Consider the following 52889-nt stretch of genomic DNA (forward strand, 5'->3'; position numbering starts at 1 on the left):
AATGAACAAAACACTTCTTGCGTTACTTGTTACCTGCTCAGTTTCGGTATCTGCGGCTCCTTATGTAGGTCTGGAATATGGACTAGGCACCACTGACCATGATTTGGAACCTCACTTTTCAACTGACAACGTAACACTCAACCCTGAGCTTGAAGACGGTATTTTCTCAGGCTTTGTCGGTTACGCATTTAATGACAACTGGGCATTGGAACTGGGTTACAGCCAGTTTGACCTTGATGATAGTCGTTCAAAAAACCTAGGTATCAAGTCAATCGATGGCAAAGATTACCATCATGAAATGGATTGGGATGCGTCAATCAAAGCCAAGCAAGTGTCGTTGGCTCCTGTGTTTAACTATGCATTAAATGATAAATGGACAACAAAATTCAAAGCGGGTCTAACGTACACGGAATACAACGCCAAGGTTTCTAAACATCAAGAATACGAACTTGTCACGAACGACGATGTGGAAATGACCAACACGCTTTTCCATAGCTCGGAGAAAAGCAACGAGTTAGGCGCAATGTTCTCTGTGGGCGCGGAATACCAAGTGTTGCCAAAGCTCACCATTGGCGCAAACGCTAAATACCAACTAGACAGCTACGCAAACACTGCATCCTTTAACGTAGGCACAACTTATTACTTCTAATATAAGGAGATGATAATGAAAAGAGTATTTTTAACATCCATGCTTGCCCTACTTTCAAGCTCGGCTTTCGCCGCGTTTAATGGTCCAGAAGTCAGTGCAATCAATACGGTGAAAGAGGCGCGCAACGCAACCGACGACAGCGCTGTAGTGCTAACCGGGCATATTGTTCAATCATTTGGTAACGAGACTTACTTGTTCAAAGACAACACTGGTGAGATCGAAGTAGAGATCGATAACGAAGATTGGATGGGTCAAGAAGTGACACCAAAAGATACCGTAATGATTCGAGGAGAGGTTGACGCAGATTGGACAACTACGCAGATAGACGTTGAGACAATTCAAAAACGTTAAGAAGCTGACTGATACCTCAACACAAATAACACAGCCACATTTTAGTGGCTGTGTTACGCAATAATCATGGAAAACGCTCGTTTAGCTAGTCAAGCAAGGGCAATCTTGCGGTACGACTAACCGTATACTCTTAGGCTGAACATCAAATCTAATGGTTCTCGAATGAAAAGGTTCTCCATCTAAATTAAGAGGCAATGGATTCGGGAAGTCTATCTCTAACCAGCTTGCTCTTGTGTACTTCACAAACTCTCCTTTCTCACTCGGGTTATTGATCTCGTCGATTACTTTAGGCAGCTCATGAGGTAAAAATGGGCGCACCAATGTTAGATCCATCAGCCCATCATTAATCACCGCTTTTGGAGCTAACTCTTGCCCACCTCCAGCAAGGCGCCCATTACAAAACGCACCGAGCAACATTTCTCCCTGATACGCACCACCTTCAATCGTTATTGTTCCGTCATATGGTTTAAAGCCAAGTGCTTTTACAACACCAGTTAGCGTGTAAGCTCCGCCGCCAAGAAAGTTTTTGAGTTCAACAGGCGTTTCTGCTGTAACTTCTGCGCCAAACCCTGCTGTTGCCACGTTAATAAAGCAGCGATCGTTCGCTTTGACGCAATCGACCAAAGCGGACTGCCCCTCAACAGCAAGAGATAAAGACGCCTTAATGGAATTAGGTACTTGAATAGCGGTAGCAAAGTCATTGGCGGTACCAAGGGGAATAATGGCTAACTCAGGGCGTTTTTCTTTGTCAATTTGAATAATCGCAGAAGCCGCCTCATTGACGGTCCCATCGCCACCAGCGACAACAATACGTTCAATGCCTTCAGCAACCGCTTCTTTTACTAGCCGTGGCATGTCTTGAGATTCCCACGTCACACGCACCTGTACGTCGATGCCTTTGTCTCTCATTTTCATGATTGCATCTCTTAACTCTGGATTCCCAGCTTTTTTTCCGTTAAGGATGGCACGTATTGTCTTTTTCATTGCACTTCCTATTGGTTGATGACTTTTCCTGCTTGCCTAATCTGTGAACGCAACCACTGATGGGCGCTGTCGTTTGTGCGACTAGGATGCCAGATTGTGCAAAGCTCATACATTTGTTCATCAAATGGCATTGATAAAGATTTAACATGATAGGTGTTATTGAACAAGTTGATCATCGACTCTGGCATTAAACCAATGTATTCACTACCACAAATAATTGGGAGCATTTCTAGTACGCCTGAGGCTCGATACTTAATCTTTCTCTTATCCAAGTCGACAATGTCATCGGCGTTTAACAAGCTCTTACGACTCTGCCACTGCGAAACCACTACGTGTTCTTCTTCAAAAAATTGTTCAGCCGTAATCTCGTCATTCAGGCGTGGATGCGCTTCGCTACATACCACCACCAAACGCTCCGTAAGTACAGTTTCCAGTTTTAGCACCGTTCTTGCTCTTGGTGTGATATCAATGATCAAATCGTATCGTTGTAACCTCAGATCACTTTCAAAATCTTCCGTAAAAAGCGGATGTACTTCTAATGCAACATTTGGCGCCGACACACGGATTTGTTTCATGACTTGAGGTAGCAACTCAAAGCTTGCAACGGACACACAGGCAATAGAAAACACTCTATTCGACACTTTAGGGTCAAACTCACTAGAGGCCGATAATGTCGAAGTGAAATTTTGTACTGAAGCTAGAAGAGCAGGATAAATATCCATCGCGAACGAGGTAGGCTCGACACCTTTAACGCAACGATGAAACAATGGATCATCGTAGATATCACGTAGCCTTGCTAGCGCTTTACTCACCGCAGGCTGGGTGATGTTTAAACGCGCCGCCGCCCGAGACAAGTTACGCTCTTCATAGATGGCAGTGAAAATGGGAATAAGATTAAGGTCGGTCGGTTTCATGCTATTAAATTTTCGAAAGTCATTTCTCTATCTTATCTCTAACAACATGATTTTTCGCGTAACAACGTATGAAAAATGAGCGGGATGGCTTATTTTAATGAGTTTTAACTCAATTTTGACGCATTTCATTCACCACATAAACTGGCATCACTGTGCAACATAAAGCTTGGATTAGGCTTTGCCTAAGTAAGGGGTAAGAAACTCGCAGACTTCCTCTCCACATAAACCCGTTTCTACCTCTATACCTGCTTGTTTTAGAATCTCGATACCTCGGCCACTGTTGCGCGGGTCGGGGTCCAATATGGCTACGACGACTTTGCTTATGCCGGATTTGACTAATGTCACCGCGCAAGCTGGCGTGCGACCAACAAACGAACACGGTTCCAGCGTAACGTATGCGGTCACCGATTCTAACGAGCCTTGATACGCATTCAGCGCTTCCACTTCCGCGTGATTGCCACCAATCGCTTGAGTATGCCCTTCAGAAACGATTTGATTGTCTTTCACTAACACGCAACCAACCGGCGGGTTGGGTTGACATTCAGGAAGCGCATTTTTGGACACTTCCAATGCGCGGCGCATAAACTCTTGGCTCATTTGAACTCTATTCTCTAATAAAAACGAGGCGCTATATTAGCGCCCCGTTTTATTCATTGCCATCTCTTCCAATGACTTTGTCCAGTTCTGGTAACGCTCGCGGAATACGGAATTTAAAGCGTTTTTGTTTGGTCTGGATTTTGCGCCACATCGACTTCATTAAATAAGCGCTATTTTCACCACTTTGCATTCGCGACGCACTTTTTTGCCACGATTCACTCGTATCGGCTTTGGTCATTTCCAGCTCTGCCGTATTTAAACGCAATTGTTTGTACAATATGGTCCTTGCTTCAGACCAACGTTTAGCCTTTAACAAACGGTGGAACGTCAACCATGCTGGTGTCGGTCTGTTGCGGTAGTAACGTTTAATGGCTACCAATGAAATAATCACAAAACCCAGCAATACAAGCGTGGAAACAATCCATGCAAAGTACGTTCTGATGAAGGACTTCAACGTGTGCTTCGCGGCAAAAGTTTTGCCCTCTAACATCACCGTTTCCACTTGCTGAGTCTTACTGTTCCACCAAAGGAACTCATAATCTGGCAGGGTTAATTCACCACCTTGTTGAATCACGTACACACTCTCTTCTGTGCGTGTTGACTGGTAATCGCCACGTGTTTGCGTATCTGTCAGACGGTGAGGTTGAGGGTACGCTTGGTAACGGGTTGTTGATTCTCCTTTCAACAAGTCTGGTAGCAATACAGATAGTGAATCTTGAGCCGAAATGGTGATTTTACGCGTGATTGCATCCCCAACTTTGAGTGACTCAGTGGAGGTATCCCACTCTTGCTTTACCTCTACATCTGTTGCAGAAAACCAAGGTGTCTCACCACTCAGCAGGCCCGATGGCAATACGGTTTTGAACTTAATCGGCTGCGTGTAAAGTGTGCCTGACACCTTCTCGCCGTCCGGTGCAGACACCTGAACGCCCACTGCGACAGGTGGAATCACAAAATCACCAGAAGCTTGAGGATACAAAGTCACTTCCCAGCGTTGACGCGACCAAGTTTGCCCCTCTTTTTGCTCAGTAAAGTTGGTTGCTAGTTGATTACGCTGTTTGGCGATAACATTGGGTATTTCAATATTGCCAATTCTCGTACCACCCGTAAACCAACGCGGCGTTGCCACTTCGATGGTTAAAATAACTTGCTCATTGACGCTAAAACTTGGTGTTTTCCGCTTCTCTCCAGCCGTTGGTTGTTGACCAATCCACGCTTGTAACTCAACACCATGCTCTCGTTGAACGTCACGAATATCTTGAGCCAACACACTACTGCTCAGGAGGAAACCGAAACAGGTAACTAACCACAAGGGTAAAGCAAAGGGCGTAAAACGGTGGCTTTTCATCATTGCACCGCCTCCTCTGTATTTTCGTTCGCAGTAGAGGTTGATTCTCCGGTTTCTATTGAACGCAATTGAATCTGAAACTTCGCATTTAAGAAGTATTTAGGATCCGCTTCGACTCGCTTTAACCATTTGTCGGCTAATTCTTGGCTACCTAAGATGTCGTCTGCACTTAACGTCTCTTTAATCATCAACTCCGCTGACGTTTTTTCATCCGCCCCTTCTGCGGTTTGAGGGTTATCGCCTAGCTCGGTTGATGCTTCTTGCTCTGTTCCTGCCTGACTCTCACTCATCCGGTTGATGTCCTCTACAATACCACCAATCACTTTCAAGTTATGCTCAACATCCGGTCTTAGCCTCTCGCTCAACGTTGGCTTGTTGGCTAGGGATTTTAACAAGTCACGTGCAGCCAAATATTCACGCTGACGCGCCAATGCACTCGCCGCATTATAAAGACCGTAATCTCGAACCTCTTCGGACGGGTCGTTTTGCATCTCCAAAAACGCACTGTGCGCGAGTTCAAACTCGCTAGCGTAGTAGTACGCCGTACCTTTGCGTAATGGATCGACAAAGTGTTTCGCGGCTTCTAAATACGCTTGTTTGTTGAACAAACGCTGTCCTTGTTGATCTGGCGTTAGCCACAAATCCCACCACCATTGCGCCACCTTGTCGAAAGCCGTCACTTTTTGCACAACTTGTGGCTGCTCGGCTTTAACTGAAATGTTCTCGGCCATTGCACTGGTTGGCATCAATAACGTGCCGCTCATCATTACAATCACGCACCACTGCACTAACCACCCTTTTCTAAACCACAGCATCATGATCAGCGCGATTGGGAACAGAAGTTGATACCCCATGTCTTTCCAAGGCATTGAAGATTCGCCATTAAGCTGCATATTGCGCTCAACGTATCGGTTCAGTTGCTCGATATCACTGTTATCGACGGTCACTTCCACCAATCGACCGTTGGTCTGGCTGGCCAGTTTTTGTAGAGAATCCAAATCCATTGGGTTGTTACTCACAATGTCAGCGTTCCCTGCCGCAAGAATTAACAGTTGATAAGGTTTGCCCGAGAAATACGCTTGGTATTGCTCAATCGTGGCCGGGTTCACGCCGTCGCTCACCAACAGAACGGTGGAGCCTGGTTGACCTTGCAATTGTTGATCAATTAACGGCAAGGCTTTTTCGGCAAGCTTACCTTGCACGGGCATAATTTCTGGCGTAATGGCCGCCAAAAATGGGTCAAATACTTTGCTGTCTTGAGTTATAGGCATCGCCACATGAGCACTACCCGCGAACACGACTAAACCCGTTTTTCCGCCTTTTCGCGCAACTAACAAATCGCGTATTTTCTGTTTGGAACGCTCAAGGCGGCTTGGTGGGAGATCTTTTTGCAGCATCGATTCGCTGTTATCAAGCACCACCAGCAGAGAGGCTTTATCTTCGCCAAAGGGGGAAGATTCACGTTGCCACGTTGGGCCTGCACAAATCACAATGGCGATGAACACAATCAGCATCAAGAGCTTAAGCGGCAGTTGCTTACGCCAACCTCGCTCACCTATCGTCAAAGCATTGCGTAAATGTTCGGGCAGAATATCCTTCCAGCTTGGCTTGCTTTCTTCTCGCCAGCGTAACCACACCAAGAAAAACATGGGGACCAAAGCCAGTAACCACAGTGGTCGAATAAAATGAAACTGCGTAAAGAATTGCGTCCAACTAAGAGAATCAAACATCGCTCTCTCCTAATGATGATCGTGTAACAGCCCTTCTTTTAAGTGTTGCGACGCTGAACGCGAGCAAATGCATGATGACCACTAACGCCATCAAGTAATGATGAAGGCTTTGTTTTGGGCGGTATGTGGTGCTTTCGTAAAGTTGAGGTTCCAGTTTGCCTATTTCGTCGTAGGCAGCCGATAGTTCATCACGGTTGAGTGCTTCAAACGCTTCACCGCCGGATTCTTTCGCAATGCGATGAATCGTGTCCATATCCAACGCGGTTTCACCTATCGTTTCCGGATCGCCCATCGCAATGACGTGTACTCTCACGCCTTTGGCTTTCGCAACTTTCGCCGCATCAATCGGTTCAACAAAACTGCCCGTGTCGTTACCATCGGTTAATACAATCGCGACTTTTTCACGGTTTTGATCTTGTTCTAAAGCACCACGCGACTTATCGCTTTGCTCAAAAACTTTAATCGCTAAGCCAATCGCATCACCAAGATGGGTACTCTGCCCTGCCATTGCCACATCGGTTTGGTTAAGCAGTTCGAGCCACACTTTTTGGTCTGCGGTAAATGGCGTTTGCACGAAAGCAGCATCACCAAAAAGCACCAAGCCTAATCGGTCACCTTTACGAGACTGAACAAACTCCGACAGCACTTCTTTTGCCGCATCAAGACGAGAAATTTTTTCGCCTGTACGTGAGGTGAAATCTGGCTCGGCCATGGAGCCCGAAAGATCCACCACCACCATCACATCGCGGCCTAAACTCTCGCGAACTTGAGGCTCGCCTAACACGGTGGGTTTTGCCATCGCACACACCACCAAAAGCCATGAAAGAATTAACGTTGCTCGTTGCCACCAACTCGGGGTCAACTGGCTTGCACCTTCTGATGGCGTCTCGCCAATCGCTTCCACCAGCTGACTAAAAAACGGCACTTTGATCGCCATTTGCTTAGTGCGATATGCGGGCACCAAGTAGTACACCACCAACGGCAAGGGCAAAACCAGAAACCACATTGGGTGAGCAAATTCAAAACCAGACAAACCAGTTAGCGATACAAGAAGATCATTCATGTTAACCTCCCTGATGTGCTTTGCGTTTCAATCGTGGTGATTTCTTTGCCGCGCTTTTTTGAGCATCACCACGGTGTTCACTCACCCAGTTTTTCGCACGAGCAATTAGCGTTACACGATCTTCGTTGGTTAGCGTAACGCTTGGGTCAACAATACTTTGTAGCCAGCACTTTGAAAGCTCATCGTTAAAAACCATTTGCGAGTTTGCTTGAGAATCTTCGGTTTGCGGATACAGCGCATCGAGCTTGCGCAGAAAGGCGGTATCAAACAATTTCGCGTTGCGGCTATCAATATGAATCAGCACTACTTTAAGCACCGAGAACAATGCTTTAGGCATATCTTTGTCGCTCGATTTGATTTGCGAAATCGCCATTAGAGCTTCTTTTCGGTAACGATTATGCCACCATTGCCGAGCCAATCGATATACGACGTACACCAATGCAATGAGCACAACCGCCGCTAAAATTTTCCAGCCAATAGTTTGCGGGTACCAACTCACGCTAGATGGTACGGCCACATCATGCAGCTCTCTGAGTATGTAGGTACTCGGAGGCGTAGGAAGATCACTCATTTAACGCCCTCCTACCAGTTTTTGAAATTGTTTAATGTGCTCGCCTGTCGTATCGAGTTCGATGTGCGGAAGGTGTTTCATCGCCATAAGTTGAGAGAGTGATTGACGCTGTAAGCTAGTTCGAGCCTCAAGCTTTGCGCTCGCAGCTTCTACCTTTGCTTTGCTGTCTAAGTTGAGTTGATACGGCCCATCACCAACCACCCATTTCGATTTTGCCAAATCGTCCGGTAACGTTTGTTCTAATGGGTCACTAACCATCACTGCGAGAACATCATTGTGCTGTTGCAGCTGTTTAAGGTGATCAAGATGGTGCTCCTCGCAGTCGCTCCAGTCGCTGATAAAAATCAAAGTGGATTGCTTGAGCTTCATACGTTTAATGAGCTCAATCCATTGACTGAACGTTACTTTTTCGGAATTGCGGGAGTCCACATTGAGCGATTGATTGGCTTTAGCGAGACGTTTAAGTTGCGCCAGAAGATCGTTTTGCGAACGCTGTGCCTTGCTGTGAAACAACGCCTGCTGGGATGCGATGACAAAACCGACTCGGTCGCCATCTTTTAATACTCGCCACCCACACATCGCTGCGATCTCTGCCGCGACAACCGATTTCATTACTTGCGTCGAAGCAAAAAACATTGTGCTTCTCTGGTCGACACACACGATTACGTTGCGATCTTTTTCTTCTGTATAACTGCGTACGTGCGGCTTACCCGTACGCATCGTAACTTTCCAATCAAGGTTACGAATATCGTCACCTAATTGGTAATGACGCAGCTCTTCGAAGTTCAATCCACGACCGCGAAACAGCGAATTGTGTCGACCAGAGAGTACACTACCCGCTTTTAGGTGAGGAAGTAAACTGAATGATTCTGCTTGTGCTTGCAGACGTACTAAACGAGCGTAATCGCAGTACAAACGGGGATCCATCCCCTGTGATTTTGGCGCAAGAGTTGGCTTAGCCATAATGCCTCCCACTTATCCAATTTCTACACAATCTAGCAGCTCTTGCACGACTCGTTGGTGATCGACTCCGTCTGCTAGTGCATCGTAGGTCAAAGAAAAACGGTGGCCCAATACAGACGGAACCATGGCACGCACATCGTCAGGAGTCACATGGTCACGTCCTTGCATCCACGCATACGCACGAGCGCACTTGTCGAGAGCGATGGAAGCACGAGGACTAGAGCCAATCTCAATCCATTTTGCTAAGTTTGAATCAGCATAACGCTCTGGCTTACGAGTCGCCATCACTAACGCAACGATGTAGTTTTCCACTAGGTCTGATACCACGATGTTTGGTAACTGACGGCGCGCTTCTAGCACCACGTCTGGCTCGATGTGTTTTGGCGTAATAATTTCGCTGCTGGTTTCCGCACCCAATTCTTCACTGCGCACCAAACGAATGATGTCACGTTCTGCGTCATCTTCTGGATAATCGACGGTAACCTTCATGATAAAGCGGTCCATTTGCGCTTCTGGCAGTGGGTACGTGCCCTCTTGCTCTACTGGGTTTTGCGTTGCAAGCACCATAAATAAGTCTGGCAATACGTGAGTTTTATCGCCTACTGTGATTGTGCCTTCGGCCATGGCTTCAAGCAGTGCCGCTTGTACTTTGGCAGGTGCACGGTTGACCTCATCAGCAAGTACAATGCTGTTAAAAATGGGCCCAGGTTGAAAGTGGAGTTGCGGCTTACCATCCAGCTCTTGATAAACCTCAGTACCCGTCACGTCAGATGGTAAAAGATCCGGCGTAAACTGGATTCGACCAAAACTGGTGTTTAACAAGTTCGCCAACGATTTTACGGAACGTGTTTTTGCCGTTCCCGGTAAACCTTCTAGCAGAATATGCCCATTTGTTAATAACCCGATGACTAAAGCTCGAACCACGTGGCTTTGTCCAATGACGCTTTTTTCTGTTTGTTCGATGAGTTCTTTTATCGCTTGTTGTGCGTGGTTCATAGGATACCTTTTCAATGGTTTAAGCCGTCTTTTCGATAGTTAAGTATAAGAACAAATGAAATAACTTAAGGTTATATTCACTATGTTATCTTTGCGGTTCTTGAGATTGGAGAAGTTGTGCAAGACCAACCAACATCGGTAACGCATAATCAAAGAACATTTTGATTCCCGAACACAAATAGTTTAGACCACTCTCACCATTCGGCGTTTTGATCAAACGGTTTTTTGGGCACTCACCCCAACAATAAGGCAAGTAAGGGCATTGCTTACAATACGTCGGCAATGAATCGCGTTTTGCCATGCCAAAAGTATATTGTCTTGTAGAGAAGGCCATTTCATTCAGTGAGTGTTCATGAATGTTGGCGAGTTTGTATTCTGGATACACATAGTGGTCGCAACTGAACACGTCGCCATTGTGCTCAATCGCCAACCCTTTGCCACAAAACTCCGCCGTCACGCAAAGCTGAGACGGTTTCTCCATTACTTGCGCCACCGCGGTTTCAAACAGATTAACCAGCACACGGCCAAGATCGTTATTCACCCACTCTTCAAAGGTCGCCATTAAAAAGCGTCCCCAGTCTTCAGGATCGACTGACCAATCCGTTACAATCGACATTGGATGCCCCGGTTTAGCCAGATCACTGCCTTTGGTTGGGATCATCTGTTCGTTCCAAAACTGCGGCGCGGTTGTTTGGAAGTTGTTGGCTTCTACCACCGGCGCAAACTGAATATAAGTCACACCCAATTCTTGGGTTAAAAATCGATATACTTCGAGCGGGTATTTCGCATTGTGACGATTCACCGTGACCAACGCGTTGAATTTCACGCCATGCGCTTTGAGCTTATCTACCGCTTTCATCACGAGATCAAACGTTGGCTTACCGCTGCGGGTTTTGCGATATTTGTCGTGCAGCTCTCGTGGTCCATCAATCGACAAGCCAACTAGGAAGTTGTGCTCTTTTAAAAACGCACACCACTCATCGTTTAGCAAAATGCCGTTGGTCTGAAGGTCGTTTTCAATGCGAACGCCTTTCGGCTGATATTTCTTTTGCAAAGCTACGACATTGCGGAAATAGTCCAACCCAAGCAGCGTCGGCTCCCCGCCCTGCCATGAGAATACAATTTCTTCGCCATCCTGACTTTCGATATAGCTTTTCACGAACGCTTCCAGTGTTGCGTCGTCCATTTTTGGCTGCTTTTCTTGGTGCAGTAGATTTTCTTTATGCAGATAAAAGCAGTACTGACAATCGATGTTGCACTTTGCTCCGCCTGGCTTTGCCATCACATGGAATCGACGGTCATACGCGCCCAGAACAGGCGCTTTAGACGCCGTTTTAAGAGGAACAATAGGCATGGTAGTAGAATGGCGAGGGGAAATCTTACTCATACGTTTCTCACTATTACATATACCCAAATAACCTCGTGAGCGCTGTACAGCAAAAGTGAAGCTATTTGGGTATATAGCGCTCCAAAAAGCGCTATATAATCTTAATTTACTTAGAAGACTTAGGTACGAACGAACCTGCTTCCATACGAGGCGGGAATTCTTTGAATGTACCCATCACCTCTTTCACTGTATCCATTGCTGGCATCATTAAGAATGAACGCTCGTACATCCAACGAGAATAACCCATGCCTTGATCGCCTCGTTCAAATGGATCAATGCTCAAGTCAAAGATCAGTGGCACACGAAGTTTAGTGAACGGCTTACGCCATACATCCATACCCGTTTCATTCTCTTGAATCATAAAGTGGAACTTGTACTTTCCTTGGCGCAATGCCACAAGATCGCCGTCGTCGCTCCAGTAAACGAACTCATTTCGTGCGGATTTGTCTGACTTACCCGTTAAATATGGCAGTTGGTTGTAACCGTCTAGGTGAACTTTGTAGTCCATATCGCCAACTTTTTTGCCTTTTAGCAGTTCGTCTTTAACTTTGGTATCACCTGCCGCAGCAACTAGTGTCGGGAAAAAGTCCTCTAATGACATCATGCCGTTGAATGTTTTACCTGCCTCAATTTTTCCAGGCCATTTAATCAACATTGGCACACGGAAACTCCCTTCCCAGCCAGTGTTTTTCTCTGAGCGGAACGGTGTCATCCCTGCATCCGGCCACAAATCCACCATAGGGCCGTTGTCAGTGGTGTAAACAATGATTGTATTGTCATCCACACCTAACTCTTTGATCTTGTTAAGTAGCTGACCGATTTGGTCATCGTGCTGCTTAACACCATCCGCGTAGAAACCGGCACCTGTTTTACCTTGGTATTCTTCAGGAACATGCGTGAAGTTGTGCATGCGAGTGGTGTTAAACCAAGTAAAGAACGGCTTGTCCGCTTTTACTTGTTTTTCTATGAAGCTCTCAGCGGCATCAAGAAACTCACCATCAACATTTTCCATACGCTTACGCGTTAGTGGACCGGTATCTTCGATTTTGCCGTCAGCGTAAGAATGGATAACGCCACGAGGGCCAAATTTCTTCTTGAACTCCGGATCTTTAGGGTAATCCACGTTCTCTGGCTCTTCTTCTGCGTTCAAGTGGTATAGGTTGCCGAAGAATTCATCAAAACCGTGGTTGGTAGGAAGATGCTCGTCTCGGTCACCTAAATGGTTCTTACCAAATTGTCCGGTTGCGTAACCCATTTGTTTAAGCACGGTTGCAATCGTCGGATCTTTTTCCGAGATACCTTCCGGAGCGCCTGGTAAGCCCACTTTTGATAGACCTGTACGTTTTGGCATTTGACCAGTGATGAATGCAGAACGGCCTGCTGTCGAGCTTTGCTGTGCGTAGAAGTTAGTGAACTTCGCACCCTCTTTAGCAATGCTATCGATGTTTGGCGTGTTGTACGCCATCATGCCTTGGTTGTAGGTACTAAGGTTCCAGTAACCAACATCATCACCAAAGATGACAAGAATGTTGGGTTTGTCCGCTGCATGTGCAACTGCAGATGCAGCGCCCAAAGCTAACGTACATGCGTTAAGTACGAGTTTTTTACTGCTCGTTTTGGTCGCATTTTTCATATTATCTCCAAGAGTTCGCTAGTGCGTAAAAAATGGTATTCGCTTTTCAATACCATTGTTGATATAAGATAAAGCACTAATTTCAGGCGATAAATGCAGTCAAAATTAGTTAACCTATAAATTAAATTTATGAGTGACGTTATGGACTTGAATTTGATCCAAACTTTTCTTGTTGTTGCGGAGTTTCAATCTTATACAAAAGCCGCGGAACAATTAGGGCTTACACAACCTGCTGTGAGCGCTGCAATAAAGCGTTTAGAGCAAGTCGTAGATAAGCAATTATTCGTTAAAAAAGGACGAGGGATCGCACTAACCTCCACCGCTTATCAATTACTGCCGCAATTCCAGCAAGCGGTTAATATTATTGACAATGCGATATCTGATAAAAATCATTTTGAAGTGTGTTGTTCGGAAATTTTGTTGCACATTATGGACCCGATAAAGAACACTATTTTTTATGAATCACCACCCGAAAAATTCCTATTATTTGAGCTGTTAAGACAACAAAAAGTCGATCTAGTAATCGATACGGTGATCACAAAAGATGCAGCGTTTATTATTGAAGATGCCTATGAGGAAGAAGCCGTGGTTATCTGTCGTGAGAACCATCCCCGTGTACACGGCACGCTCACAAAAGAGCAATTTTATGAGGAAACTCACTGTTTATTTTCAGGAAAATGGAACAACATGTCGGGGTTCGAGCAACTAGCAAAGGAAACAATTCAAGAAAGAAAAGTCGACTTGATCACATCTTCGCTAGCGGGCATGGCGCTGTATGTCGCCCAAAGAGACAGTTTAGGGATCGTGTCTCAATCTTTTGCAAACAAGTGGAGCAAAGCGCTCAAACTTCAAATTTTGCCCTGCCCCATTTCGATACGCTCTATCCCTTACAAGTTCGTCTACCATAAGCGAGAGGTAAACAACCCAGCCCACATCGCTCTACGTGAAAAAATCAAAGCCAACTTAACGGCAGCCCACTACGAACCAATTTGTTTATAACTCTTGTCAATTGAAGCGTTAGGCGTTTTCGTCATCAAGCTTTCTACAAACCTGAATAGATAGAATTTTACAGATAAAAAAGAGGCTCATTTTAATGAGCCTCTTTCTATATGTGATACTTCACTTAGCTTTTCCTACTTATTTGGGTTCTCTTTTAGTTTCTCCATCACTTGATCGAGCGAGAAGCTTGCTGCTTTTTGCCTTGGTGGGAACTCTTTAAACGTTTCAAGGAATCTGCCTACGTAAGCTTGCGCAGGAACAAGCATGTAAGCACGGTCTAGCATCCAATCGTAGTAAGTGTTAGAAGTGATATCAGCCACTTCGTAAGGATCCATACGCAAGTTGAAGATCTTAGGCACACGAAGTGTGGTGAATGGTTCAGCCCAAATACGCAACGTACCTTTTGCTCGTTGCTCCATAAAGACCAGCTTCCATTTGTTATAGCGAAGTGCAGTTAAGTCTCCATCATCTGAGAAGTAAAAAATTTCTTCTCGTGGGGCCTTATCCTCTTTACCAGTCAAATATGGTAGGAAGTTATAGCCGTCTAGGTGAACTTTGAATTTCTTACCATTCGCACTATAACCTTTGAGCAATTTCTCTTTGATATTGTCATCACCCGCGGCAGCAACGAACGTTGGCATCCAGTCCATGTGATGCATGATATCATTCGAAACAGAGCCAGCTTTAATTTTACCCGGCCAACGTACCATCGCAGGAACTCGGTACGCACCTTCCCAGTTGGTATTTTTCTCTCCACGGAATGGCGTTGTACCTGCATCTGGCCACGAGTTCATGTGTGGGCCATTATCGGTGGAGTAAAAGACGATTGTGTTGTCTTTAATACCCAAATCATCCACTTTTTTCAGTAGCTGACCTACATGGTTATCATGCTCGACCATACCATCTGCATACTCGCTGATACCTGTTTTTCCAGAGTTCTCTTCTTTCACATGAGTACGGAAGTGCATACGAGTTGCGTTCCACCAGACAAAGAAAGGTTTTTCAGCCTTGACTGCACGATCCATAAAGTCGAGTGCCGCATCTAACGTCTCTTCATCCACGGTTTCCATGCGCTTGCGGGTTAGAGGTCCTGTATCCTCAATTTTGCCATCAGCGTACGAACGGATAACGCCGCGCGGACCGAACTTTTTACGAAACTCAGGATCTTTAGGATAATCGACGTTTTCTGGCTCCTCCTCGGCGTTCAAGTGATAAAGGTTGCCAAAAAATTCATCGAAGCCGTGATTAGTAGGAAGGTGCTCATCTTTATCACCTAAGTGGTTTTTACCAAATTGCCCTGTCATATAGCCCATCGGCTTCAGCATTTCGGCAATGGTTGCGTCCTCTTCCTTCAAGCCAAGATCAGCACCTGGAAGCCCCACTTTACTCAAACCTGTTCTAAGAACGGTTTGGCCCGTAATGAAAGTAGAACGGCCCGCTGTACAAGATTGCTCACCGTAATAGTCAGTGAACATCATGCCTTCTTTGGCGATACTGTCTATATTTGGTGTTTTGTACCCCATCAAGCCAAACGTGTAAGCACTGAGATTGGACTGGCCAATATCATCACCCCAAATGACGAGAATATTTGGTTTCTCTGCTGCGATACTGCTACTTGTCGCACCGATTAAAGCGGCGGCAAGAATCGCTAATCGGCGTTTAACGCCATATTTCGCTGTCATATAAACCTCTGTGTGTATTAGAAAAGTGCTTCCTGCAACAGAATGTATAGTTCACAAATAGCGGATAAGCGAATTTACTAAATGAGAACTCTTTCTATCTTTGCCTAACATTACACCGTTATTTGTAGCTAATACGCACTCCAATAGCACTTTAGTTCAGAGCGCCATCGCACCATTCATCACTACTGGTAATCTCAAGTATTAAGATTGTCTACGCATATCACAGTGCTCATAAAGTACCTGATTGCTTTTACATAAATATTAATGATAATACGTTTTACTACTATTAATAATTAAGGTACCCGTGTGCTTGACTCCAAGGTTTCAAATGGAAAAACTTCCCAATGCCAACACAACGGCGTTCACCATAATGATGAGGAGCTATTACTAGATAAGCGCACTCACTCTGTGGTACTCAATTACTTGCCAAACAAGAAATCTGTTCAGTTGACAAGCATTCAATTTAAGCTGCTGCAAACTCTCACTCACCATCAAGATCAAGTACTTAGTAAGCATTTTCTTTACGAAACAGTACTAAAACGTGAATTTACTGAACATGATCGAGCACTCGATATGCACATGAGCAGAATGAGAAAGCGTCTAGTTCACGAAGGCGTTCCAACAGACAGAATTCAGACAGTCCACCGCCAGGGTTACATTTTCAAGCGCTCAAACAATCAACAGAAAAATTAACGCTAATTGACCCAACTTTTGGTAATTGACCGCTTATTTTGCTTTAATTAATGCAAATTCTAATCACGTAAAGTAACTCAATGAATTTGCGCTTAATTTTTACACTTTGCATTGCTACTTTGTTTGCCGGCTGTGCAACCTATGCTGGTCTTAACTATGACCAACTGTTTGGTCCACAGCTCGTGCGTGAACGCACAGTTGACGTGGAAACCCCTCAAGCAAACTTCTTCCAAAGCGAAGTTAAACCCATTATGGATAACCGCTGTGTCGTCTGCCACGCGTGCTACGATGCACCATGTCAGCTTAAGCTCTCTTCTGTTGAAGGCATTGACCGTGGTGCGAGTAAAGCACTGGTATATGAAGGAACAAGACTCACAGCCGCAGCACCAACACGCTTATTCGAAGATGCAGAAACAACCCAAGAGTGGCGCGATGCGGGTTTTCATCCGGTTCTCAACGAACGTGATCAAAGCATGGCAGCCAACATTGACGCAGGCCTTATCGCACGTTTGCTACAGCAAAAAGAGCGCCACCCATTGCCTGACCAAGTCCAGTTAGAAGGCTTTGACTTTTCGATAGACCGAGAGCAAACCTGTCCAACGATTGAAGAATACGAGCAATACGAAAAGGATAACCCAACCTGGGGCATGCCTTTTGGTATGCCAAATCTATCAAACAGTGAATACCACACTCTCATGACTTGGTTGGAAAACGGCGCAATAATGAACGTTCACCAACCTGTTAGTGAGAATGAGCAAGCGCAAATAGATAAGTACGAAACATTACTTAACCACTCTGATTTGAAAAATCAGCTGATGGCTAGGTATATATATGAGCATTTGTTTTTATCTCATCTCTACTTTTCGGAACTCGATGAAGATCCCCGATTCTTCACGCTCGTCCGCTCTGCGACACCACCAGGACAGCCCGTCAAACGTATTTCAACGCGTCGCCCGTACGATGATCCAGGGGTTGAACGTGTGTTTTATCGAATTATTCCAGAGCAAGGGACCATAGTAGATAAAACTCACATGCCATTCGCGTTAAACAAGCAACGCATAGAGAACTGGAAAACTTGGTTTATTGATGCTGATTACATGGTTAGTAAGCTACCGAGTTATGAACCAGAAGTTGCTGCAAACCCGATGACATCATTCATCGACCTTCCAGTGAAGTCGCGCTTTAAGTTCATGCTAGATAATGCACAAAATACAATAATGGCATACATCAAAGGCCCAGTTTGTCGTGGCCAACTGGCATTGAATGTTATCAATGATCGCTTTTGGGTGTTTTTCCTTGATCCAGATAAAGCAGACATCCCAGAAGTAAATGAGTTTTACCGATCTCAGGCTGATAACCTAAAACTACCGGCAGAACAAGAAAGTAACACGCTACCTGTTACCAACTGGGTCAAGTACGCGCGCCAGCAAGCTCGCTACCTAGAGGCTAAATCTGAGTTCACTAATAACTGGTTTAAAGAAGGTGAAAACCTATCCACCGATGTAATTTGGGACGGTAATGGCACCAACCATAATGCGGCATTAACGATATTCCGCCATTTTGATAGTGCTTCTGTTGTTCAAGGGTTAGTTGGTGAGCAGCCTAAAACAGTGTGGATTCTTGACTACGCGTTACTAGAGCGTATCCACTATTTGCTTGTTGCTGGGTTTGACGTTTACGGTAACTTCGGCCATCAGCTCATGACACGAATGTTTATGGACTTCTTGCGTCTAGAAGGCGAAAGTAACTTTATCTCGTTGTTACCCGCCGATATGCGCCATGAACTGCAATCTAGCTGGTATAAAGATCAAAGCCCGCAGTTGAGTGACTTTTTACAACGAAATGTGAAGCCGTTTAACCAACCAACCAGCGTTCAGTATAAGAGTGACGATCCAAAAACGGAGTTGGTGGAGTTGTTGAGCGAACATGTTTCAGATGTGCTTCTGCCTCGCTACGAAATTCAAGGCACGGCTCTTTCTGCGAGTAGTGAAAAGCAACTAAAAAGTATTGACCACGTTCGTGGTGAAGGCCTAAAAACCGTTCCGCAAATCACTATGCTTATGGTGAGAAGTCAATCAGGGGAAGATGAACTGTTCACCTTACTTCACAACAATGCACACACAAACATCTCTAGCTTGTTTGATGAAGAAAGTAACCGTGACTTTGCTAACGATGATATGACCATTGTACGCGGCGTTGTGGGAAGCTACCCTGCGGCATTTTTCTCGATCAACGAAAACCAAGTAAAAGATTTTGTCGATCAATTTAGTGCCATCCAAAACGAGTCCGATTACGTTAAGTTATTGGATAATTTTGCGATTCGTAGAAGCTCAGAAAAATTCTGGTCATTTAGCGATCGTTTACACAATTGGTACCGTACAAAACAACCGATCGAATTTGGATTACTTGACTATAATCGTTTTGAGAATCGATGATGATTTAAGGGGGTTCTCATGGGTATCCGAGATAACATTGCCGCTCTTGAACAACAGATTTACGTTGCTTGTTCTGAGGGAGACTACGAAACGGTCAATATGCTTGAGCATCAACTCGAATACTTACGTGGCAAAGTGGAACATCCTTTTGATGATGACCCTTATGCCCTAGACACTCGATTCGAGTGGGAAGATGACATGACCGAATAGAAAAAACCTCCGGAAAGCCGGAGGTTTTTTTATTTTCAATGCTCGATGGATTACTTCGCCATTAACTCATCCAGAGCTTGAATTGATGCAGACACTTGAGAAACTAAATCATCTTTAGTCGCATTATAGGTATCTAGAGGTTGAGGCGCGGCTTCAATTGCTTGGCAAGCGTTCATTAGCGCAGTTAGTCCTAAACTTCCTGCACTGCCCTTTAATTTATGGGCAAGGTTCTTTACTTCTTTACTATCATTGTCCTCAGCAGACGCTTGCAGCTTGCTTAATACATCGGTGCTGGTGGCTCTAAACAGATTAATAATGTGCAACATCTTATCTCTGCCCAAGATTTTCATATCGGACTCAATCACGCTCGGATTAATGATAACCACATCGGGTTCCTTTATTTTAGGTGCTTGAACGACCTTTGATTGTAGCTCTTGTTCTTGAGGTGAAATTTGATCAAACGGGGTACAGTCGGCATTTTGTGGCAACAACAACGGCTTTCCGTCTAGCGCATCCTGAATCAATGCCGCGAGTGCCTCTTTTGCCAATGGCTTAGGCAAGTATCCGTCAAAACCAGCGGCTAGATAGCGCTCAACTTCTTCCGCAAAAACGTGCGCAGACACTGCAATCATTGGCGTGACGGCAAGCGCTTTATTGGCCGGCTTATCACACTCAATCCGCTTTAAGCGTTGGATCAACTCAGTTCCATCACAATCAGGGAGGTTGATGTCGACCAAAGCGATATCAAAATCTTGTGTGCTGATCAGTTGCTCTGCTTGTGAGCCGTTTTCTGCCATCACGACTTGATGCCCCATGCTTTCTAGAAAGCCTTCCGCGACCACTCGGTTGACTTCATTATCTTCTACCAGCAAGACCTTTGCTTTCACTTTGCAACGTGCGGTTGCCACGGTTCCTGTTTCAACAGGTTCGCTTTCCTCTAACGGAATAGAGAACCAGAATCGGCTACCATTTCCCTCTTCGGAATCGACTTCTAAAACACCGCCCATCGCTTCAATGATTCGCTTACTGATGGCAAGTCCAAGCCCCGTACCTCCAGTTTGGCTCATCCCACCTTCAGCTTGCGTGAAGGCATCAAACAACGTTCTCTGGTATTTTTTGGCAATTCCTATTCCAGTGTCTGATACTTCAAACAGGACTTGCGACTCGTCCTCAGGGTTCAGGCTAACGTAGATATCAATTTCTCCTTCGTCAGTGAACTTAATCGCGTTACCAACAAGATTGTTCAGCACCTGACTGATTCTGGTGACATCCCCTTTCCAGTAGCGACTAACATCACTTTCAATATGGTAGGAGAACAGCAGCTTCTTCTCTTGTGCTCGACTGTTCATTAACTGGAAAGTGTCCTCCACCATTTGGTGTAAATCGAAGCCCATGTGACGAATTTCTAAATGCCCCGCTTCAATCTTGGAGTAATCCAGCACATCATTAAGGATCGCAAGCAACGTTTTACCACTACGATTAATGATTTCCGCATAACGCTTTTGAATTGGGTTGAGGCCTGAGTCAATCAGCAAGCGTGCTGTCCCCAACACTCCGTTCATTGGCGTTCTTATCTCATGGCTCATCGTCGCCAAGAATGCCGATTTTGCTCGGCTCGCTTGCTCTGCTTGCTTGCGAGCTTTAGCGTGATTCAAAACCTCTTCATTCAAACGGCGGTTGGCTTGTTTTAACTGCGAAGTGCGTTGCTCAACAAGCTCTTCTAAATGCTCTTTATGCTCCTCAAGCTCTCGCTTGGCTTGAGCTTCACCCTCTGCTACCACTTTTAGTGCTTGCGCGGTATTACGAGCCGTGATGATGGCCTGCCCCATATGCGCCAACTCATCTTTGCCTTTCACTTCCAACTCAACCGCTAAGTTACCCTGTGCCACAGACAGCAACGCAGCGGAATATTCCGCTAACCGCTTCACAACAGAAAGGTACACCACACGCCATAAAATCAGCACCAATACAATCAAACCAACAATTGAAATAACGGTTAGAGACCACTGAGCGAATTTCAATGTGCTGGTCAATTGGTCTACAGCGACGGTAGTGGTTTTGTTTGAATCATCAACCAATTTGTTGACCGTGCCATTAAGCTCTGAGAACAACTCTAATGTCTTTTGCATCAGCTGTTGTGACTGTTCGTTATTCTCGTATTGCTGCATCAGTATAGAAAATACGACCTGACGCTTACCAAGCTCTATGAGCAGTTGGCTCATTTGCTTAGAGCGCGTAGGATCTTCCACAGCGAGTACACGGCGTTGCATGATTTTGAGGTTGCTATCGAAATCACTTTGAACCTGTTGAATTCGCTCAATATTCGTTAATGTCCGAGCCTCTTCAATCTGATTCAACATTTTAAAGGCCAACAAGTGCAGTTCATGCAATCGCTCAGTCAGATCAAGATCGACCTCCACCAGTGCATCTAGCGCCTGATAAACTTGCGACTTTTTATTCGATTCTAATAAGTCATAAATATGCGTGACGTTAGCAACAGCAATGGTGCTTGTATTCTGAACTTGCGTACGAGTTAGTTGTTCTAGCTCTTCACTGAGCAGACGCATTTCTTCAACACGAGTATCTATCTCTTTTGCAAGCCACAGCTTTTTTTCAACCGAAACACCGAGTTCTGCCAAATTGTCGATAACGTTCTGGACGTTATTCTCTAAAGCTTCTAACAATTGAGAATCGAACGACTCACTCCCGAGCTCCTTGATGTGAGTGAGTAAAGACTCGAGCTGTTCGAACAGCACTCGCCCTGACTCCTTTCTTTCCTGCTCGTTTCTTGCGTTCGACAACATTTGTACAGACGAAATAATACGAGTACTCAACTCAGAGACTTGTCTCGCCTCAATCATGGCGGGAATCGCAGAATCCACGACATTTCTTTCGGTTTTGGCAACCAAAGAAAATCCAGACACACCAATAAGTGCCGATAACATGACCAGTATTGCCATCGCAATGAAAGACAACAAAAGTTTACGACCGATGCTTGCAGTTGCTAGCAGCATATTTTCATGACCTTAATGTTCGTGTTCAGCGACATATTACGTTATATTTTGCAGTGTTTACTTAATCTATGCCAACGAACTTCATTTCATGGTTAAAAATCAACACGCATTTCGCACATTTTTCAAACATTCTGCAGCCACTTTAACCCTAGTTGCTTCTTTGCCAGCGGTTGCCGCAGAGAAAATATGTGCAATATACCCTCACCTAAAGGATTCATACTGGTTGTCAGTAAACTATGGAATGGTGTCCGAAGCGAAAAGAGAAGGTGTCGAGCTACGAGTCCTTGAAGCGGGCGGCTACCCAAACAAAACCCGTCAAGAACAACAACTCGCACTGTGTAACCAATGGGGAGCAGATGCGGTTATCCTTGGGACCGTGGACCCACAGGCTTACGAGCATTCACTTAAAAATTGGGTGGGGAATACTCCCGTTTTTGCTACTGTGAACCAACTCGACTTGGATGAAGAACAAAGTGAGTTGCTAAAAGGGACTGTCGGTGTTGACTGGCATTGGATGGGATACGAAGCGGGTCAATATTTGGCAGCTCGCCATCCAAAGGGGTCAGGAAAAACCAACATTGCCTTACTTTTGGGGCCGCGAACTCGTGGTGGTACGAAACCCGTTACTGCCGGATTTTATGAAGCGATACAAGGAAGTGATATCAACATTGTTGACTCATTTTGGGCAGACAACGACAAGGAGTTACAACGTAACCTAGTTCAACGTGTGATCGATATGGGAAATATAGATTACATTGTTGGCAGTGCAGTGGCGATTGAAGCGGCCATCAGTGAGCTGCGCAGTGCCGGCAAAGCTGAGGAGATCGGTTTAGTTTCTGTGTACTTAAGTCATGGTGTATATCGAGGCCTGTTACGTAACAAAGTACTCTTCGCACCAACAGATAAAATGGTGCAGCAAGGTCGGCTTTCCGTGATGCAAGCAACGCATTACTTAAGAGGTGAAGCTTATGACAAACATGCCTCACCAACCATCAAACCACTGACTCCGAAGACGCTTCATGACGACACGATCGAAGAATCGTTATCTCCGTCAGAATATAGGCCGACATTCCGTGTTAAGGCTGTTGATTGAAAGACCAAAAACGTGTTCTATTGAGTCACAACAATTTTAAAATCATACAAACGGAAACATCTTGATGCAAAAAACCATTCGTACCATGCCAACCCATAAACATGTGGCTTTGGTCGCTCACGACAACTGCAAACCTGAGCTACTTCGCTGGGTAAAAGAAAACAAAGAAAAGCTACAGAGTCACTTCCTTTACGCAACTGGCACGACAGGACACATGCTGAGTAAAGAAACTGGACTTGCGATCAAGAGCATGATCAGTGGTCCGATGGGCGGTGATCAACAACTAGGCGCTCTCATTTCAGAAGGCAAAATCGACGTTCTCGTTTTCTTTTGGGATCCACTGAATGCCGTACCTCACGACCCAGATGTTAAAGCGCTTCTTCGTATTGCTAGTGTTTGGAATATTCCTGTAGCAACGAACCGAGCCACAGCTAAGTTCCTGTTTAACTCCCCTCTTCTTGAGCAAGAAGTAGACATCGAAGTACCGGATTACGAAGCCTATCTTGCTGAGCGCATGTAAGCTTTGATGCCAACCAAATAAAGCAAGGGCGATACCAAGTATCGCCCTTGCTGTTTTTAACATTCTAAACGTTGCATTTAACGGGAAGTCACGATGGGATAGTCACCATTAACGAGCTCTTGAACGAATGCAGATCCCGCGCCAGTATGCGTGATCCAAACCTTCTCTTTCGCACGTGTAATCGCCACGTAAAATAGCCTGCGCTCTTCTGCGTAAGGGAATTTGTCTTTGGACTCCGTCAACGCACCATCAATGTGAATTTGCTTCTTCTTAGCGGGGAATTGCCCCTCATCCACAGAAAGAATAATCACAAAGTCAGCTTCGCGTCCTTTACTCGCATGGCAAGTCATAAAGCGAATATCGAGATTAGGGAAACGTCGCAACCAATCGTCGAACAAATCGGGCTTATGATAATGGTTACGTCCTAGCAATAAAACTGACTTGGTTTGCTTGGCTTGCTGATTCAAGTGATCCAAGATCTTTTCCACTTGATTGCTCGGCGCGGTATGTACGCTCTTCTGCTTGCGTTGTTTGTGGCTGTTTAGTGTTTTCGGCAACTGCGATGGGTTTTGCTGCACGAATGTATTCGCTACATCACCAATCTGATTGTTGAAACGATAAGTTGTATCTAAGTGATGAACGGTAGAGTGAGCAAAGCGTTCTTTAAAGCCAGTGATAAGATCGACATCCGCTCCTGCAAACTGATAGATCGCTTGCCAATCGTCGCCAACAGCAAATAACGTGGCACCTGCTTGTTTCTGAGTGGATTCACACAGTGCTTCAATCAATGCCAGACGATCTGGAGAGATATCTTGATACTCATCGACCATAATAAAGCGCCATGGCGAGACAAACTTCCCTTTATTCACATAATCTGTCGCACGACTGATCATGGTTGGGAAATCCACTTGGTTGCTTTCTTTAAGCATTTTCTGCCACGCTGTAAAACATGGCCAGCATAAGGCGAGTTCACTATTTAAACGCGTATAGTCTTGGTGGTTTACGAGCTTTTCTTGTACTTGCTTTTTGGTCAACCCTACCGACGCTAAATGAGACAGCTGCGAATCTAGCCAAGCGATCAGTTTTGGATTTTCTGAATGGCTTCCTAACTCATCATCCCCTTTTAGGTACGCAATCGGCCATTTGTCTAAATGTTTTTGCCAACGTTTAAAGTTGGTGGGTGTCATCCAATGTTTTTTCAACCAGTCTACACACCATGCTGTTCGTTGATTTTCGTCCAACGCTAAAGGACTAATTTCGACAGGTTGCTGTTCGACTTGTTTAAGAATATACAAACCCAACTGATGGAATGTGTTTACGCGCACACCGTCTGCCGCCATGCCCACTTTATCTACTAAGCGTTCTTTCATTTCAGTCGCCGCATCACGACCGAACGCTAACATGAGAAGCTCTTCTGCTTGAGCTTGATGGCTTTGCAACAAATAGGCAACTCGTGCGGTTAAAACGCTGGTTTTGCCCGAGCCGGCCCCAGCAAGAACTAAGTTGTGGTCGTCGTTGAGCAATACCGCATATTGCTGGGATAAATTCAAAGGAGAGGATTCAATTTGATTAAACAGCACTTCCCAATTTGGACGTTCTGCTTCTAGCCAATCGCGATTACGCTCACCAAGCGCCTCAGAGGTATCAATGAGCCAAGGCTCTATTTGCGACATACGATTCGGCATTCGCATTTTGGCTTCTTCTAGGGTGGTTTTCATCTCGCTTAACTCTTGGTTAAGGCTTTCAACCCAGGAGACCACTTGAGAATGCGATAAGTAAGCAGGCAAGTGCTTTAGTTTGTAAAGCTCTTCTTCCCACTTAGGTAGATACTCAGCCAGTTTTCGGCACTGAGTGTTGTGCCACTCTTGATATTGACGAACGGCCTCAAGCGCGAACTTTCGGCATTGTGGCCACGGTAAACCTTGGACTAGCCAGCTTTGTTGTTTGCCTTCGTGTTCATGAGCAAAAAACTGTAAAGAGCTCCATAATAACCCACGCTTTACGCTAACTTTGCCATTCCAGATCGTAAAAGGAATATGTTCTTCACTGCCTATCGAGCTTAATAAAACACTGTTCTCTTTTATTTCGACGTGATGGTACTCATTTTGAATAAAAAACTGTGCTTTGCTAGTGGCAGTAAGCTGCATGAAACGTGCGCCTTTTAGTTTAGAAGTTGTCGATTTATATCATTTTAAGGCGCTAAATTGTAGCAACGGCGAGCTCCTAAGTAAGCTTCTTCTTCTATTCTTTAATAAAATTCACATTACTGTCGATTTAATAACCTAAAGCTGAGGTTATTTGAAGCTGGCTTTACAATCCTCAATACATGACCTGGCAGTTTTAATATAAGTCGATGACATCCCTGCTGATTTTATCAACAACCACGAATTTTTCTTAAAGTAAATCATAAACGCGCTATAGTGGGTCTGGTAGTATTCCCCCTGTTCTTCATCGGAAACATAAGGCGCATTGTGCAAGCAACTTCTAAATTTCGGCTATATTGGGCAAACAAGACGATAAATTACAGCGTTCTTATCCTTATTACCTTACTGGGTGTGGTTATCCCAACTTGGTACTTCGAGCAAAACACGCTGATAACGCCATTAATATTAGGTGTTATTGCTGCTGCTTTGGCTGAAAGTGATGACAGTTTCACTGGACGCATCAAGGCTCTGACTCTCACCTTTCTCTGTTTTGCGCTTGCTGCTTTTTCAATTGAAATCTTGTTCGATACCCCTTGGGCTTTTGCGTTGGGATTATTTATCTCAACCTTCGGCTTCATCATTCTTGGAGCGATAGGTCCTAAGTACGCGAGTATTGCTTTTGGTTCGTTGCTGATCGCTATTTATACTATGCTTGGCGCACATGAAAGCACCAACATTTGGTTTCAGCCACTACTGCTTTTAACTGGTGCCGCCTGGTATTACTTCATGTCCATGATTTGGCAGATATTTTGGCCTCTTCAACCGGTGCAACAAAGCTTAGCCAATGTGTTCTTCCAAATGGCGAATTATCTTGATGCGAAAGCCAAGCTTTTTCACCCTGTGACCAACTTGACGCCACAACCGCTGCGGATTGAAGCTGCAAAATGCAATGCTGCCACGGTTACGGCACTAAACGCTTGTAAAACCACATTACTTAACCGATCGAAACGGGGTCACATTGATGGGCCTAGTGACCGATTTTTAAATATTTATTTCATCGCTCAAGACATTCACGAACGCGTCAGTTCTAGCCATTATCGCTATCAGGATTTAGCGACCGAATTTGAACGTTCTGATGTGCTGTTTCGTTTTAAATATCTTTTGGAGTCTCAAGCCCAAGCGTGTCGTGATATTGCACTAGCCATTCAGCTAGGAAATGAATACTCCCATACCGATCAATCTATTCTGGCATTAGCTGAAGTACAAAACTCTCTTGCTTATCTAGAAGAACAAAAGCAAGGGCACTGGAAACGTCTGCTGATGCAGTTAACATATTTATTCAATAACTTAGCGACGGTAGAAAAACAACTTAATAACATTAACAACCCAGATGTTGAAGGCCTCGAAGAAGATACCCTCGCCGATACCAACCCACACACGCTAAAAGCGATGTGGCAGCGTATATCAGCAAATTTACACAAAGATTCGATGCTGTTTCGGCATGCATTACGTATGTCAATTGCCTTAACGATTGGCTATGGAATCATTCAAATATTCAACATCGACCGAGGTTACTGGATACTCTTAACCACTTTATTCGTATGCCAACCGAACTACAGTGCCACTCGCCAAAAATTGACGGCAAGAGTAATAGGTACATTAGCTGGTTTGTTGATTGGTGTACCATTGCTGACTTTTTTCCCTTCTCAAGAAAGCCAGTTAGTATTTATCGTTATCTCTGGTGTGATGTTTTTCGCCTTCCGGATGAACAACTATGGGTACGCGACTGGTTTTATTACACTGCTCGTCCTCTTCTTATTTAATCAACTAGGTGAAGGTTACGCAGTTGTCCTTCCTCGACTAGCAGATACCCTCATCGGGTGTGTGCTTGCAGTAGGAGCAGTATTAGTTATTTTGCCCGACTGGCAGTCGAGAAGGCTTCACAAAGTTATGTCGGATGCGATAGAGGCGAACAAGCAGTATCTCGATCAGATCATTGGTCAGTATAGAATCGGCAAGAAAGACAATTTGAGCTACCGTATCGCTCGCCGCCAGGCCCATAATAATGATGCCTCACTCTCTTCTGCGATTAGTACGATGCTGGCGGAGCCTGGCAAATATCGCGCAGCTGTTGATGAAAGTTTTCGCTTCCTAACGTTAAATCACGCAATGTTGAACTATATTTCTGCATTAGGCGCGCACAGAACTCGCATCGAAGATGAGTCAATTCATAAACTCGTTTTAGATGCTCACCGTTGTATTCATCAGCATCTGGATGTACTTCATAAACAGCTTCACCAGCATTGTGAGGAGTGTGACCTATCTAATATTGATGATGCTGGACTCGAGCAACGCTTAAACGAATGGCGCGATGAAGACGACAGCTCTGCCCGCATGGTATTGCAGCAACTTCATCTTATCTATCGCATGCTCCCAGAGCTTCATTCACTTGCTAGTAAGTTTGCCGTCAGGGTAAGTTAGTAACATTCAAACCATATGTAAGAGGGAAGCGCTATATCGCTTCCCTTTTTCTTTTTACGCTTCCATCTACCCCAAAGTGGGTAATTATGTACCTTCTTAGGAAAAATCTGACGTATCACTTAACACACCTTGACAATATTCGGACAAAAAGCAATCGATCAAATTCTAATCTATTTTGGTTGAATAAATATGTTGTATCCAAAGGATGAAGAATTTCGGGCAACGACGGATAAACCGAATCACGACGAAGGTATTGAGATGAACGCACAACAATTTAATGAACTTAAACAAAAGCTCAGTGATTTAACGGCAAGTCAGTTAAAGTCATTACAAGGTGAGATCAGCGTGAAACTAAATAAAGCGCAAAAACCGGTTCTATCTGGTGAAGAAAGAGAAATGCTTGCCAAACTGTTTGCCTAATCAAGTCATTGATATAAAACACTTGAACGTTTTATAAACTCCACCTATGCTCTCACTATCATAATGTTGGGAGTAGTGATATGCCTGTATCAGGAATTCAATCTGGACACCACATCGTTCAGATGTCACAACAAATGGCCGAGAAAGCTGCACATGGCATTTACAATAATGTAAGTAAGGTAAAAGAAGAGCTTTCTGATCACAACATCGATTTAGCTGCGGTTGCGGATGTCGCAATAACAGCCTCAACACCTAGCCTTCCCTCTCAAAAAGTTGAATCTCTCATCAACCTAGCACAAGCCGCTGGTTATAACCGAGTTGGCGCGTCTGTCATAGAGAAAAACAATGAAATCATTGGCAGCTTGCTAGACATCCACGTTTAGGCGATTTAACGTCAAATTATCGCTATTTTAATTTCCAACTATCACTATAACGTCGTAACAAGATAACCCCTTTGCTTCGCTCTTTCTTTCTATTTCGATTCAAATATCTCCTGTTTAAAATCAAGCTTTCCCGAAAAAAATGGGCGGCTTATCAGAGCCGCCCATTTTTGTGTTGTATACAGGTTTATCCGTTATCAATAACACCGTTGTTCAGCAATGACTCTACAATCTCGTTGGAGCTGAGACCGTTGAAGTCGATTGAAGTACCTAAGTTTTCCACGACAATAGTCTGCTGAACATTTGCATCCGTCGTAATGTTCAGAGAAACACTTTCCGTCGATGCATCGTAGTCTGCTGAAATGTGACCAAGCAGATCATCCATGTCGATCATTGAGTTATTGAGATCAGAGATAACTTCACGTAAATCGATACTGTCTTCGTTAACAGTGAAGTCAGTAATGGTATCCACTGCCCCTTCATCAACGGAATCTACCGTCCACTTGAAGATATCGCTGCCGTCTCCACCCGTTAAGATATCTGAACCTAAGCCACCGATAAGCACGTCATCACCATCACCACCCAGAATAACGTCGTCACCGTCTCCACCAATCAAGTTGATACCTGTGTCTCCGCCGACTAAATAGCTGTCGTCCACTGCGGTTGACTGGTCAATATCGTCGCTATCACTACTCACATCCAAACTAATTTGGACAGGTGAAGACTGCGCTTCATCGCCATTAGATTCCGTTGATATCGCCGTAAGCGAAATATCGTAAGAACCGACATCAATACCACTGTTAGTATCTGTTGCGACAATTTCTAGCGTATCAATTTCATCGCTTGGTACTGTCCAAGTGGTACCATCGAAGCTAATGCCTGATGGAGAAACGCCACTTGTTACCTCAGCACTAGCTGGTACGCCCGTTAGCTCCAAAGACAGCACCTCGTCAATATCAGTAAGCGCCGCCATGATTCCGACAATCGCTAAACCTTGACTGCTCGCGGTTTGGCTAGCCGCAATTTGACGAATGTAATTAAACTGAGGATTTATACTCAATGTAGGTGCATCAGCTACAGGTGTCACATTGATAGTGAAATCTTGATTCGCTTCCAATGCGGTACCCGCATTTTCGAAGTACACGCCGTTGTCTTCGACTTTCACCGATAAAGTGATTGAAGCTGCGTTGACATCTCCTGCATCCACAAATACACCCTCAGAAGCGTCTGTTGCTCCAAGAACGGAGTTAATATTATCTGGTGTGCCCATTAGGGTTATTTCACCAGCCATCCCCGCCCCAACAGTCACACCACTACCTGCTGGCGGCTCGACACGAAGGTCGCCCTCGGTAACTGTAAGAGTCACCGTCATGATTTCATTCGCCTGCGCACCAGTGAAGTCGATGTCACTTACACTAATACCCGTTATTTTCTGGCCATCGGCTTCGTTGATCGTATCCGTTACCGATGCTGCAGTGATTTCAGGTGCGTCATTGGTCGCTTCAACATTCAACACTGCTGTGCCCGCGATTGTAATTGGGTCTGGAGCGCCGTTAGTGGTTCCGTCATCTGTGATTTCATAAGTGAAATTAACGTCACCAAAGAAATCTGCTGCGGGTTCAAACGTCCACTCTGTCGCACTCACTTGAGTCAGCGTGCCGGAAGCTGGGTCCACTAACGCAACATTATCGACGGTCAAGTTGTCTGACTCAGGATCACTTGCGTTGCTCAGCAACTCAGTAGTCGTAATAGTTACCGAACCACCATCTTCTTCGGTACTACTCAACGTTACCTCTGATGTTACCGGTGCATCGTTCACCTCAGTGACTTCGAAGGTCGCCGTTCCTGACACCGTTTGAGGATCAGAAACACCGTTCGTTGTACCGTTGTCGGTAATGTCGTAGGTCAGATCGACCTTGCCGTTGTAGCCAGGCGCAGGAGTAAATGACCATGTACCTGTTACGTTGTCGAAATCCAATGTGCCGCTGCTTGGGTCAACCAACTGGACATTACTCACCATCAAGGTGTCGTTTTCAATGTCAGAAGCATTCGCTAACAAATCAGCTTGGGTAATTTCAACCGCCGTACTGTCTTCTGCGATATCAGAAAGTACCACTTCAGACGTCGTTGGAGCATCATTGACTTCCGTTACGTTGAACGATGCGTTGCCGTTAACCGATTTAGGATCGGATGCACCACTTGTCGTGCCATCATCTGTAATGGTGTACGTGATTTCAACTGGACCGTTGTAATCTGGTGCTGGGGTAAATTCCCACTCTCCCGTACCACTGTTGAAAGTAATGCTACCCGAATTCGGATCCGTTAACTGAACATTGCTGACCGTGAGGTTATCGTTCTCTACGTCTGTCGCATTCGCAATAAGATCCGCTTCAGAGATGGAGAACACACCACTATCTTCTTCAATATCCGGTAGCGTCACTGGCGTAGTTTCTGGGGTATCATTCACCGCTGTCACTTCAATATTGAAGCTGCTGCTGTTGGTATTTAGGGTGTCATCTACCCCACCAATTACGATACCTTCATTACCTTGGTCATCGACTGTCACGTCCACCTGAACGTCACCAAAGAAGTTCAGGTCTGGATTAAACTCAATCAGACCGTCTGCAATGGCATTGTTTAGATCGGCCACTGTACCTTTCAGTTCAACGGAGTCCGTACCATCACCGCTCACGGTTAGGTTGTAAGTAGCGATGAGCGTTGGATTAAGCTCCAAGATACCGCTGTCGACGTTCACATTGAGTACATATTCAGCATTCGGATCATCGAGTACGGCATCAATATCGGTAATGCTGAAACCATCAAGCAGCATTGGCGTATCTTCTGGTGTTTCCACATCCACGGTATTGACGAACTCTGGACGATCGTTCACTGCTTCAACATCAACAGTGACATCAAACTCCTCTGCGGAGCCCAAGCTTTGACTGCCATCGAGCCCAGTATCAACGGCTTGCACTTTGAAATGCAGCGAACCATCCCATGAGTTATCGTTGCGATCCCCAGAATTAAACACCACTTGATCCAAGTCTTGAGCATTGATTTCTAAGACAAAAATGCCGCCGCCTTGGTCAGTAAACACTGTCCCATCAGGTAATGAAACACTCGCCCCATCAGGGACATTGGAGACCTCAACTCTCAGCGTCTCTGGATCATTTTCCTGGTAGTTTGCACCATCTCCGATGGACTCTTTGTTATCAACCACTAACGCATTTACATTAATAACAATGTCTTCGCCCTCATTACCTGCAGCCGAAGTATCGGGATTCACATCAACATCATCACCAATAGGATTGACAATAAGCGTAAAGTTGTTGTTTCGTTCCGTTGGAACTTGTAGCAACTCCTCTTGAATGAAGACCGTAATACCTATCTCAGCCTCGCCACTAAAGTGTTTTGGCGGTTTAATTTGGATGTCACTCAGGTCAATGGACGTCTGAGTGAGATCTTTTAGTTGAATACTCCATTCGCCCCCACCGTTGTTCTTAACAACATAATCAGAGGAATTGGATTTAACGATAAAGTCATCAGGAAGCCCCGTTAACTTGAGTGAAACGAAACTCTCAGAACCGTCATTATCGTTCAGGCTGATCGAAACACCAGAGCCCGATTGATTCAGCGAAATTAAAGTATCTTCGTCACCAATCACCGTGATTGGCTGCGTCGGATCGGCACCTGTAATGGTAATGTCATCAACGACTGGCGTAACTTCAAATGTGACATCGTCAGTGAAGGTTCTCACATCTATATTATCGCCAGAGTTATTCAAGATAGACTGATCAAACACAGCTTCATCAGTAATTTCTCCCTCGATATTAATCTTGACGGTATTTTGGCCACCACCTACGGGGTAATTTTCTTTTGGCTTAAACAGAACATTGTCAAGCGCACCAGCTAAAATCTCAGCTTCATTAAACTCAATACTGGTTCCTAAGCTGTTACCATTGGCATCAACAAACTCACCTAATGTTGTGTCATCAAGCTCTAACTTGATGTTCGTTAGTGTTTCTCGACCACCTTGAGTGTTGTTAAATTGATCGGCAAAATCAACACTCAAGTTAAGTTGGATTAAGCCATCTTCGTAACCAACACCATCCGCCGTGGGAACGTCGTTATTTAGATCAGTTACAGGTTGTTTGTTTGCATCCAAGCCGAAAGTACCAACGATATCTACTTTTACATTCGGTGTGACATCGCTATCCAACGGCTGATCCCCGGCTGAACTCGGAACGTCTGCAACCGGTAAAACCTGAACTGGAAACTGGACATTATTTTCTTTTTCATCACCGGACTCAGTGTCTTTAGTGACAAACCGAATTGGTAATTCGAAATCACCTGCGTAATCTTCTGCCAAGTGCATCGTCAAGCCATCAAGGCCAGTAATATTTCCACTCGCATCGATATGGGCTTGGAACACGTATTTACCATTGACAAAATCAACATCCGTCCCCGTGATCACCAAACCAGGAGGAATGCCAGGAGCTGTCGGGTCGACGATAATAGTTAAGACATCTTCAACACCATCTGCATTAATCGCATCGACTTTCGACGTCAACTGAGCACCAAGGTTAATAGAATTGTCTTCCAACGCTTGAATTTGGACATCATCAGCCACCTGAATCTCTGCCGCTACACTCATTTTCGGTGTGAGGACGGTTGGAAACTCTAGTGTCACATCCGTTTGACGCACGACCGTCGCATCTTTTTCGTTGCCCAAATCTTCGCCCAAATCATTCACTTCTGCGTAAATGGTTAAGCCAATTTGAGAGAGACCACCGTTATCGCCATCGTCACTGTCATCGTTTGGTGTTAAATCAAGTCCAGACGGCGCTTTAATTGAGAAGTTGTCTTCATTAGTTACTGTCCAACGACCTCCACCTTCATTTAGTGCACCGACGATAACCAATTGGTTGAGGATCTCAGGGTCCACATTGTGAAATTGAACAACAAGTTGAGTCACCACTTCATCTGAAGACGCATCAAACTCTTGGTATTTAATGATATGAGCGCCAGATTCGCCCCCCATAGAAGTGTTGATCGTAAAGTCAATGTTACCTTGATCATCTGACTTCACGATATCGGTAGCACCACCACCACTTTCAGTGACAAGCAGACGGGTTTGGTCATCTATTGCCCCCGTATTATCCTCTGGCTCAACGATTGGATTAACTTGGACATTCACCGTACCATTGATGGTTTTCTCAGCGATACCTTCACCGGGATTCGAAGCGTCAACATATTCATGGTCAATCTCTTTCACAGTGACGGTCGTGGTCAAGTCAAAGTCAGTACTTGAATCCTGCTCCAACTGGACTTGAACATAGCCACTTTGAGAGATTTTAGCGGAAAAATCTTGCTCTGATTCACCGGCTTGCGGTGAAAGCGTTAGTGTTCCAGAAACAAGCGCTTGTGCCACACCATCTACATAGACCGTGCTGCCTGGAGGAAATCCAGAGATGGTTACATCACTAAAGAATTCATCGGTATCAGGGCTTTGTACGAGCGTCGGTTTCCAATCGATGTCAAAGCGCGTATCTTCATCTCCCTCCGATCGAACAACGTAGTTATCTTGAGCATCAATAACGGGTTCGACCTTGATCCTTACCTCTCTTTCAATCACACGACTATGACCATCATTCTCGGTAACAATGATCGTCCCTGTAATCGCAATGTTTTCGGTTGAAGAGGCTTCTGGAATAATTTGAATACCGGAATTAAAATTCAGCCCAGTGATGTTTGCTTCGTAAATCGGTTGACCGTTACCATCATAGCCAACAAAGGTGAGGTCAACGCTTGAACCGTCTGAATCTACGACACGAACACCGTCGGGGATGTTGGACAGGATAACAGTAATGGCTTCTGAATCATCCTGTGGTCTATCGGCAACTTCACCAGATACAACCGAGAAGTTGAGGTTTACAACACCATTCTCTTCAATAGTCGTCTCTATTCCGGCCACATCTCCGTCTACGAATCGGTTCCAAACGTTCCCCGCGTCAATTAATACCGTGTCTGGTATGTCAGCAACACCTTTTACACCAACGATGACGGTCTTACTGCCCAGTGACAACACATCTTCTGTCGTACCGGTAGACAATGATGCTGTGTCTTTCACAATGCCTTCGACATTGAAAGTAAAGTCATCATTGCTGTGCAACGGAGGAAGAACTTCGACGTTCGCTAATTCAGACTCTGGCACTTCGTAATAAAGTACATTGCCGCCTGAATCGGTCACTTCTACTATCTGACTTGGGTTTGCTGAGTCCAGCCACACCAAAGTAACCCCATCAATTGAGAAGTTAGAAATGCGCACAAATAACGCTTCAGAACCATCTAAGTCCGCTGATGGTTTCATGGTGATCACTTCACTTAATTGGAGTGGATCGTGATCAGTGACAGGGTCTACCGTATTTTGAGTTCGAGCATTATCCTCAAACACATTAATTCGGTTTACAGTAAAACTACCTTTATCCGCAACTGGGTTTACATCAATAATGATGGTTTCGGTTTCTGAGCGAGCGGTATCTTTCCCAAGCAGTGGATTGTTGTTTTCCGTCGTAATAGCGGTGACATCAATTCTGATTTCGCCCGAGAAGTTATCTATCGGATCAACTTGAACTTCATCAATTCGGCTTGCATCCACCAGATAAACACCACCGGATTTTGGTATCGCACTACCATCTGAATAGACTAACTCTGCGTTACCTTCTCCTTGTGTAAAGACAAGCTCGTACACAATGCCTTCTGGGTTACTAGTGTCTTGGGTTTCAGCCGTGATGTTAAGTGCGACATTGTTTCCATCTTCATCAACCGAGTAGTTAAATTCGCTGCTTGCCGTCCACGTTGCAATATCTGCTACGGCAGCAACTTCAATGTATAAACGACCATTAATCGTATGATCTGGCGTACCATTGTTAAGAATTTCCACGCGGATACGAGGATCGATACCAGAAGCATCGGTTGATGTATGACGATCTGGTACGAAGTACAAGTTATCTAACGAGACAAGCTCACCATTGAATGACTGCTCAACATTTGATGCGTCGAGAACAACCGTATTGCCCACAGATGTTAATTCAATGTAGTTGCCACTGCCGTCTCTGTAGTAGAACGTACCGTTGTGAGTATCAGCATCTCGAATAGTGATGTCACCTAAGCTCTCGTTACGGTCGATATCGTGTAAATTGATAACCAAGTCGACTTTCGCAGGGCTAACATCCAGCGTCGACAAGTTGTCCTGAGTATTTGCAGAGTCAACGCCCACAACGACACCATCACGCCCTTGGTCTTCGAACGCAGTAACGGTAGACGTGTCAATTTGCGCATTGCGGTCTCTTATCGAGATATCCACATCGGCATCTGCGATATCGCCATCACCATCGGTTGCAACAACGTTGATGGTGAAATCAATCGAGTCGGTTTCGGTATGGTCAAGGTCGTCATTCGGACGGAATGACACACTGCCATCGGTTCGAACAACCAAACGACCGATTTCAGTATCCACTCCGTCAAGAACCTTGTGAACAAATACGACTTGGTCGCTGCCGTTCAAATCGACAGAATCAGAATCAACACCATTTTGCTTAAAGTAAATGCCTGAATCATCAGCCGAGAATGAAGTCACTTGTGCGCCGTCAGCACCAAGGTCATCATCCCCCTCTACAGGGTCTCGGAATAAACGAACCGTGCGGCTGCCTTGCCCCTCAACACGCGAAATAGATGCATCGTGCAAGGTTGGAACATCATCGGTAATCGTCACTGGTAAGTTAATACCTGCCGTATCACCATCGACATCGGTCGCAAAGACTGGGAGATCAAGTATGAGTGTATCTTCGCCTTGAGTTGAGTGATCTAGCGCACCCTCAAGCGTAAACTTGTAAGAGCCGTCAGCGTTCAAAACTAGTGTGAACACTGAGTTACCATCAGGTGTTTGACCTTGATAAGTAAAGTTGTTGTTGCTTACCGCGGTTTGAACTAACGTCACCGCAAAACCACCTGAAGTTACTCCTGGTATCGGGTTAGAAGTAAGATCCAGCTGATAAGAGACAACGGTATCTGCCCCTTCCACCGTATCGAAATTGCCCGTTGCTTCTAGGCTGTCTTTGTTGGTTGCCTGAGAGCCGTTGGCAAGGTCATCCTCATCAACAGCCAAAGCATCTGCTGATTTAATTTCGGGAATGTCATCAACTACGGTAATTGGAAGATTCAGTGATGATGACGTGTCACCATCAAAGTCTGTTACTGTAATTGGAATATCAATGACAAGGTTGTTTTCACCTTGAACAGCGTCATGGTCGATTGGTCCCAACAGCTCAAATTGGTAGCTGTCATTATTCGCATCAAGAGACAGCGTGAAGATCTTAGTTGATGTGCCAGTAATAACCGCTTCGTAACTGGTTACTCCACCATTCGTGCTTACTAGATTCAACTCGATGCTGCTGCCGTTCGACGTTAAACCAGACACGACTGCATCGAGGTCTGAAACTTGGTAGCTGACAATCTTGTCTGCACCAGCAACGACCTCAAATCAGCCGTTCAATACCGTTGAATCACTACTTGTCGTGTCAGAGCCACCGGAAAGATCATCTTCATCAACGGTTTGTTGGCTAGAGTCTGTCACTTTCACAATAGCTGGGACATCGTCCACCACGGTGATCGGCAAGGTGATGTTATTGGACACATCGCCATCAAAATCAGTCGCGTTGACTGGGAAGTTAATGACCAACGAGTTTTCATCGTTACCCGCAGGATGATCAAGTGCACCCAACAGTTCAAATTCATAACTGTCTGCTGAACCATTTAGCGTCAGTTTAAAGACGGTGTCCGTCGTACCTTGTACATAAGCTCGGTACTCAATCACACCGTTTGAATTTGAAAACTCAACCAACTCAAGCGGTTGACCACCTGAGGTAAGGCCAGAAACAGGCGATGTTAAACTATCCAACTGGAAGCTAACGATAGAGTCGGCACCATCAGTAACGTCAAAGTTGCCACCAATGATATTGGATTCTGGCGTGTCGTCCGAACCTTGGCTTGGAATATCATCCTCATCCACAGACAAGGTACTACCAGAGCTAATAGCATCAATGGTTGGTTTGTCATCTACGATCGTCACTGGCAAGGTCGCAGTGATGGTATCGTTGTCGCCATCCGTGATCTTCACAGGTAGATTCAACAAAATCTCATCAGAGTTAACCGCGTGATCTAACTGACCAGATAACTCAAAGTCGTATTTACCATCTTGATGAAGTGTCAACGTGAAGACCGTCACTCCACCCGGTGTTTGTCCCACGTAAACAAGCGCGTCAGCAGTTGAAGCGCCAACGTCTTGAGAAAGTGTTACCTCTTCTCCACCCGATTTCAGATTCGGGATAGGATTTGAGCTTAGATCCAATTCGAAAGCATCAATACCATCTGCGCTAGTGACTTCGAACTCACCTGATACCGTTAATGGCTCTTTCGTTCCATCAGAACCAAGAGGTAAGTCATCTTCGTCGACACGTAGACTTTCAATATTGGTAACAACTGGAACATCGTCCACAACGGTAATTGGCAATGTGAAGGCTGGTGAAGTATCACCATCATTATCTGTCGCCGTCACAGGGAGGTTAATAACAATCTCGTTTTGCTGATTACCATCGGGATGATCAAGCGGCTTCTGTAAATCGAACTCGTAGGTGTTGTTCGTTGCATCCAACGTCAGTTCGAACACCACTTCAGCAGGATTGCCTGCGACACCTTGGTATACGTTCACGCCGTTTGCGCTAGAAGACAGAACTAAGGTGATAGCTTCACCATCTGAAGTCAGTGACGCAACAGGCGTGGTCAGGTCACTCAGCTGAATAGAAGCAACTTGGTCAGCACCTTCGGTGATATCAAAAGTACCTGAAATAACAGTATCTTCTGCACTTGCAGCATCCGTACCTGCTGGTAGGTCATCTTCATCAACGGTTTGTTCGCTGCCTGCTAGTAAACCGTCAATGGTCGGAACATCATCCACAACCGTAATTGGTAAGGTGATGTTGTTCGACACGTCTCCATCAAAGTCAGTCGCGTTTATCGGTAAATTGATGACCAGTTCATTTTGGCCATCAGCATTTGGATGATCGAGAGGAGCAAGCAAATCGAAAGTGTAGCTATCATCAGAAGCATCGAGAGTCACACGGAATACTGGTGTCGTCGTGCCATCAATACGAGCTTCGTAAACTGAAACGCCACCTGCGTTTGATACTTCAACCATAACCAGAGATTGACCACCAGAGGTCAGGCCTTGTACTGGCGTCGTTAGGTCAGAAACGCTGTACTCGACAATGCCATCAGAACCATCAGTCGCGATGAAGTTACCGGCAATGCTGTTCGACTGTGTACCATCAGATCCGATTGTTGGGATATCGTCCTCATCAACCGTTTGCACACTTGTTGCTTCGATGCCACCAAGTGTCGGTTTGTCATCAACGATCTTGACAGGAATTGTCTCAGCAGAGGTATCGCCATCAAAGTCTGTTGCGATGATTGGGAAGTTGAGCGTTAACTCATCACTATCAACAGCATGATCGATTGGGCCTTCAAGCGTGAAGTCATAAGAGCCATCAGTGTTCACTGTCAGTGTAAAGACCGACTCGGTGCCTGCTGTTGCTTGATAGGTAAAGCTGCCGTCGCCATTTGCGGTTTCAGCCAATGTGACTGCCACGCCTTGTGATGTGAGTCCAGCCACTGGTGTTGCTGAAGCATCAAGCTGATAGCTCACTACTCGGTCCGAGCCTTGTGTGGTGGTGAAGTTGCCATCGATTGAAATCGGGCCAGTCTGATCCGAACCAATCGTGCCTAAGTCATCTTCGTCAACGGTAATTGCATCGACATCGGTAATGGTTGGCTTATCATCCACGATGGTGACTGGGATCGTTTCTGTGGTGGTATCACCATCAAAGTCCGTCGCGATGATTGGGAAGTTCAGTGTCAGCTCATCACTACCCGTCGCATGGTCGATTGGACCTTGCAGCGTGAAGTTGTATGAACCATCCGTATTAACGGTCAGCGTAAATACTGCTTCAGTTCCTGCTGTCGCTTCATAAGTGTAGCTACCGTCGCCGTTTGCAGTTTCCGTCAGCGTGACGGCCACACCTTGTGATGTCAGACCATCAACTGGTGTTGCAGCAGTATCTAATTGGTAGCTCACTACCCCATCAGAGCCTTGCGTTGTAGTGAAGTTGCCATCGATTGAAATTGGATCTGAGCCATCAGAGCCAATCGTCGCTAGGTCATCTTCATCCACACGGATTGCGTCTACATCAGTGATGGTTGGTTTATCATCAACGATGGTGACAGGTAGTGTTTCCGTCGACGTGTCGCCATCAAAATCTGTTGCGATAATCGGGAAGTCGATTTGTAGACTGTCACTATTCACCGCATGGTCTAGTGGACCTTGCAGAGTAAAGGTGTAGCTGCCATCTGGCTTCACAACCAATTCAAATACGGCATTGCCATCTGCTGTGGCAGTGTAAGTAAAGCTGCCATCACCATTTGTTGTCTCAGTAAGCACGACAGGCTCACCATGAGAGGTCAACCCTGCTACTGGATCTGCTGTTGCATCAAGCTGGTATTTAACAACACTGTCCGAGCCTTCAGTTGTGGTGAAAGAGCCCGACATAAACGCATCATCGTTTTGGTCTGAGCCAATTGAGGCAAGGTCATCTTCGTCTACTGTTAGTGGGACAACGTTATCGATGGTTGGAACGTCATCAGTAATCGTGACTGGAATAGTCGCGGTTGTCGTATCGCCATCAAAGTCTGTTGCAATGATTGGGAAGTTCAGAACCAATTCATCGCTGTTTAACGCGTGATCGATTGGCCCTTCCAGACGGAAATTGTATGTGCCATCAGCATTAACATTCATGGTGAAGACCGGATTGCCATCCGCGGTAGCCACGTAAGTGAAGCTGCCATCAGCATTCGCATTCTCTACCAAAGTAACAGGCTCACCGTGAGAAGTTAAACCTGCGACAGGATCAGCCGTTGAATCAAGTTGGTAGCTCACTACACGGTCTGAACCTTGGGTAGTGGTGAACGCGCCTTCAACAAACACAGCGTCACTTTGGTCTGAGCCAATACCTGATAAATCATCTTCGTCTACAGCCAGAGGCACAACATTATCGATGATTGGCGCATCATCCGTAATGGTGACTGGAATGGTTGCCGTGGTCGTATCACCATCAAAATCGGTGGCAATAATTGGGAAATCAATCGTCAGGCTGTCGCTGTTAGCGGCATGGTCAATCGGGCCTTGCAGCGTAAAGTCGTACGTACCATCTGTTGCGACATTCAACGTGAAGACAGGATTGCCGTCAGCGGTGGCCACATAGGTAAAACTGCCGTCACCATTCGCGGTTTCCACCAAGGTAATCGCCTCACCTTGAGATGTCAGCCCCGCAACAGGATCAGCGGTTGAATCCAGTTGGTAGCTCACCACTCGGTCAGAGCCTTGTGTGGTCGTAAACGCGCCTTCAACGAACAGATCGCCGCCTGGGTCTGAGCCCACACCGCTAAGGTCATCTTCATCAACACTCAACGCATCCACCGCTGTAATGATCGGTACATCATCAACAATCGTGACTGGAATGGTTTCAGTAACGGTGTCGCCATCAAAGTCGGTTGCGATAATTGGGAAGTTAAGTGTCAACTCGTCACTATCAACCGCGTGATCAATTGGCCCTTCAAGCGTGAAGTTGTAAGATCCATCAGTATTCACTGTCAGCGTAAAGACCGCTTCAGAGCCCGCGGTTGCTTCGTAGGTAAAGCTGCCATCACCGTTTGCAGTTTCAGTTAATGTGACCGCCACACCTTGCGATGTTAAACCGTCAACTGGTGTTGATGAGCCATCTAACTGGTAGCTCACCACTCGGTCTGAGCCTTGTGTGGTGGTGAAGTTACCATCAATAGAAATTGGATTGCTTTGGTCTGAACCGATTGACGCTAGGTCATCTTCATCAACCGTAATAGCATCTACGTCAGTAATAACTGGCTTATCGTCCACGATGGTGACCGGGATAGTGGCATTTGTGGTGTCACCATCAAAGTCGGTCGCGATGATTGGGAAGTTGAGCGTTAACTCATCACTATCAACAGCATGATCGATTGGGCCTTCAAGCGTGAAGTTATAAGAGCCATCAGTGTTCACTGTCAGTGTAAAGACCGACTCGGTGCCTGCTGTTGCTTGATAGGTAAAGCTGCCATCGCCGTTTGCGGTTTCAGTTAGCGTGACTGCCACGCCTTGTGATGTAAGGCCATCAACTGGTGTTGAAGAAGCATCGAGCTGATAACTCACCACTCGGTCAGAGCCTTGTGTGGTGGTGAAGTTGCCATCGATTGAAATCGGGTCAGTCTGATCTGAGCCAATCGTGCTTAAGTCATCTTCATCAACGGTAATCGCATCGACATCAGTAATGGTCGGTTTATCATCCACGATGGTGACTGGGATCGTTTCTGTGGTGGTATCACCATCAAAATCCGTTGCGATGATTGGGAAGTTCAGTGTTAACTCATCACTGTCTGTCGCATGGTCGATTGGACCTTGGAGCGTGAAGTTATATGAGCCATCCGTATTAACGGTCAGCGTGAAGACAGCATCGGTTCCCGCAGTTGCTTCATAGGTGTAGCTACCGTCGCCGTTTGCGGTTTCAGTCAGCGTCACTGCCACACCTTGTGATGTTAGACCATCAACTGGCGTTGCAGCAGTATCTAATTGGTATCTTACTACCCCATCAGAGCCTTGCGTTGTAGTGAAGTTGCCATCGATTGAAATTGGATCTGAGCCGTCGGAGCCAATCGTCGCTAAGTCATCTTCATCCACGCGGATTGCGTCTACGTCAGTGATGGTTGGTTTATCATCAACGATGGTGACAGGTAACGTCTTCGATGAGGTGTCGCCATCAAAGTCTGTTGCGATAATCGGGAAGTCGATTTGCAGACTGTCGCTATTCACCGCATGGTCTAGTGGGCCCTGCAGAGTAAAGGTGTAGCTGCCATCTGGCTTCACCACCAGTTCAAATACGGCATTGCCATCTGCTGTGGCAGTGTAAGTAAAGCTGCCATCACCATTTGTTGTCTCAGCAAGTACGACAGGCTCACCATGAGAGGTTAACCCTGCTACTGGATCTGCTGTTGCATCAAGCTGGTATTTAACAACGCTGTCCGAGCCTTCAGTTGTGCTGAAAGACCCCGACATAAACGCATCATCGTTTTGGTCTGAGCCAATTGAAGCGAGATCATCTTCGTCCACCGTGAGTGGAACAACGTTGTCAATGGTTGGAACGTCATCAGTAATCGTAACTGGAATGGTCGCGGTCGTCGTATCGCCATCAAAGTCTGTTGCAATGATTGGGAAGTTCAGTACTAGCTCATCGTTGTTTAACGCGTGATCGATTGGCCCTTCTAGACGGAAGTTGTATGTGCCGTCTGCATTCACATTCATGGTGAAAACCGGATTGCCATCCGCGGTAGCCACGTAAGTGAAGCTGCCATCGGCATTCGCAGTCTCTACCAAAGTAACAGGCTCACCTTGAGAAGTTAAACCTGAAACAGGATCAGCCGTTGAATCAAGTTGGTAGCTCACCACACGGTCTGAACCTTGAGTGGTCGTGAACGCGCCTTCAACATAAACAGCGTCAGTTTGGTCTGAGCCAATACCTGATAAATCATCTTCGTCTACTGCAAGAGGCACAACATTATCTATGATTGGTGCATCATCCGTGATCGTGACTGGAATGGTTGCCGAAGTCGTATCACCATCAAAATCGGTGGCAATAATTGGGAAATCAATCGTCAGGCTGTCGCTGTTAGTTGCATGGTCAATCGGACCTTGCAGCGTAAAGTCGTACGTACCATCTGTTGCGACATTCAACGTGAAGACAGGATTGCCGTCAGCGGTCGCAACATAAGTAAAGCTGCCGTCGCCATTCGCGGTTTCCACCAAGGTAATCGCCTCACCTTGAGACGTTAGCCCCGCAACAGGATCAGCGGTTGAATCCAGTTGATAGCTCACCACTCGGTCAGAGCCTTGAGTGGTCGTAAACGCGCCTTCAACGAACAGATCGCCGCCAGGGTCGGAACCCACACCGCTAAGGTCGTCTTCATCGACACTTAACGCATCCACCGCTGTGATGGTCGGTACATCATCAACAATCGTGACTGGAATGGTTTCAGTGACAGTGTCGCCATCAAAGTCGGTTGCGATAATTGGGAAGTTTAGTGTCAACTCGTCACTATCAACCGCGTGATCAATCGGCCCTTCTAGCGTGAAGTTATAAGAGCCATCAGTATTCACAGTCAGCGTAAAGACCGCTTCAGAGCCCGCTGTTGCTTCGTAGGTAAAACTGCCATCACCATTTGCAGTTTCTGTTAGCGTGACAGCCACACCTTGCGAGGTTAAACCGTCAACTGGTGTTGATGTGCCATCGAGTTGGTAGCTCACCACTCGGTCTGAACCTTGCGTGGTGGTGAAGTTACCATCAATAGAAATCGGGTTGCTTTGGTCTGAGCCAATTGACGCTAGATCATCTTCATCAACCGTAATGGAATCCACGTCAGTAATAACTGGCTTATCGTCTACGATCGTCACTGGGATAGTGGCATTTGTGGTGTCGCCATCAAAGTCGGTCGCGATGATTGGGAAGTTCAGTATCAACTCATCACTATCTACTGCGTGGTCGATTGGACCTTCAAGCGTGAAGTTATAGCTACCATCAGTATTCACTGTCAGCGTAAAGACCGCTTCAGTACCCGCTGTCGCCTCGTAAGTAAAGCTGCCATCACCGTTTGCGGTTTCAGTCAGCGTGACGGCCACGCCTTGTGATGTAAGGCCGTCAACTGGTGTTGCAGAAGCATCAAGCTGATAGCTCACCACTCGGTCCGAGCCTTGTGTGGTGGTGAAGTTGCCATCGATTGAAATCGGGTCAGTTTGATCTGAGCCAATCGTGCCTAAATCATCTTCATCAACGGTAATCGCATCGACATCGGTAATGGTCGGCTTATCATCCACGATGGTGACTGGGATCGTTTCTGTGGTGGTATCACCATCAAAATCCGTCGCGATGATTGGGAAGTTCAGTGTCAGCTCATCACTGTCTGTCGCATGGTCAATTGGCCCCTGAAGCGTGAAGTTGTATGAACCATCCGTATTCACGGTCAGCGTAAATACGGCTTCAGTTCCTGCTGTCGCTTCATAAGTGTAGCTACCGTCGCCGTTTGCAGTTTCCGTCAGCGTCACTGCCACACCTTGCGATGTTAGGCCATCAACTGGCGTTGCAGCAGTATCTAATTGGTAGCTTACTACCCCATCAGAACCTTGCGTTGTAGTGAAGTTGCCATCGATTGAAATTGGATCTGAGCCGTCAGAGCCAATCGTCGCTAGGTCATCTTCATCCACACGGATTGCGTCTACGTCAGTGATGGTTGGTTTATCATCAACGATAGTGACAGGTAACGTCTCCGATGAGGTGTCGCCATCAAAGTCTGTTGCGATAATCGGGAAGTCGATTTGCAGACTGTCGCTATTCACCGCATGGTCTAGTGGACCTTGCAGTGTAAAGTTGTAGCTGCCATCTGGCTTCACAATCAATTCAAATACGGCATTGCCATCTGCCGTGGCTGTGTAAGTAAAACTACCGTCGCCGTTAGCAGTTTCAGCAAGCACGACAGGCTCACCATGAGAGGTCAACCCAGATACTGGATCTGCTGTTGCATCAAGCTGGTATTTAACAACGCTGTCTGAGCCTTCAGTTGTGGTGAAAGAACCCGACATAAACGCATCATCGTTTTGGTCTGAGCCAATTGAGGCGAGATCATCTTCGTCCACCGTGAGTGGAACAACGTTGTCGATAGTTGGAACGTCATCAGTAATCGTGACGGGAATGGTCGCGGTCGTCGTATCGCCGTCAAAGTCTGTTGCAATGATTGGGAAGTTCAGTACTAATTCATCGCTGTTTAACGCGTGATCGACCGGCCCTTCCAGACGGAAATTGTATGTGCCATCAGCATTCACGTTCATGGTGAAAACCGGATTGCCATCCGCGGTAGCCACGTAAGTAAAGCTGCCATCAGCATTCGCAGTCTCTACCAGAGTAACTGGCTCACCTTGGGAGGTTAGCCCCGAAACAGGATCAGAAGTTGAATCAAGTTGGTAGCTCACCACACGGTCTGAACCTTGGGTAGTGGTGAACGCGCCTTCAACAAACACAGCGTCAGTTTGGTCTGAGCCAATACCTGATAAATCATCTTCGTCTACAGCCAGAGGCAAAACATTATCGATGATTGGTGCATCATCCGTAATCGTGACTGGAATGGTTGCCGAAGTCGTATCACCATCAAAATCGGTGGCAATAATTGGGAAATCAATCGTCAGGCTGTCACTGTTAGCTGCATGGTCAATCGGGCCTTGCAGCGTAAAATCGTAAGTGCCATCTGTTGCTACGTTTAACGTGAATACCGGATTGCCGTCTGCGGTCGCCACATAAGTAAAGCTGCCATCACCGTTGGCGGTTTCCACCAAGATAATCGCCTCACCTTGAGAGGTCAGCCCCGCAACAGGATCAGCCGTTGAATCCAGTTGATAGCTCACCACTCGGTCAGAGCCTTGAGTGGTCGTAAACGCGCCTTCAACGAACAGATCGCCGCCTGGGTCTGAACCCACACCGCCAAGGTCATCTTCATCGACGCTCAACGCATCCACCGCTGTGATGGTCGGTACATCATCAACAATTGTGACTGGAATGGTTTCCGTAACGGTATCGCCATCAAAGTCGGTTGCGATAATTGGGAAGTTCAGTATCAGCTCATCACTATCAACCGCGTGATCAATTGGCCCCTCTAGTGTGAAGTTGTAAGAGCCATCAGTATTCACAGTCAAAGTAAATACAGGGTTGCCACCCGCAGTCGCTTCATAAGTGAAACTGCCGTCACCGTTTGCCGTTTCAGTCAGCGTTACCGCTACACCTTGCGATGTTAAACCGTCAACTGGTGTTGATGTGCCATCGAGTTGGTAGCTCACCACTCGGTCTGAACCTTGTGTGGTGGTGAAGTTACCATCAATAGAAATTGGATTGCTTTGGTCTGAACCGATTGACGCTAGATCATCTTCATCAACCGTAATGGTGTCGACGTCGGTAATAACAGGCTTATCGTCCACGATCGTCACAGGGATCGTGGCGTTTGTGGTATCGCCATCAAAGTCTGTTGCGATGATTGGGAAGTTCAGTGTCAGCTCGTCGCTATCAACAGCATGATCGATTGGACCTTCAAGCGTGAAGTTATAGCTACCATCAGTATTCACTGTCAGCGTAAAGACCGCTTCAGTCCCCGCTGTCGCCTCGTAAGTAAAGCTGCCATCACCATTTGCGGTTTCCGTCAGTGTGACTGCCACGCCTTGTGATGTGAGTCCAGCCACTGGTGTTGCTGAAGCATCAAGCTGATAGCTCACTACTCGGTCAGAGCCTTGTGTGGTGGTGAAGCTACCATCAATAGAAATCGGGTCAGTCTGGTCCGAACCAATCGTGCCTAAATCATCTTCATCAACAGTAATCGCATCAACATCGGTAATAGTTGGCTTATCATCCACGATGGTAACAGGCAATACGATTTGGCTTGTGTCACCATCGAAGTCTGTAGCAATAACGCTAAAATCAAGGGTTAAGCTGTCGCTATTTGCCGCATGGTCAATTGGACCTTGCAGCTCAAAACTGTACGAGCCGTCGGTATTCAAAATTAATGTGAAAACTGCACTGCCATTTGCCGTTGCGCTGTAGGTGTAACTGCCATCTGCATTTTGCGTTTCGGCAATGGAAACGGTTTGACCTTGAGATTGCAGGCCATTTAAAGAATCAGCGTTTACATCCAACTGATACTGTACGACGCCATCAGAACCTTGAGTTGTCGTAAACTGACCTTCGACCAGCGTTGACTGTGATTGGTCAGAGCCTACCAAACTTAAGTCATCTTCATCGACGGTAAGAGCGACAACGTCATTAATGGTTGGCACATCATCGGCAATGGTTACCGGTAGAACAAGTGAACTGGTGTCACCGTCAAAGTCCGTTGCGACAATAGTGAAGTCTAGAGTTAAGCTATCGCTACCCACAGCATGATCGATTGGACCTTCAAGGGTAAATGAATAAGAACCGTCAGGGTTCACTTGTAAGGTGAAGATAGCGTCCCCTTCTGCCGTTGCAGAATAGGTAAAGCTGCCATCTGAATTGGTTGTTTCCGTCAGAGAGATAGATCGCCCCTGCGATTCCAACCCATTGAGTGGATCAGTGCCGCTCTCTAATTGATAACTTACAACACGGTCTGAGCCCTGAGTCGTCGTGAAGCTACCTTGCGCGAACACAGAGTCGCTTTGATCGGAGCCAATGCTTGATAAATCGTCTTCATCGACGGCTAGCGCATCAACGCCATCAATCGAAGGAACGTCATCTTGAACTTGAATGACAATTTGCGCAGCTTCTGGTGTGTTCGAACCTTCGGTAATAGAGGAGCGGTCACCATCCGCATCTACCGCGTAAACTGGCAGTGAGAAAGTGAGCGAGTCATCGTTAGCACCCGTATGGTCAAGTTGTTCATACAAGTTGAATTGGTATTCGCCCAATGCAGGTGCATCAATCGCCACATCAAATACGGTAATACGCACACCATCCAGCTCGATGAAGCCTTCGTAAGTACGTACGCCGTTACTCTCGGACGCTAGTTCTAGTTGAACAACCTGCCCTTGAGATTGGAGTTCTCCACCAACATTGAACTCTGTAGGTTCCAACTCATAGTGATCAATGATGTCACTTCCGACCGCTGTCGTGATCGACCCAGTACCACTTGTTACTGCCGCGCCTTCCTGTGAACCTTGGTCAACCCCCGCCTCATCTAAAGACAAGCCCGTCACGTTCTCAATCACTGGGTTATCGCCATCGAGGATGGTCATCGTAAAGGTGTTGCTTGCCGTATCTTGGTCATAGTCGACGATTGTGGTTGGTAAAGAGAGCTCAATCGTATCTTCACCGTTTGTTTGTTCTAACGGCTTAAATTGCTCAAATTGGTAGGTACCATCAGTATTCAGACTGATGGTTAAGACGGTTTAATTCGAGCCAGCAATGGACAAGGTGATAGTACTGCCGTCTTCAGAGAGTACCGCTTCTGTCGCCTGATTATCACTCAGTAGGCCATCGAACTGACTAAGTCCTTCTTGATTAAACGTGACCGTTGCCAATTGATCACTACCAATATCAACAAAGGTGCCAGTAATTGGTGTAGAAGAAGATTCAACGTTTTCAAAAGTAACGTTTTGCGGCGCAGGATCATCGCCATCAATAACGGTTGTCGTAAAATCGATAGGCGCTTGAATGCTGTTACCACCAATATCTGCACCTGTAATATCAAAAGCAATATTGATTTGATCACCGACGATCGATACTTGGCCATCAGCAACAGACGCAACATGGTCAACGCCCTGGCTAATCGTGGTAACGACTTCTAACTCTAAATCACGGCCTACAGATGTCGCTTCGATCTCGATACGAAGCACTTCGTTACCTTCTTGAGTACCGATAATGGCATTTTGCGCTTCGTCATAAACGAACGCCACTGGCTGACCACCAGAGGTAATATCACTGTTAAGCTCAGTCAACAAAGACTCTAAAGAAGACGTTTCGGGTACAAATGAAGCAGTATCAAGTGCGAGATCCCCTGCTTCAACCAGCACACTAGACGAAATGGTTTGCGGGTAGCTTGATAGAGAAATTGAGCCTTCTGTTACGCTAGATTGCAGTGACTGCCCACCATCAGCAAAAATCGTGACATTCAAACCGTCATCTTCGTCGCGATCATCTTCTCCGCTGCGAGTCGCAGACGTTTCAAAAAAAGTAGAAGCGAGTACTTCCGGGTTATTATATTCAACCGTCACGTAGCCAGCATTAGCCGAGCCTTCAGCACCTGCGCCAGCAGCTGTTGCTTCTAAGATAGCGGTAGGGTCAGCTCCGTCTAAAATAGCTTGCTGGATAGCGGCAATATCGTTGGCGCCGAAGTCAGCACTTCCAATAGCCGTTGGGTCAAAAGTCACCAAGCCATTAACTGGAGATTGTACCAATACTGGTTCTAACGGTTCAGAAGAAGGCACAGGAAGACAAGCAACACAATTTGCATCGACCAGATAAAGCTCATTATTTATCTGTACGTCGAGAGAAGCATTATTTTCTGTGATAATAATCTCGCCAGGTCTTAACTCATCCCCCGCTTTTATGACCTTAACGTTTCCATCCAGGCCCAAAACCAAAACTTCACCTTTGACAGCATTTACAATCGCGCTCTGCGGTACCGTGTGCGTACTCATCTGACCTCCGTTAATGGCTTACGTTTCCCATTAACCTTTTTAGATAATTTCTTATTAATTTAGTGCGGCATACTGCACACCTTTATACGATTAAACTAAGTATTGAATCATTAAACAATCGATAAATACCCTACTACCAAGCAACATAAGTAAAACTTACTCGTAGTCACAGAAATGTGACACATGTGCTGACGCGTAGATATCGAATAATTATATGAAATTGATACCTTATTCTGATTAAGTGTAGTTGTTTTAAGAAAAGAAGAGAGATGAAATCATTCAGCTAAACGCCAGACTGCCGGTTGCGATCAATAATGGAAGAAAAGCAATGAGAATGTTGTATACACCGGAGCGTGATGACATCTTAATCAATATCGGTGACGAAAAAAACGTAACGATTAAATATTGAACAACATAAATTGCAGGACAAAATGCAACGATAAAAAAGTGGCTTACGATATGAATCCCCGCACACCACGAGTTCGGTTTTGTTCTGATATACAGCAAAAAAAACACGAGCAAGCTAATAATAAAATACATAAACACAGCACTTGAAAATAATTATCATTTTCAATCATATGTAAATATTCCCTTACTTTCAATGGTGTTTGAGCTATTAATGTCATCGTTATTATCAATCAACACAATAAGTAAAATTATCAGTAATTCCAGTCCTAAACGTTTGCGTAATCGCTAACCTTCTCTTAACCTTGATTTGAGGCTTTTATCACGGTTTTTCCATTGATATAGTGCGTCCATACAACAAAAAAAGACCATTCGAGGCATGGAGCTTCCTCATTAATCTCAAGATGAGAAGAATTGGTACCGACAAAATTCGGCAGATTTTAAGAGGGTCAAAAAATGGACATGAATATGGTTGAGATTTTAGGTTATGCAGCTTCAATCATGGTCGCTATTTCGCTAACTATGAAAGATATTGTTAAGCTTCGTATCCTTAACTTTATTGGTTGTGCGCTATTTACTGCTTACGGACTAATGATTGATTCTTGGCCTGTAGTACTAACTAACGGTTTTATTGCTTGCGTTAACATCTACTTCCTAGCAAAAATGCAGCAGGAAAAAAAAAGCCTAGAGCCTGAGAAAGCGCAATAGCATTCAAACAATAAAAGCCCGCAAATCATAAGATTGCGGGCTTTTGCTTTTAACATTCCCTTTCTATCACAGCATCCTTAAACGAGCGCTAACGAACCCAGCTAAGTGCTAGTGTTTCTCGACGAGAAAACATGTCCACATGCGATGAAATGATCGCCTTCACCGTATTCAGTTTCTCTTCTGAATCCGCCTCACAGGTTATAGTTAAGCTAGATGCACAAAGGTTAAACTCAGCTTTTCCCGTCGGAAATGTCACCAAACCGCTATTTTCATTCCAAGTAGCAGGAACTTTTCGTCCAAAATGCCGACAAAGCGTCACTAAGTATTTGTCAGCGTGTTCGCTATCTATTCGGGTGCTTTCTTTAATCATGAACTTACTCGTTACTTTGAAACGTCCTATGAAGAACCTTGTTAGAATTGATAAGCTGCAGAGAGCTTGAAGTTGCGACCCGGCTCGTAGTCATCAAGCGTGAAGCCACGTGCAGTCCCCGAACGAGACGCATGAGAGCTGTACAACTCGTCAAATACATTATCAATACCAAAGGTCACCGACAGCCCATCAATATCAGACGGCACCCATTGAGCGTATAGATTATGCACATCATAACTTGCTTTCTTTGGCTGACCATCAAAGACGTTGTCTTCCTCTAGAACAAACATTGAGTTCCACCCGAAGATCGTTTCTAAAGCGTCTGACTGGTAATCCAAAGTTAGAGCAATGCTATCACCCATATCAATGCTACGCCCATTGCCCCCAGCAACAGGACCACCAGTATTCTTGTTTTTGGTGTCCGACTTAGAGTAAGAAAGTTTGCTGTTAAACTTGTCGTAACCATAAGAAGCACTTGCTTCAAAGCCTTTAATCTCAACATCACCTAAGTTGTAAATCAGGTAAGTTTGAGTCGCGTTTTGGTACTGATCTGCAATGTAATCATCAATTTCCGTTTGGAATACCGTAATATTCGCCCCAAAGAAATGCTTATCAAAGGTTTTATCAAAACGAACACCACCCTGCGTGTTCAATCCCGTTTCTGGCTTTAACCCATCCTCTAAAAATGCAACGTCTTGGTAAGCAATAAAGGTTTCCATTAGCTCTGGACCTTTAAATAGAGAGCGTGCACTCGCAAACAACGTCCAATC

Annotated in this window: 31 protein-coding genes and 1 pseudogene; 12 read left to right on the forward strand and 20 right to left on the reverse strand. The window is 45.6% G+C overall.

Annotated features, from left to right (window positions below):
- Window position 1 precedes the first annotated feature (1 nt).
- Both R7127_RS21910 and R7127_RS21915 read left to right on the forward strand, forming a co-directional pair.
- Window positions 2-649: an AcfA family outer membrane beta-barrel protein gene (locus tag R7127_RS21910; RefSeq protein WP_172563767.1), complete on the forward strand. Its 648-nt coding sequence runs from the start codon at window positions 2-4 to the stop codon at window positions 647-649.
- 15 nt (window positions 650-664) lie between these two features.
- Entirely contained in the window at window positions 665-1000 is a 336-nt protein-coding gene (locus tag R7127_RS21915) for a YgiW/YdeI family stress tolerance OB fold protein (RefSeq protein WP_086047454.1), read from the forward strand.
- A gap of 81 nt (window positions 1001-1081) precedes the next feature.
- On the opposite strand, the gene yegS is transcribed toward R7127_RS21915, so the two are convergent.
- The 11 genes from yegS to R7127_RS21970 form a co-directional block, all read right to left on the reverse strand.
- Window positions 1082-1984 carry a lipid kinase YegS gene (gene yegS, locus R7127_RS21920; protein WP_137282688.1) on the reverse strand — a complete coding sequence of 301 codons (903 nt, stop codon included), beginning with the start codon at window positions 1982-1984 and terminating at the stop codon, window positions 1082-1084.
- An 8-nt stretch (window positions 1985-1992) separates the two neighbouring features.
- Entirely contained in the window at window positions 1993-2898 is a 906-nt protein-coding gene (locus R7127_RS21925) for a LysR family transcriptional regulator (RefSeq protein WP_137282689.1), read from the reverse strand.
- A gap of 171 nt (window positions 2899-3069) precedes the next feature.
- The gene (locus R7127_RS21930; RefSeq protein WP_130546260.1) at window positions 3070-3495 is read right to left on the reverse strand and encodes a bifunctional diaminohydroxyphosphoribosylaminopyrimidine deaminase/5-amino-6-(5-phosphoribosylamino)uracil reductase RibD; all 426 of its coding nucleotides are present in this window, start codon (window positions 3493-3495) and stop codon (window positions 3070-3072) included.
- Window positions 3496-3544: 49 nt separating this feature from the next.
- The gene (locus R7127_RS21935) at window positions 3545-4846 is read right to left on the reverse strand and encodes a BatD family protein (protein WP_172563766.1); all 1302 of its coding nucleotides are present in this window, start codon (window positions 4844-4846) and stop codon (window positions 3545-3547) included.
- On the reverse strand, window positions 4843-6573 hold the full coding sequence (locus tag R7127_RS21940; RefSeq protein WP_137282691.1) for a vWA domain-containing protein: 1731 nt from the start codon (window positions 6571-6573) through the stop codon (window positions 4843-4845). Before R7127_RS21940 ends, R7127_RS21935 begins: the two co-directional genes overlap by 4 nt.
- Window positions 6566-7636 carry a vWA domain-containing protein gene (locus R7127_RS21945; protein ID WP_137282692.1) on the reverse strand — a complete coding sequence of 357 codons (1071 nt, stop codon included), beginning with the start codon at window positions 7634-7636 and terminating at the stop codon, window positions 6566-6568. The genes R7127_RS21940 and R7127_RS21945 overlap by 8 nt, the downstream gene beginning before the upstream one ends.
- Window position 7637: 1 nt before the next feature.
- The gene (locus R7127_RS21950) at window positions 7638-8207 is read right to left on the reverse strand and encodes a DUF4381 domain-containing protein (protein ID WP_137282693.1); all 570 of its coding nucleotides are present in this window, start codon (window positions 8205-8207) and stop codon (window positions 7638-7640) included.
- On the reverse strand, window positions 8208-9170 hold the full coding sequence (locus R7127_RS21955; RefSeq protein WP_318142005.1) for a DUF58 domain-containing protein: 963 nt from the start codon (window positions 9168-9170) through the stop codon (window positions 8208-8210).
- Between the two features lie 12 nt (window positions 9171-9182).
- Complete coding sequence (locus R7127_RS21960; protein WP_005376549.1) at window positions 9183-10166, reverse strand: AAA family ATPase; 984 nt, start codon at window positions 10164-10166, stop codon at window positions 9183-9185.
- An 85-nt stretch (window positions 10167-10251) separates the two neighbouring features.
- On the reverse strand, window positions 10252-11553 hold the full coding sequence (locus R7127_RS21965) for an anaerobic sulfatase maturase (protein WP_137282694.1): 1302 nt from the start codon (window positions 11551-11553) through the stop codon (window positions 10252-10254).
- A gap of 106 nt (window positions 11554-11659) precedes the next feature.
- Window positions 11660-13186: an arylsulfatase gene (locus R7127_RS21970; protein ID WP_017635363.1), complete on the reverse strand. Its 1527-nt coding sequence runs from the start codon at window positions 13184-13186 to the stop codon at window positions 11660-11662.
- A 141-nt stretch (window positions 13187-13327) separates the two neighbouring features.
- Between R7127_RS21970 and R7127_RS21975 the strand changes: the two genes are divergently transcribed.
- Complete coding sequence (locus tag R7127_RS21975) at window positions 13328-14185, forward strand: LysR family transcriptional regulator (protein WP_025767859.1); 858 nt, start codon at window positions 13328-13330, stop codon at window positions 14183-14185.
- Window positions 14186-14319: 134 nt separating this feature from the next.
- On the opposite strand, the gene R7127_RS21980 is transcribed toward R7127_RS21975, so the two are convergent.
- Complete coding sequence (locus R7127_RS21980; RefSeq protein ID WP_005376560.1) at window positions 14320-15867, reverse strand: arylsulfatase; 1548 nt, start codon at window positions 15865-15867, stop codon at window positions 14320-14322.
- 306 nt (window positions 15868-16173) lie between these two features.
- Between R7127_RS21980 and R7127_RS21985 the strand changes: the two genes are divergently transcribed.
- From R7127_RS21985 to R7127_RS21995, 3 genes are all read left to right on the forward strand, one after another.
- Complete coding sequence (locus tag R7127_RS21985; protein WP_025767860.1) at window positions 16174-16560, forward strand: winged helix-turn-helix domain-containing protein; 387 nt, start codon at window positions 16174-16176, stop codon at window positions 16558-16560.
- 80 nt (window positions 16561-16640) lie between these two features.
- A complete protein-coding gene (locus R7127_RS21990) occupies window positions 16641-18995 on the forward strand; it encodes a fatty acid cis/trans isomerase (protein WP_033906477.1) in 2355 nt (784 codons plus the stop codon).
- 18 nt (window positions 18996-19013) lie between these two features.
- Complete coding sequence (locus R7127_RS21995) at window positions 19014-19205, forward strand: hypothetical protein (RefSeq protein ID WP_005376565.1); 192 nt, start codon at window positions 19014-19016, stop codon at window positions 19203-19205.
- Window positions 19206-19255: 50 nt separating this feature from the next.
- Here R7127_RS21995 and torS read toward each other — a convergent pair whose 3' ends face one another.
- Window positions 19256-22219, reverse strand: a complete 2964-nt coding sequence (gene torS / locus R7127_RS22000; protein WP_033906476.1) for a TMAO reductase system sensor histidine kinase/response regulator TorS — start codon at window positions 22217-22219, stop codon at window positions 19256-19258.
- Between the two features lie 43 nt (window positions 22220-22262).
- Here torS and torT point away from each other — a divergent pair, with 43 nt between their 5' ends.
- Both torT and R7127_RS22010 read left to right on the forward strand, forming a co-directional pair.
- Window positions 22263-23312: a TMAO reductase system periplasmic protein TorT gene (gene torT / locus R7127_RS22005; RefSeq protein ID WP_080960073.1), complete on the forward strand. Its 1050-nt coding sequence runs from the start codon at window positions 22263-22265 to the stop codon at window positions 23310-23312.
- 64 nt (window positions 23313-23376) lie between these two features.
- A complete protein-coding gene (locus R7127_RS22010; RefSeq protein ID WP_005376571.1) occupies window positions 23377-23832 on the forward strand; it encodes a methylglyoxal synthase in 456 nt (151 codons plus the stop codon).
- A gap of 77 nt (window positions 23833-23909) precedes the next feature.
- On the opposite strand, the gene helD is transcribed toward R7127_RS22010, so the two are convergent.
- Complete coding sequence (helD, locus tag R7127_RS22015; RefSeq protein WP_033906474.1) at window positions 23910-25979, reverse strand: DNA helicase IV; 2070 nt, start codon at window positions 25977-25979, stop codon at window positions 23910-23912.
- A 324-nt stretch (window positions 25980-26303) separates the two neighbouring features.
- Between helD and yccS the strand changes: the two genes are divergently transcribed.
- From yccS to R7127_RS22030, 3 genes are all read left to right on the forward strand, one after another.
- Window positions 26304-28457, forward strand: a complete 2154-nt coding sequence (gene yccS / locus R7127_RS22020; RefSeq protein ID WP_033906473.1) for a YccS family putative transporter — start codon at window positions 26304-26306, stop codon at window positions 28455-28457.
- A gap of 189 nt (window positions 28458-28646) precedes the next feature.
- Window positions 28647-28877: a hypothetical protein gene (locus tag R7127_RS22025; protein WP_005376575.1), complete on the forward strand. Its 231-nt coding sequence runs from the start codon at window positions 28647-28649 to the stop codon at window positions 28875-28877.
- A gap of 80 nt (window positions 28878-28957) precedes the next feature.
- Complete coding sequence (locus R7127_RS22030) at window positions 28958-29260, forward strand: hypothetical protein (RefSeq protein WP_017635368.1); 303 nt, start codon at window positions 28958-28960, stop codon at window positions 29258-29260.
- A gap of 184 nt (window positions 29261-29444) precedes the next feature.
- On the opposite strand, the gene R7127_RS27105 is transcribed toward R7127_RS22030, so the two are convergent.
- The 4 genes and pseudogenes from R7127_RS27105 to R7127_RS27120 all read right to left on the reverse strand — a co-directional run bounded on the left by R7127_RS27105 (window position 29445) and on the right by R7127_RS27120 (window position 50636).
- The gene (locus R7127_RS27105) at window positions 29445-35627 is read right to left on the reverse strand and encodes a cadherin-like domain-containing protein (protein WP_411977870.1); all 6183 of its coding nucleotides are present in this window, start codon (window positions 35625-35627) and stop codon (window positions 29445-29447) included.
- Window positions 35628-36962: 1335 nt separating this feature from the next.
- Window positions 36963-37787: pseudogene (locus R7127_RS27110) on the reverse strand (DUF5801 repeats-in-toxin domain-containing protein); the annotation flags it as partial.
- 12 nt (window positions 37788-37799) lie between these two features.
- The gene (locus R7127_RS27115; protein ID WP_411977871.1) at window positions 37800-49205 is read right to left on the reverse strand and encodes a DUF5801 repeats-in-toxin domain-containing protein; all 11406 of its coding nucleotides are present in this window, start codon (window positions 49203-49205) and stop codon (window positions 37800-37802) included.
- Window positions 49206-49385: 180 nt separating this feature from the next.
- A complete protein-coding gene (locus R7127_RS27120; RefSeq protein ID WP_411977869.1) occupies window positions 49386-50636 on the reverse strand; it encodes a retention module-containing protein in 1251 nt (416 codons plus the stop codon).
- Window positions 50637-51497: 861 nt separating this feature from the next.
- On the opposite strand from R7127_RS27120, the gene R7127_RS22040 reads away from it, so the two are divergent.
- Window positions 51498-51749: a YgjV family protein gene (locus R7127_RS22040; protein WP_005376619.1), complete on the forward strand. Its 252-nt coding sequence runs from the start codon at window positions 51498-51500 to the stop codon at window positions 51747-51749.
- 88 nt (window positions 51750-51837) lie between these two features.
- Here the strand turns inward: R7127_RS22040 and R7127_RS22045 are convergent, their stop codons facing one another.
- Together R7127_RS22045 and R7127_RS22050 are read right to left on the reverse strand one after the other, a co-directional pair.
- The gene (locus R7127_RS22045; protein WP_005376622.1) at window positions 51838-52119 is read right to left on the reverse strand and encodes a DUF2218 domain-containing protein; all 282 of its coding nucleotides are present in this window, start codon (window positions 52117-52119) and stop codon (window positions 51838-51840) included.
- Window positions 52120-52160: 41 nt separating this feature from the next.
- Window positions 52161-52889, reverse strand: a 729-nt coding sequence (locus R7127_RS22050; protein WP_318148533.1) for a TonB-dependent receptor domain-containing protein, incomplete at its 5' end; no start/stop codon positions are given.

The organism is Vibrio sp. 1159 (assembly GCF_033340395.1).
In the GTDB taxonomy this organism is placed as follows: Bacteria; Pseudomonadota; Gammaproteobacteria; order Enterobacterales; family Vibrionaceae; genus Vibrio; species Vibrio alginolyticus.

Bases quoted from the DNA above. Each gene is read 5' to 3' on its own strand.
- R7127_RS21910 (WP_172563767.1), top strand. From the start codon at position 2: ATGAACAAAACACTTCTTGCGTTACTTGTTACCTGCTCAGTTTCGGTA.
- R7127_RS21915 (WP_086047454.1), top strand. From the start codon at position 665: ATGAAAAGAGTATTTTTAACATCCATGCTTGCCCTACTTTCAAGCTCG.
- yegS (WP_137282688.1), bottom strand. From the start codon at position 1,984: ATGAAAAAGACAATACGTGCCATCCTTAACGGAAAAAAAGCTGGGAAT.
- R7127_RS21925 (WP_137282689.1), bottom strand. From the start codon at position 2,898: ATGAAACCGACCGACCTTAATCTTATTCCCATTTTCACTGCCATCTAT.
- R7127_RS21930 (WP_130546260.1), bottom strand. From the start codon at position 3,495: ATGAGCCAAGAGTTTATGCGCCGCGCATTGGAAGTGTCCAAAAATGCG.
- R7127_RS21935 (WP_172563766.1), bottom strand. From the start codon at position 4,846: ATGATGAAAAGCCACCGTTTTACGCCCTTTGCTTTACCCTTGTGGTTA.
- R7127_RS21940 (WP_137282691.1), bottom strand. From the start codon at position 6,573: ATGTTTGATTCTCTTAGTTGGACGCAATTCTTTACGCAGTTTCATTTT.
- R7127_RS21945 (WP_137282692.1), bottom strand. From the start codon at position 7,636: ATGAATGATCTTCTTGTATCGCTAACTGGTTTGTCTGGTTTTGAATTT.
- R7127_RS21950 (WP_137282693.1), bottom strand. From the start codon at position 8,207: ATGAGTGATCTTCCTACGCCTCCGAGTACCTACATACTCAGAGAGCTG.
- R7127_RS21955 (WP_318142005.1), bottom strand. From the start codon at position 9,170: ATGGCTAAGCCAACTCTTGCGCCAAAATCACAGGGGATGGATCCCCGT.
- R7127_RS21960 (WP_005376549.1), bottom strand. From the start codon at position 10,166: ATGAACCACGCACAACAAGCGATAAAAGAACTCATCGAACAAACAGAA.
- R7127_RS21965 (WP_137282694.1), bottom strand. From the start codon at position 11,553: ATGAGTAAGATTTCCCCTCGCCATTCTACTACCATGCCTATTGTTCCT.
- R7127_RS21970 (WP_017635363.1), bottom strand. From the start codon at position 13,186: ATGAAAAATGCGACCAAAACGAGCAGTAAAAAACTCGTACTTAACGCA.
- R7127_RS21975 (WP_025767859.1), top strand. From the start codon at position 13,328: ATGGACTTGAATTTGATCCAAACTTTTCTTGTTGTTGCGGAGTTTCAA.
- R7127_RS21980 (WP_005376560.1), bottom strand. From the start codon at position 15,867: ATGACAGCGAAATATGGCGTTAAACGCCGATTAGCGATTCTTGCCGCC.
- R7127_RS21990 (WP_033906477.1), top strand. From the start codon at position 16,641: ATGAATTTGCGCTTAATTTTTACACTTTGCATTGCTACTTTGTTTGCC.
- R7127_RS21995 (WP_005376565.1), top strand. From the start codon at position 19,014: ATGGGTATCCGAGATAACATTGCCGCTCTTGAACAACAGATTTACGTT.
- torS (WP_033906476.1), bottom strand. From the start codon at position 22,219: ATGCTGCTAGCAACTGCAAGCATCGGTCGTAAACTTTTGTTGTCTTTC.
- R7127_RS22010 (WP_005376571.1), top strand. From the start codon at position 23,377: ATGCAAAAAACCATTCGTACCATGCCAACCCATAAACATGTGGCTTTG.
- helD (WP_033906474.1), bottom strand. From the start codon at position 25,979: ATGCAGCTTACTGCCACTAGCAAAGCACAGTTTTTTATTCAAAATGAG.
- R7127_RS22025 (WP_005376575.1), top strand. From the start codon at position 28,647: ATGTTGTATCCAAAGGATGAAGAATTTCGGGCAACGACGGATAAACCG.
- R7127_RS22030 (WP_017635368.1), top strand. From the start codon at position 28,958: ATGCCTGTATCAGGAATTCAATCTGGACACCACATCGTTCAGATGTCA.
- R7127_RS27105 (WP_411977870.1), bottom strand. From the start codon at position 35,627: ATGAAACCATCAGCGGACTTAGATGGTTCTGAAGCGTTATTTGTGCGC.
- R7127_RS27120 (WP_411977869.1), bottom strand. From the start codon at position 50,636: ATGAGTACGCACACGGTACCGCAGAGCGCGATTGTAAATGCTGTCAAA.
- R7127_RS22040 (WP_005376619.1), top strand. From the start codon at position 51,498: ATGGACATGAATATGGTTGAGATTTTAGGTTATGCAGCTTCAATCATG.
- R7127_RS22045 (WP_005376622.1), bottom strand. From the start codon at position 52,119: ATGATTAAAGAAAGCACCCGAATAGATAGCGAACACGCTGACAAATAC.